The organism is Paenibacillus sp. P32E, assembly GCF_001909085.1.
Lineage (GTDB): Bacteria > Bacillota > Bacilli > Paenibacillales > Paenibacillaceae > Paenibacillus_AQ > Paenibacillus_AQ helianthi.
This window is the reverse complement of record NZ_LVYY01000016.1, coordinates 57672-115342: the sequence shown is the minus strand read 5'-3', so window position 1 is coordinate 115342 and position 57671 is coordinate 57672. Positions and strand designations below refer to the sequence as shown.

The window sequence follows — 57671 nt, the reverse complement described above, 5'->3', positions numbered from 1 at the left end:
ACTATTGATAAATTTATCAGGATAAGGCAAAAATCTCGCTGGATGAAAACCACCTACAATACATATGGAAGGAATGTTCAAACTTACAGCAATATGTACAGCACTTGAATCATTAGTAACAAGAAAACTGCAACTGGAGATAAGATCTGCAACTTGCTCTAGTGAGGTTTGTCCCATTTTATCGATTAGCGGTGAAGTACTTCTCTTCATGATTTGGCCGGCGAGATGTTTCTCTTCATCGCCCCCACAGATAAGACCTGTCATACCGGTTTTCTGATAGATCAGATTTGTTATTTCGGCAAAAGAAGAAGTCGGCCATTTCTTGATGTCTCTACTTGAACCCGGAAAAATAATATAATATGGATTTTGCAATAGTTTGTGCCTAGTAATAGGTAAGGGCCATTCAGGAATACCAGATGTAAATGAAGGAAGACCAATAAAGTGGTTGAATTCCGCATTTCGGTCTAATTCCATCATAGTTTCTATTCTTGACTCTATTAAATGCGTGTACCATTTATTGCTTATTTTCCGCTCCATGCTGCTGATATTATTTAAGTCTCCGCAGAATCCGATTTTGACGGCCGCCCTAGAAAATCGCACCACGGCATCGCTGTACAGAAACTCTCTTGAATACATAGGATTCAATAAGATGGCAGATTCAAAAGCAAATATGCTTTTAAAAATTTTTATTCTGTATGATAGATGATGCACAAATTTGGAGCGGTTTACAGGAATAATTCGGGATAGAAGTCGATGATTAGTAAATAATTCTGAACAATATTCATTGCAGATCAGGATGTACTCGTATTCCTCGGCTGGATATCGTTCAATCAAGGAATTGAAGGCATCCAACCAAAGAACTGTATCTCCCAATGCATCTAATCGGACAATGAGTAGTGGCGTTTTGGCAATCGCTTTATTTGGCTTGACAGCACTAGAGCAATGCTTAAATATAAAAAGCAGCAATGTATCAAAACAATATAGTCTAATAAGGGAAATACTCTTTTTCATTACAGAAAACATATAGTATACCTATCACTCCTTAACATTAATTTCATTTACAGATCAGCCAATTCACCGCATCCTGCAGGTTATCAGCAATATAATCAGGACTGGTTTCAATCCAATTATCCCTATATCTCCCTAAAGCTTCGTTCCCCCAACCGGTTCTGACTAATATTTTTAACGCATTCACCGCATAGGCAGCCAACATATCTGTATCACCAACGTCGCCAATAACCGCACATTTTTCCAAATCCAGATTATATTTTTCAGCAGCTTTTAGTAATAAACCCGGTTTAGGTTTTCTGCACAAACAGTTATCAGTTGCTTCATGGGGACATATAAAAGCATCATCGAAACCAAAGGAGGAAAACTGTTCCATAAATTCTTCTGTTGTTGCTTCACCTTTGGAAATACGGTATTGATTGGTAAAAGCAAACACCATGATGTCATGCAGTTTGAGTTTTTGGACTGATCCCAAAGTATAAGGGAAAAGAGTAAAATGCTTCGGATGAATAAAATGACCTGTGCCTCCCATCGTTCCGTCTCTATCAATAAATACAGCTTGGATTGAAGACTTCATGATTCCCCTCCTTTAAAAATCTTTAGGACTTATTGTTATCGTGTTTTCCAGGTATAGAATATTTTTCTCCATACCTCTGCGACTCACATAATTTAAGAGGACAGACTGAATAGAATCGTTTAAAGCATACAAATGGGTAATTTGTAGAAGCTTCTCATCAGGTAACATCCTATACCCTACAAAACCCACAATTTCAGAGGTTGTCTGGGCAAAGGTTATTTCGTAGCCATCCTGCAAACTTAAGTACTGATCAAGCTCATCTAAAAAAGAATCTAGGCGAAACCCCTTTAAAAACGTTTTTATTCTTTGGTGTTCTTCACCTCTGTAATGCCATCTTTTTCTGCCCCTCAAAAAAATCATACTTTGCAGTCCTACCGGATCATTAACTTTTCCAAGAAACCATTGTATGACCTTTGGTAGTTTTTCTGCAAGAACAGCCAATTCCTTTGTTTGTTTCTTTGGCATCCAGTCGTTGCGAAGTTGAAAGGCACTTCTGAATTCCTCTAGAAAATCAGTGAAAAAGCTTTGATACTGTTGAAACGCGTCTTTTTTCGTTACGAAAAGATGCTGCTGTACAAACAAGACGGCTCTGCAAATAGAAATGTATAACATCGGTATTACTTTATATTTTTGGTGAGGTGCATATTTCTCTAGAGTGCCAAGATCACAAATTTCAGCATTGTCGGCAACGTCATGATAAAGTTGTATACGTTCAAGTGTGGAGTGAACGAATGCACGGATCAGGCTATTTGGCGATATAAATCTTAGTGTAGCTTCTATCCATTTAGATTGATTATTTCCGGACAACAGTTTCCCATGTTGCCTGGTTTCAAATAGAGCCCTGATTACAGCTGAATTATCAAAATACATATACTCGCTTTGAACAAGTGACGCAGTCTCATCTTTAAAGACAATTCCGATATCAATAACCGAATCCCCGCTTCCGGCAAGCCGCCCTCTATATTTCTGATTGACATCTCTGATCAATTGATTAATATTTTCCAGACATTTCATATTTCTTGCAGGCAAGAAAACCAGAAAATCAATATCACTCCACGAAGGAAGAAATTCGCCATATGAATTGCTGCCGATCTGATAAACAGCATCAATTATAGGTTCATATATCCTTAAACACAGTAGAACTTCATCTATAATCTGATCTTTCAGCAACAAAATAGATGTATCGTTATTGTTAATCACTGATATATGACACACTCCTTCATTATGTAAATGCAAGAATACCTAAATTATCCACTTCTTCAGGATCATCTTCGTTTCCGTAGCCTCCCATATTAACCGGCAATAAGCGCTCGCCGTAATCTTCCCACAACACTGAATAATATCCGTATTTGCAGCTTGTATCAGCACTCAAGACTTCTTCTAATGGAATTGTGACTTCGACCTCTGTCTGACTTCTTTGTACTTCTTCAAGCTGAATTCGCTTGATAGGTTTAGTATCCAATTCAATTTCTATTTTGTCGTTGAATACCTTAAACAAAATTTCTCTAATATTAAAATTAGCTGATGGTCCGCATAAATCTAACGAATTTGTATAAAAGTAAAACGACAGATGGTATTTCTCAGGCCAAGTCGATTGGATAATCAGGTACAGATTTTCAGCATCGTATTCATATCTGTATGCATACTGCAGGTTATGATCTCGATAACCAAAGCATTTCCGGAAATTCCTAGGTAATACAGAATCTTTCCTATTTAAAATTTTTACAGGTTTGTTGAAATTAACATTCATCGGGCTGAACCAGCGTTCTAGACATAATCCCCGATACTCAAGAATTCTATCATTATAATTAAACATCCGATGGGAGAATGAAGTTTTCCAAGCAACGACGGAGCCTGTTTCATATCCTTGGTAGTTGTAAGTATTATTAACCGTGTTAAAGATCTCAATGATATTTGTGGGTATGCAATCAAATAAGGAATTCAAATTATTCAAAACACAAAATATTTTGTGTAGCATTTCATATTTATTGCTTAACTCTGCTATTAAGTTCCAATCCATTCGGGTTTGGTATTTATTAAGATAGCTGTAGATATCAACATAATCTCTCAATCTGAAGCCTCTCTCCACGCCGACTCGCTCTTCCGAATCACTGTAGGCATTCGCACATAAATGCAAGAAGGTATGTAGCATATCGTTTGATACTATTTTTACTCCTTCGACAATATAAACCTCGTTTTTTTCACAGAACTCTTTAATATGTTTTCTGGGAATGGCGCTAGTATTGCTTTTTAGTTCAACAGCTATTTTTATTTCCCCCACCTGTTTCAGATACCAATATTCATGAAAGATACCTTGATTTGATGAATTTTTGACCAAAGTTTCAACAGCATATAAACTGTCGCTATATAAAGTTCGTTCAAATTTAACATCCCTCAACAGTTCTGAGAATGCCAGAAAATCGTTTTCATCAACAACAATATCTATATCATTACTGTCCCTGGCATTCAAATCATCATAAAGTAAATTGGAGATGACAAATCCCTTTAAATAGGTATATTTAATCTCTCTTTGCTGTGTTATTTCAATAATTTGTTTAAGTTCGCTTAATAAACGATTCTTGAACATGGCTTTATAAGAAAACCGCTTCGCAAATGGCTCCTTTTTCTCATCCGGTATATATCGCTCCATTGCTTTATAGAGAAGTGTGAATAGCTTATGCCGTACACATACTGTAAATAAACGATCCCAATCCATCTGTTCAATGAATTCTTCGCAGTCAAATGATGTTAATTCAAAGTGATACTTCGCCAAATGCAGTAAAAACAATTCTTCGTGCGATAGTTCGTTCATATTAGTTCTCCTGTTCAAAATGAAGTTTACGATAAGTCCAATATGAAATCGATTACATTTACCAAGCTATCTGACTAATGACGTTTTATATTAAAGAATTATAAATCATAAAACAATAAAAACGTTTTTATTGAATATAAATACACAATATCATTTTAATAATGTCGAAGTCTGTCACAATATGGAATTAAAGAAAATATTTTGAACAAAAAAAACCGACGGTACATGCACCATCGGTTTTTTTCGCTTCATATCAAATTTAAAGAGGCTTGATCAAGAGTCTCATGACAAGCAGTACTTCACAAGTGCATCGCGCACGCCATTATTATTATTGGTTCCCGTAATTACATCTGCAGCCGCCTTAACCTCAAGCGGTGAGTTATCCATGGCAATACCAAGTCCGGCGTATGTAAGCATGGAAATATCATTATAATAATTCCCGATGGACAAAACATCCTCTTGAGCGATACCCAGATGTATAGCCAGATTCATTAACGCATTGCCCTTGGAGGCTTCCGGATGCATTAAATCTACGAAAAACTCCCCGCTGCGCACAATGTTATACTGCTGCGTCCAAGTGCTCCATTCCCGCTGAGCTTCATCTAGAATATCCGCTTTGGTGAAGACCGTAAACTTGACAACCGGTTCGCGAAAATCCTCCCAGGCCGGGAGCGTCGCTGGTGTCACCCGAAAATGCTCATACATATGATTAGCTTCCGAGGTCAGATTAGCGACATTATCTACATACATGTCAAAGGCAGTATTCACATCATAATGAATATTATGGGCACGGCAGTACTCTATATACGGGTCCAGACCGCGGGCATCCAGTCCATAGATATGCAGTACCTCGCGGTCTTCTACACGCACCGTCGCCGCTCCATTATGTCCCAGGACATACCCGGCCAGTCCCATCTCTTCCATTAAAGGAATCGAATTCTGCGGGCTGCGCCCTGTACATAGGACAATCAGCCCGCCCTCCCTTGTCACTTCAGCGATAGCCTCCTTATTTTCAGAGCTCAACTGGTGATCGTCATTCAGGAGCGTGCCGTCTACATCCAGCGCAATCAGCTTGTATTTCATACCCCACCATCCTTGTTCGTCTTTATCTGTATCTAACCATTGTATATTACATCCGTTAACAGGGACTGTTAATTTAATCAACCGTGGATAAAACCTCCACTGATTCCCTTAAGTTTCCGCTTCCCCGCCGCCAAGCAGCGCCAGTTCTTCAGCAGTCAACTCCCGGCAAGCCCCGGGTGCCAGTTGCTCATCCAGCTTCAGCCCGCCCATGGAGACCCGCTTCAAGAAAATCACCTTTTTGCCTACCGCCAGAAACATCCGCTTCACCTGATGAAACTTCCCCTCTGTAATGGTCAGTGAAATTTGGGAGAGGGTTTTGCTTCCGCGTTCCCTTCCCAGAATGGTAAGCTGTGCAGGCAAAGTCAAATAGCCGTCCTCAAGCTCAACACCTGCGGCAAAAGCTGCCACATCTGCAGCATCCACCTCACCCTCTACCGTAGCCTCATAGGTTTTCGGGACATGCTTGCGGGGCGAGAGCAGCTCATGGGCCAGTTGCCCATCATTGGTCAGCAGCAGCAACCCTACCGTATCCTTATCCAGTCTTCCGACCGGAAAAGGCTCAAACTGTGCATATTCCTGCTTAAGCAGATCCAGCACTGTCCGGTCCCGTTTGTCTTCTGTGGCTGACAATACGCCAGGCGGCTTATTCATCATCAGATAGATGAATTCACGGTAAATTACAGGCTCTCCACTCACCTGGATTCTGTCCGTGTAGGGATCAACATGATAACCGCTATCCTTAATAACGGCGCCATTCACGGTAATCAGCCCTTGCTTCGCCTGTTTGCGGATATCACTGCGTGAACCTTTGCCCATATGGGACAACACTTTATCAATCCGCTGTTTTTTTGCAGCATTTCCTGATGCACTCATCCTTTACGTCCACCTCCAGCCTGCGGGATATTCATTCTTCAGCATACCGTCCTGCCATTTCCCCCAGCCAGCGCTGTACCCGTCGACACAGACAAGCACGTAACCTTTGGCGGAATTGCCAGGCCCTACCGTTAAGCGTTCCTCGGGGATAGACAATGTTTCCCCTTTCAGATAGGAGACCGCTTCACCGCTCCCACTGGATAATGAGAGGCTGCGGATACTTTCGGCGGGATGCAGAGCGGTAGCGAGCGGATGTCCGGGAATAAATCTGCCGCTGCGGATATGACCCGCATACCAGCCGGGACGAATCGTCTTTAGGCCGTTAAGTGCAGCCTTGGGCAGCGGTGAGAGATACAAATGGTCACCGAACAGCACCGGAAATCCGGATGGCTGCCAGCCTAGCTGGTCTTCGGTAAATAGGGAATACGCAGCTCTTGCGGCCTCTTCTCCCCCGCCTTCAGACTGGCGTCCAGGCGAAGTACCGCCGGACTTGCCGGAGGTTCGCCCCCCTTTGCCACCCCGTCCGCTTACCTGTCGGGCAGAACCAGCTCTGGCAGTGGCCTCACCCTTGACTCCATTGTTCCGCGAAGAGACGGAAAGTGTTCTTTCCGCAACAGCCTGTCCCGGATCGGATGCAGTCTCCTCTGGAGAACGGGGACTTCCGTCATGGCGCAGTACAGCCATAAAATGCCCCTCGCCCTTGACCTTATGCGGCCACAGCCGGGCAGCTCCGGACAACCCTTGAAGTCCAGGTGCAAAGGAACCTGTTCCGCCTACAGTAACAAGCGAAAACTCAGGATGAGTATCCAAAAACTCACTGATCGTACCTTCGTTCTCCTCCGTGGCAAAGGTACATGTGGAATACACCACGGTTCCCCCCGGCTTCAGCGCTTTTACGGCTGAATTCAGAATGTCCCTCTGCATAGCAGCATACTTCAACGGCGTTTCAGGCTCCCACTGCTTGACCATATCTTCATCCTTGCGGAACATGCCTTCACCCGAGCAAGGCGCATCGATCAGAATACGGTCAAAAAAAACAGGAAAAGCCGCAGCAATCCGTTCCGGACTTTCATTCAATACGATTCCGTTGCGGACACCGTACAGCTCCAGGTTCTTAGCCAGGGCCTTGGTCCGCTCCGGGTGGAGATCGTTGCTGATGAGAAGCCCTTCACCCTTCAGCTTGGCCGCAATCTGCGTAGATTTACCTCCTGGCGCGGCACATAAATCAAGCACATAATCGCCTGGTTGTACGCCGAGCAGCTCTACCGGAGCCATCGCACTTGGCTCCTGAATATAGTACAGTCCCGCATGGTAATACGGATGTTTGCCGGGTCTCGCCCCTTCTTCTGTATAGAACCCGGCTGGGCACCAGGGAATTGGAGCAAGTTTAAAGGGAGAGAGAGTGCGCAGTTCCTCCACCGATATTTTTAATGTGTTGGCACGAATGCCGCCATAAGGAGTCTCCTTGTACGACTCTGCAAATTGCTCATACTCCGGTCCCAGCATTTCCTTCATGCGCTGCATAAAAGTGCCGGGCAATTGCACTGCCATGATGCCGTCCTCCAATAATCAAGGAACACCCCTGCGGGTGCTCCTGTGGTAGTCTTGCTATTCAGAATTCCCTGTTCGCGCGGTAGGAAGTTAATGGTCTCTGAGGACCACGGCGCTGTGGATGATTGGGTACAATCTCTTTACCTGCAGCGGTCACTTCTTCTACCAGAATCGGGTCAATCAGCTCAATCGTGAGATCATAATATTCAAACGGCTGGTCCGCATAAGAGTCCAGCATACGGGCATAATCTTCAACTTCACGGACCAGCTTCGTAAGATTGATTCCCAGGGTATCCCCAGGATACTGCTGGAGCACCTCATGCGACCGGTTCAGCATCATTAAGCCGCCGCGCACATTGTTGTTCCGGAAATGATACAGTCCTACTGCAGTCTGCAGCAGAGCCTTGTACAGCGGATCACGTTCCCTGGCCAGCCAGAGCTCTTCAAGAACCTCATGACATTCAAAATAATCCCTGTCCCGGTTGAAGTAGACCAGGAAAGCCAGGTACAGCGGTTCATAAGCCATCCGGCAGACTGTCCTTTTTGGCATTCGACAACAGCTCGCGCACATGTTCCAGCAGGTCCTTCATCGCTTCCATATCCTGCGCCTGCCAGATCTGATTGAAACGTTCCTGGCTTTCAATGGCTTCATTTACCAGATGGTAGAAGTACAACTGATGTATGGCTTTCAGAAGCTGGGTCGTTGTATTCGAATTTTCCTCGAAGGTTTTCTGCGCCTCCAGAATTTCTTCACGGATACTGGACATTTCACTGTCCAGTATAGACGCGGCTTCCGCAGCCGTCTTCAGGCGCAGCCGCATTTCATCAGGCAGGCTTTCCCGGTATTTGTAATTCAGGGAATGCTCAATGGTTGCCCAGAAGTTCATAGCGAGCGTGCGGATCTGAATCTCGGCGAGCACGATCTTTTGCCCCAGGGCTGTCTGCACCGGATATTTAATGATCATATGGAAACTGCGGTAGCCGCTTTCCTTATAGTTCGTGATGTAATCCTTCTCGTAAAGAACCTCAAGATCCTTGCGGGCGCGGATATATTCGGCCACTCTGCGGATATCCTCCACGAACTGGCACATGATGCGAATGCCGGCAATATCCTCAATCCCTGTTTCCAAATCCTCCATCTTTACATTTAAGCGTTTGGCTTTCTCCAGTATACTTGACAGCCGCTTGACGCGCCCGGTTACGAACTCGATCGGTGTATACTCTTCTCTTTTCTTGAGCTCCGAACGCATTGTTTTGAATTTAACCTTCAATTCCTCCACAGTTTGTTCATATGGAAGTAAAAATGTTCCCCAGTCCCTGACGTCCATCGCCTTCGTCCTCCTGTCCATTCATCCTTCAGTGATGATCAGCGCCCACTGCTTCTAGGATATGAGAGAATCCGTCCTGCCGCAGCAGCTTCCGTAATCCGGCATGCACTCTGCGGTTAACCTCCGGTCCTTCATAGATGAGAGCTGTATAAATTTCGACCAGACTCGCGCCTGCCCGGATCTTGTCATATGCGTCCTGGCCGGTAAAAATACCGCCCGAACCAATGATCGGCAGCTTACCTCCTGTCTGGCGGTAAATCCTGCTGATAATTTCCGTGGAGCGGTCACGCAGCGGCTTGCCGCTGAGGCCACCTGTCTCTCCTGCCTTGTCACTCTTAAGCCCTTCCCGGCTGAGTGTGGTGTTGGTGGCAATCACACCGTCCATTCCGGCGTCAGCGATTGTATGTACCATATATTCCAGTTCGCCGTCGCTGACATCTGGCGCGATCTTGACCAGCAGGCTTTTGGAAATGCCGCTCTGTTTGTGCTGAAGCTCCATTTCATCCTTAACCTGGGCAAGAAGATTAGACAGCTCGCTGCCATGCTGAAGACTGCGCAGGTCCGGCGTATTCGGCGAGCTGATATTGACCACAAAAAAATCACCGTACCGATATAGCGTACGGATACACTGGCGGTAATCCTCATGTGCCGACTCATTAGGCGTTGTTTTGTTACGCCCGATATTCACCGCGACCGGAATTCTTCGTTTCCCCAGCGCCTTGAGCCGTCGTGCCATCGCATCAGCACCTTCATTGTTGAAGCCCATACGGTTGATCAGCGCTTCGTCAGGCAGCAGCCGGAATAACCGCGGACTGTCGTTTCCAGGCTGTCCTTTCGGTGTTACCGTGCCCACTTCCATAAATCCAAAGCCAATGGAAGAAAATCCTCCCACAGCCTCAGCATTCTTATCCAATCCTGCCGCAAGTCCCACTGGAGTCGGGAAATGCTGGCCGAATAAATCCACTGCAAGATCGGCGGTCTCGGGAACGCCGTACATAAGACGCATCGCGCTATTGCCACCGGGCACCAGATCTGATTTGTTCAGTCCGCTAATGACGAGATGGTGCGCTTTCTCCGGGTCCATTTTAAAAAAAATAGGTTTGCCTAAATGTCGATACAGCACCGTTCTCGCTCCTTCAAAGGGAATCCTTAAGTAGGTCAGGTGACTCCCCGATTCTGTAGGTTTCTTCTTAATTTTAGCTGTTTCCGGGGGAAAAGAAAAGTTTTTTACCGGGCGGAGTTTCCGTACGAAATGCAGAGTATAGTAATTTTGTTGTAAACGCATTACAATGTAAGGGTAATCAATGATAAATAGAGAAAGAAGGATGGCCAATATGTCTACAAAACGCAAACCTCCAACACTGCAGCAAAAAAAAGAAGAAGTCAACCGCAAAGCCATACTATGGATCAGTGTTAGTCTGGTGCTGCTGGTTCTTCTAATTGTTGTTCTATTTATTGTTGCAGGAAACTAATTCAGCCAATGGTAGACTTTGTTGGGGTTGGTCTGATCTAGCGGTGTGCCGGAAGGGAAACGTTCCTCAGGCAACAGCAGTCCGTCAGGCAGAACCCCTTTACTAATCTGGACCTTCGTCCCCATCGGTACCATTGCGAACAGCTCCTCCACATCCCCGCGTTTCATACGGATACAGCCCAGTGACTCATCCTTGCCGATACTGTCCGGCTCATTTGTGCCGTGTATGGCATAATTTGTGTCCGAAAGCTGCATACCGCGGCTGCCAAACTCCCCATTGCTATGCCCGTTCGGATTGACCACCTTATCCGTAATCGCAAATTCTCCTTCAGGTGTCCTGTTCCCCCCAAGCCCAACCTCATAGTTCCGCAGAATGACACTGCCGCTGGTTACTGCCAGACGGTGATTTTGTTTATCCACGATAATTTTCAGCGGACTGCTAAAAAAGGGCTGCTGCGTCTCTTTGCTTTTACCAGTCTTGGCACCCAGATTCCCTGCTTCTTCACCCACTCCCGTCGTTGGCACAGGTGAAGCCGTACCTGCTGAGGATTGGGGCATCTGCGAATTTAATGCTCCCCGAAGCGCACTGAATTCCTGCTTCATGAGCGGCGTCGTCCCCCCGAGATAATTCCCCGGAAAAGGTTTGGCCAGCTCCTTTAACGATTTTGGCAACGTACCCTTACTGTTCTGATAAGATCGGATAGCGCTCCAAAGTGCCGCCAACTCTTCCTGCTTATCCTGCCATATTACTGCCTGCTTCTTCAGCCCGCCAGCTTCCGGCGGTACACAGGCACAGGCTGCCGGATCATAAGACTGGTATACAGTCTTCCCTTGCTTGTTCTTCTCGACCGTAGCCACAAGAGGCAGGTTACTCTTCCAGACCAGCCAGCGTCCCGACTTTTTCATAGCAAGAACTGCTGTTTCGGAAGGAGCCTTCCGGCTCTGCATAATCTTCACCAATGCCTGGCCCGCCGAGGCCATGTCTTCACCTGCTGCCGTAAAAGCCATGGCCGGCTGAGCTGAAGTTTCAGTTGCATCCTCTGACGGTTCCGCAACCGCCGGCTCTTTCAGGTTACCGGTAACAGCAGCCGAGGCTGGCTCTCCGGATTCGTCCGTACTTGCCACAGGGGCCAGCGCTGAGGGGATCACCACGAGCAGAAACAGCATCAGCGCAAGGAATGTCCGGCGCATCCGCAGCCTGGATTCGCGCCGCTGCCGGCCCTCCCTGAGAAGACCTTCCTCATATTCACGGAGCATATCCGCCGGTACCTTACTATGCTCAAAGGCTTCATATACTTCACCCGCCTGGTTGAAGCAATAGTTGGCCTTCCCCTGCTGGCCGTTCTTATAATATTCCTTACCAAGCAAGTACCATGCCATCTTGTTTTCAGGATGCAGTTGAACATATGCTTTGAGATGCTGCGAGTTTTTCATCGGGGCCTCCGCGAATTGTGAAGTACTTCAATCAATCTTTATATTTTATATCGGCCGAAGTATTAAAAAAAGACATCCCCAGCCGCATTTATAACGGCAAAAAGATGTCTTTCTGGAATAATAAGGATCAGCAGCAAGGTGAACCTTAGCTCTGATCCTTATCTTTTGCGCAGATACGAATAACCCGTAGGACTTTAGCCCTCTTTATTAAAAGGCACGTCTGCAATTTTGATGGAGTCCGTTGGACATCCGTCAGCAGAATCCTGCAGATCATCGAACAAATCATCAGGAATCGCGGTTACCCCGTGGTTGCCATCGTTTTCGTAGATCACTTCTGCTAGGCCTTCGTCATCGTAATCAAAAATATCAGGGGCCGTCGCGCCACAAGCACCACATGCGATGCAAGTATCTTTTTCGACCCAAGTGTATTTAGCCATTTTATCTCTGCCTCCCGTTGAACAATACAGACTACTGTAGTAGCCTGTTATTTTTCTCATATTAATATAAATAGAAAACAATATCAATGAAATTTCAGCACATTTCCATTTTCACCGTTCATGAGGAACGCCAATCGGACGTTAGAAGTTGGCCCGGTTCACTCCTCAGCAGGGTCTACTTTATGAAGATTGTCCTTCTGCAGGGAAGTCCCCCGCTCCTTGTGGTTACGCAGACGCGCTGAATGACTGTCGCTGAGCATCCCTGCCGTAAGCACTGCATTCTCGCCGAACTTGTTACGCAGCATGTCCATCGTTTGGTTAAGCGATTCTTTCTTCGGCTGCCGCTGGTAATCGAACAAATCCAGCTGAATTGCAGAATCCTCCTTGGCGGTCAGTCCATGCAGTGTGACTCCCAGCAGCCGCACAGGCTTGTCACCTTTCCAGTGCCGGGCGAACTGGTCGCAGGCTGTCTTATAAATATCCTCGGCGCTCTCCGTAGGCGTCTCCAGCTGGCGTGATCGGGTGATCGTCTTCATATCCGGCGTGCGAATCGTGAGCTGCACCCCTGATGCTACCAGTCCCTGCTTCCGCAGCCGCCTCGCCACCTGGTCGCTCAGATTCAGCAGAATCGGCCGCGCTTCAGCCAATCCGACAACATCACTCGGAAGTGTTGTAGTGTGCCCGATGGACTTGCTCTGCTCCCGTTCCGGGTTCACAACGCCGTAATCAATTCCATTCCCCGCCCGCTTCAGCCATGCACCCATCACTCCAAAATGCTCAACAAGCATCCGCTCTTCTGCTGCCGCGAGTTGACCGATGCTGTAAATTCCAAGTTTACGCAGCTTCTCCGCCGTCTTGCCCCCAATACCGAACATTTCATTGCAGGGCTTATCCCACAAAACACTCGGCACATCACGCAGCCGCAGCACAGAAATGCCGCTGGGCTTCTTCAGATCGGATGCAATCTTGGCCAGCAGCTTGTTCGGGGCAATACCGATAGAGCATGGCAGCCCAAGCTCCTCCATAACTCGCCGCTGAATTGCTTCGGCTATATCTAAAGGCGTACCGAATTGACGTGAACCGGTAATATCGAGATAACATTCATCGATCGAGACAGCTTCCAGGAGTGGAGTATAACTATATGCAATCTGCATAAAAGCGTTGGAGTACTTGCGGTAGAGATGAAAATCCGGCTTAATTAAATGAAGCGAAGGACAAATGCGCAGTGCCTTCTGTACCTGCATACCCGTTGAAATTCCAAGTCTGCGCGCAGCATAGGAACAGGTAACGATGATCCCCCTGCGGAGCTCTACACTGCCTGCAACGGCCGTTGCTTTTCCTTTGTATTGTTCAGGGTCTTCTGCCTCATGCACAGAGCAGTAAAAAGCATTCATATCCACATGCAGAATAACTCTGCCGCTTGCCGGATAATAGTGATCCACATTCTGCACAATATCTACCTTCTTATCTTCAGGGTTTCCATTGTCAAATTCAGCATACCTCTTCTCCCGGCGCAAGGTCAACCGGACACAGGGCTCCTGTAAAGTTCTTTGTTACATTCCCGCGTAAAAATGCTATAATATAAAAATTCATTTACCTAAAACGTATGTTATTATGGCCCACCAAACCTAATCAAATGCTCAAACTTAAGGCATCTGCTAATGAAGCGAGTGTTGTATGAAGCCGTTTCAGAAGTACTGCTCACAAAACTTTTAGGAGGACTCTCATGTCTAAGTCCATTTCCATCTTCGATACGACGTTGCGTGACGGCACCCAAGGTGAAGGCATCAGTCTGTCGGCGGATGACAAGCTGAAAATTGCCAAGAAACTCGATGATCTGGGTGTTCATTATATTGAAGGTGGCATCCCGGGGAGCAACAACAAGGACATTGAGTTTTTCAAAAGAGTCAAGGAACTGCACTTGAATGCCAAAATCACTGCATTCGGCAGCACCCGGCGCAAGAATTCCATTACTGAACAGGATGACAACCTGCAGAGAATGATTAATGCCGGTGTTCCGGCAGCCACCCTGGTCGGCAAGACCTGGGACTTCCATGTTCACACAGCCCTGCAGACCACTCTGGAAGAGAACCTCGCCATGATCGGTGAGTCTATTGCCTATCTGAAACGTAAAGGCCTGGAGGTCATCTTCGATGCAGAACACTTTTTCGACGGTTATAAGAACAATCCCGAATATGCTTCTGCCGTCCTGACAACGGCTCGTGAAGCCGGTGCAGACTGGCTGGTAATGTGCGATACGAATGGCGGAACACTTCCGAATGAAATTCAGGAAATGGTCTCCGGTATGGCCCTTAAGCTCCCTGGTGCTTCACTTGGGATTCATACCCATAACGACTGCGAACTCGCCGTCGCAAATACACTCAGCGCCATCAGTGCAGGTGCGCGGCAGGTACAGGGAACGATCAACGGTTACGGCGAACGCTGCGGAAACGCCAACCTCTGCTCGATTATTCCTACTCTGCAGCTCAAAATGGGGTATCCCTGCATCCCTGGTGATTCCTTGCCCCAGCTCACGAATACCGCCCACTTTATCAGTGAGGTTGCCAATGTGAATCTGCCTGTAAATCAGCCATATGTAGGCAATGCTGCATTTGCGCACAAAGGCGGCATCCATGTATCGGCAATCCTGCGGGATTCCCGCACTTACGAACATATCGCCCCCGAGCTGGTAGGCAACAAGCAGCGGGTGCTCGTCTCCGAGCTTGCGGGTCAGAGCAATGTTCTGTCCAAGGCACAGGATATGGGCCTCAGCCTGGATCCAAGCAGCGAGCAAGCCCGCAAGGTGATCGACAAAATCAAAACTCTGGAGCATCAGGGCTACCAGTTCGAAGGTGCCGATGCTTCCTTGGAACTACTCCTGCGCGAAGCCACCGGAGAGGTAAACGAACTGTTCACCTTTGAATCCTTCAAGATGCTTGTGGAGAAGACAGCTGATCACCCCGTTGTCTCCGAGGCCTTTGTCAAGCTCAGAGTCGGCGGTGAGAGCCTCTATACCGCTGCTGAGGGTAACGGTCCAGTTAACGCACTGGACAACGCATTGCGTAAGGCTCTACTGACCTACTTCCCTCAGCTCAAAGACATGCATCTCTCAGACTACAAGGTACGTGTGCTTGACGAGAAGGATCAGACAGCTGCAAAGGTTCGTGTACTGATTGAGTCCAAGGATTTCAATAACACCTGGAGCACCGTCGGGGTATCCAGCAATGTGATTGAAGCCAGCTGGGAAGCGTTGGTGGACAGTATGCGCTATGCGCTTCTGGGGCAGATCTCCCTGCAGAATGAAACCGAAGCAAACCAGGCGCCCAGAGGACTCGTGAATCACTAGTTGAGCCAAGCATTTTTATGGTCCGGTCAAGACAAAGCCCCTCGCAGCCGGGAATATCCCGCATTGCAGAGGGGCTTTGCCACCTAACCGCTAGCTGCCTGTTCAGGAACCGGTAAGGGTGATGATTTTCTTTTCAAGCTCTTCCGGAGATAGAAACCCCAGGATCACCTCGGAGATGACTCCGTTTTTGTCTACAAGCACATTTGTAGGGAATACCATCCCTTTATATTTGTCGAATACCTCGCCCTTCAGGTCATACATAATGGGAAAAGCCAGCATATATTTTCGGACAAAACGCTCCGCATTGGGCTTGTAATCCTGGCTGGTCACATTGATCCCATATACATCGAGGACATTTTTGTATTTTAGTGCCAATGCATTCAGTGTCGGTGCCTCCTGCTGGCAGGGATCGCACCAGGAAGCCCAGAAATTCAGCAGCACTGCTTTATCCCGTGAGCCGCCTACAGCATAGCTTTTACCGCCTTCCTGGAGGGAAAACGCCGGGGCCAACAGCCCGGCATTCATTCCACTTTCCGGTTCAGAGCTTTGCTGAATCGCCGGGACTGCTTCCGGCTCAGATTTCGTGGTTCGCTCCACCGCCAGAAAGACTAAAAAAACAATGACGGCCAGCACCGTTATATTTCGTTTGTTTATTGCTTTCATAGTTGTTTGTCCTTTGCAAGTGAGATGGTTTTCTCCTATTGTACCCCCAATGTCCATAGTTTCAAACCAGTCATGATCTGCAAAAAATAGAACAAAAAAAGAGGATTCCGTCGATGACGAAATCCAATGAAGAGAGAGGGGTGAACAAGTGACAGCATTCCAGGGAAATATCCAGCCGATTAAGCTGAATACATCCGTACAGCAGGCGCTGGGGAAGCACTTGCTGTCCTGTTATCCGCATGAAGCATGCGGTGTACTGCTGGGTACTGCCGCAGCGGGGGGCATGCGCATTGACAGGTATCTGCCTCTCCGCAACGTAGCGCCTGACCCGCTGCATACTTTTGTCCCTGATCCGAAAGAATGGATTAGAGCACTTTATCTTGAGCCGGCACCTGTTGGCTTGTTTCATTCCCATCCGCATACCGCACCTTGGCCGTCCAGCGCAGATATTCAAGGACTGCCTTCACTAGGGCCAGAATTTCAGATCTATCTGATTGGTTCTCCTGGTCCGAAGAGCGGGGAACCTATGTGCTTGCACGGGTTTCAAATCCTCCGGCAGCAGAAACCCTCCGGTCAGCTAATCTATAAGCTGCTGCAATCTCCTGTCATGCTCTGCTGAGATAGGAGTATAGATCCCCTAAAGTCTCTACCTGTTTCTTCTGTGAAATCTCCCGCATATAGCTTACCCATAGCTTTGCCGTCATTTTGGCATCCTCCAGCGCATGGTGACGGCCCTGGATTGGAATGTCATGGATGGCAAGCAGCTCATCCAGTGTGTAGTTGCTACGGTGAGGTTCCAGCCAGCGGGCCAGCATCATCGTATCCAGCACTCTGTGGGTTAGCTGAACCTTTGATGTTTTCCACAGAGCCGCATTCAAAAATGATTTATCATGATTGCTTCCATGCGCGACCAGTACCCGCTGCCCTACAAAAGACATGAAATTATGCAGTCCATCGATCAGTGAAGGTGCTTTGGAAGTCATCTCTTCCGAGATCCCGGTTAGCTTCGTAATATCCTCCGGAATCGTGGTTTGGCAATTCACCAGCGTATAGAAGCATTCCTCTTCCTTGATTTCTTCCCCTACGACCTTAATGGCGCCAAAAGACAGAATCTCATCACCATGCTGATGGGAAAATCCTGTCGTTTCCAGATCAAAGATTACCGTTTCTAATTCAGAGAGCGGGGTATGCAGTACTTCAGGGCGCCGCTTCTCACGCATAAGAGATCTGATAAAGGCCATTTGCTGCGCAGTTTGCTGTGCCGTTTCCCCGCCCCTTATGGACGCGATGGCGGATGGCATTCCGCCCTGTCTCAGGTTGTTCCAGAACCCTCCGCCTTTGTTCGGCTCCTTCATGACTGCCTCCTTTCCGCTGACCGTAGCTGACGCTGCAGGGCCTTGTGGAGGCGCCTGACCAGCAGCAGGCTTTCCCGAAGCGCGGACATGAACTGCTTGTTCTTCAGATCATTCTCAGCAATATAATCACTGCTGGATAATAATCCATCCTGAACTGTAAAAGGGGTATTCACACGCATGCGCAGAGCAGTCAAAAAAGCCCGCCGGATTTCTTCCAGATGCTCGTACTTCCCCAGCTCTGCCAGATGCTCCAGCCGCTTCAGTGTTGAACTGTCCCACACACCATGCAGCAGCGACAAGTGCCTGACGATATTGACCAAAGGAATATAGACACCATACTTAACATCAAAGCCGCCGGCATAATCACCAAAACGCTCTGTAAGTACCTGCCCCAGTAAATTAAGCGTTGCCTTATGACGGACTGTATTGCGAAGCACAGCGGTAGACAGCTTCATGTTATTCACAAATCCGGCATGGAAGGCTTCACGCCACTCCTTAGACAATGCAATACTCCCGGCCACATGGCGCATATCTGAAGCGATAATGAGATAACGGATCGGCTCCCACTCAAGCTGGTTCATCCAGCCTTCCAGCTGCTGTTTCCATTCAGGCAGAGTCTTGCGCCACAAGGATTCGGAGCACATGACTTTCCCGTCGCATTTCTCATAGCCAACTTCCTCAAGCAGATTAGATAACATCACACCGAAAGCTTCAAAATAACTTTTCTTAAGTCCATCCGGCTCACCTTCAACAATTAGCCCGTTATCCTGATCACTCCACATTGTAGCTTCCTGTCTGCCGGCACTGCCGAATACAATAAAGGAATAGGCACAGGGAGGCGGGCCGTAGCCCGCCTCCTTCATCTGCGCCTCACATATGTTGACTGCTGTCCCGGCAATCCGGTCATGCATATCATTGACCCGGGACATCCATTCCTCAATCGGAATAACGTTTAACTGCTCCAGCAGCACTTTTTGACAAGCGGTACGCCTTGCCTTAAGCTCCTGCGGCGAACCGGCTGTTACGATGGACAAATAACTTTTATCTTCGTTCCAATCTGCCATCTCCATCGAATCCACACGGTCCGCCTCCCAACAAGTAAAGTGATAAGTTATTTAAGATTTAAGGGGTTTGGATTCTGATTCTGCGATCAATTTCATTTGTTCCGGATAACCGTAAGTACCATGCTCACTGATATCCAGACCCATCAATTCTTCTTCCTCAGTAACACGAAGTCCGATAGCCATCTTCATTACATACAGGATGATGAAGGACATTACAGCTACGAATACGAACGTACCCGCTACGCCGAGAATCTGGACTCCCAACTGGTGGAATCCTCCACCGTAGAACAAACCAGCCTTACCTACAAGTGCACCTTTAGTGATCAGATCAGGTGCTGCGAACAACCCCGTGGAAACTGCCCCCCACATCCCTGCAATACCGTGTACGGAGAAGGCATAGATAGGATCATCAAGTCCAGCACGCTCCAGCCACTGTGAAGTCATGAATGTAAATGCTCCAGCGATAAAACCAATTAGGATAGCAGCCCAAGGCTCTACATATGCACAAGCACCAGTGATAGCAACCAGCGCAGCCAGAACCCCGTTCAGCATTGCCGGAATATCCGATTTTCCAAAGTACAACCAGGATGCGATTAGTGCAGCCAGACCGCCTGCTGCAGCTGCGATGTTAGTTGTCAAAGCCACATGTCCGAAGAAACCGCCCATAGGGGACAACGCACTACCTGGGTTGAATCCGAACCAGCCAAACCAGAGGATGATTACACCAAGTACAGTAAATACCTGATTATGACCTGGAATGATAACAGGTTTACCTTCTTTATTAAACTTGCCAAGACGTGGCTTAAGCAAGATGGTTGCTACTACTGCAGCCGTTGCGCCTGTAAGATGGACAACTGTCGAACCTGCATAGTCCTGCATTCCCAGTTCTGACAACCAGCCGCCGCCCCATACCCAGTGGGCAACAACCGGATAAATCACGATAGAGAACAATATCCCGAAAACAATGTATACGCTAAGTTTTGCCCGTTCTGCCATACCACCGGATACGATAGCCAAGGAAACTGCCGCAAAAGCCATTTGGAAGAGGAACTTAACATTTAGGGTTACATCGGAGAAGGCGAGGGAATCAAATGAAGCCCCTTGGGTATCCCCACCGTACAGGAAACCTGTAGTCCCGAAAAAACCATTGCCGTTACCAAATCCAAGACCAAAACCGATAGCCCAGAAACACAAACTTGCAATTGCAAGTGTCAGTACCGTTTTGCCGGCAACGTGACCGGCGTTCTTCATCCGGACTGAACCGGCTTCAAGCATTGCAAATCCCGCTTGCATAAAGAATACCAGAATGAAGGCCAGGAAAGTAAATACTGTATCCAATCCGATTTGCAAATCCGGCGCTGTCGGGCCGCTAGCCGCGAATGCGCTAACCGGATAGGCCATCAATGTAATCATGGCCAGAAACATCACTATCATCTTTTTTCTCATTCTTTACCCCACTCCCCAATGTTATATTTTCTAACAAAGCGTGAAACTCTTAATGTCATTATAATCAGAAGTCAGGTAAATTGACAAGACTATTTTTTTGAATGCTTTATTTAATTTATGGAAGCTCCTGTTTTCCCCAACGAACTGCATCCCCTCTATATCTTTCGGATAAGCCGCAGAATTCCCCAGCTTCTTATGAGACGTAACATGATAGCGGATACATGGAAACCAATATATTTGAATTCATTTATATGTATTTTTATTAATTTTTTCATCGAATCATGTCTTAATGGAACAATTTTATTTTTTCAGCTCAACGCTTTTCCGAGAAATACATTACATGTTATGTTACTTTTTAAAACAAGGGAATTCAACCTTTACCGATTCATTGAAAATACTTACTGTAAGAGTGCATTAACCGAGCATTGATCGTGCTTTGTCAGCATATACTTAAAGTAAGTGTGACGTTTGACTGTATGGTTTTTATTTTGGTATCATTAAGTATGCTCTATTATATAGAAAGAACATATTAAAATTCAGAAGAACTAAAGTTCTTTCATCGAGGTGAGAACCCATGGGGATATGACCCTTTACCGGATCGGCGAGCTGGCCAAAGCTGCCCACACCAGCGAACGGACGATTGATTATTACACGAAGCTGGGACTCATTGCACCGGAATCAAGAAGTGATAAAAATTACCGGTTGTACAGCCATGAAACCCTTGTTGCTTTGGAACGTATTAATCAATTAAAGCAAGAGAAATATACGTTGGACGAGATCAAGACCATGATGAGCAAGTGGAATGAGGCTACACCTGAAAATGACGTCTCAGACCGGTTAGTCGAGCTTGAGCTTCAAATGCAGCGCCTGGAGCGTGAGGTAAAGGCACTGGAGCCCGTCATTAGCGGTTTGAAGCCTGGTCAAGCCAGACGTGCACTTGCAGCCCTGCTTCCTCAAGGAGTTGCCTGCATGGAGGCAATTAAGCTCCTGCTCATACAGGGGCCGCCAATGTAAGTAAACCGCTTAATAAATCACTTCGGAGGAATGACATATGAATTCTTTTATGTTTCTATTGGTAATAGTCGCTTTTCTATTCTCTTTATGGGCCCAGTTCCGTGTGAAGGGCAACTTCAATAAATGGGCCAAGGTAGCCAACACAAGCGGAATGACCGGTTATGATGCAGCACGTCGCATGCTTGATGCAAATGGCTTGGGAGATGTGCCGATTGAGCCCGTACGCGGTTCCCTTTCTGACCACTATGACCCTATCCACAGGGTTGTCCGTTTGTCAGAGCCCGTGTATTATGAGCGCTCCATAGCCGCCATTTCTGTGGCCTGTCACGAGGTAGGGCATGCAATTCAGCATAAAGTCCATTATCCCATGCTTACGCTGCGTCACCGGATGTTCCCGGTGGTCAACTTTGCCTCGGGAATCGCACCCTTTATGCTGCTGGCGGGTTTTCTGTTCAGTTCCTTTAACCTCATTGGCCTTGGCATCATTTTCTTCTCCGCCGCTGTAGCCTTCCAGCTTGTAACGCTGCCTGTTGAATTCAATGCAAGCAACCGGGCACGTCAGGTCATGGTAGAGCAAGGCTTTATCCGTAATGAGGAAGAACGCGGAGTTGCCAAAGTACTGAATGCAGCAGCTTTGACATATGTGGCGGCTGCCCTGGTATCCTTACTCGAACTCCTGCGTTTGATCACAATGTTCCTCGGAAACCGCGACTAACCGCTAATCGACCTTATTCATAACAATACCCCGGAGGCTAAGAGCCTACCGGGGTATTGTTATTCCTGTTTTTGAAATAGGTCAGCAGAAAAGTCCGAAAAGACCGGGCCACCAGCGGCAGTTTTCCATCAGCTCTGTGAATAAGCCCTACCGTCCTCGTTATAGCCGGGTCGACGATCCGAACCTGGGCCGGCTGCATCGGATTGGTCTGATATAGTGCCATCTCCGGCAGGAGGCTTACTCCCATTCCTGCAGCAACCAAACCGCGTATCGTGTCTGTTTCTCCGCCCTCAAAAGCGATTTGCGGCTTAAACCCTGCCTGCAGGCAGGCTTGCCATACAATGGGCCTCAGGGAGTATCCCTGGCTGAACAGGACAAACTTTTCTTCCCGGAGCTGTTCAAGACGGATGACCTCCTCCCCGGCCAAAGGATGATTCTGAGGAAGAATCGCGAACAACTCCTCGGTCATGACAATATCTCCAGCGACATGTCCATCATCCTCCGGGAAAGGCGAGATAAACGCCAGGTCCACCTCTCCTGAGATTACATCCTTGATCAGAGAAGGGTATGCCCCCTGCTTAAACCGGAATTTCACATGAGGATAATGCTTGCGGAATTCAGCAACGATTGTTGGTATTAGATGAGTTCCCAGACTGTGGGGAAATCCGATCCGGATCTCGCCGCGTTCCGGGTCCAGAAATTCATGCACCTCAGCAACGGAGCGCTCCAGTTCCTTAAGCACAGACTCCACTCTTTTGCAAAAGAGCTGCCCCACCGGGGTCAACTGCAGGTTACGCCCCTTTTGCATGAACAAATCGACACCAAGCTCCTGCTCCAGCTGATGAATCTGGCGGCTGACTGCGGACTGGGCGACATGCAATTCCTCCGCTGCTCTTGTTACATGTTCCTTCTGGGCCACCTTTAGAAAATATTGCAGCTGTCTGAGCTCCACTTGAGCACCTCCCGTTATCGTCGGCTTCTTTTAAAGATGCGAATTATGAGTCCATAGAGGAAAAAGCCGGCAGCCAGCCCGCTGAGATGGGCCATCCAATTCACATTCGGAGTCGCAAAGGACATAATGACCCCCATCACCAGAAGGCCGTAGAGCGTCTTGCGTGAGCTATCGTCCATCATCTCCCTTTGTATCAGAGCAATATATAGAAACGCGCCATAAATAGCATAGATTGCCCCTGAGGCCCCCACGGAGACCATCACTGTATCCACAACCGAACGACTGCTGATAACAACGGACAGATAATTGGCGATGTATCCGCCAGCCATATAGAGCAGGGCGTAACGCCACCAGCCCATCAGGCGCTCAAGCGGGGGGGCAAATATCAGAAGGGCAAAGCAGTTGAAGAATAAATGGGCAAACCCGTTATGTAAAAAGGTTGCTGTCACATAACGCCACATTTCATCCTTTTCCGGCCCCGCATTTAAGGTCGCTCCAAACTTCTTAAGTGTCTCCAGATTGGTCGAACCGCCATTGACCGTCAATACAATGAACATAAGCACATTTAGCAGAATCAGAATACAGGTTACCGGATAATAACGGATGTACCCTTTCCATTTCTCGTACCTTATGAATATCATAGCACCATCCCTTATGTAACATAATTTGTCCTCGTTGGACATCCAGCTTCTAAAAAGATTATAATTTATGTTGGCAGTATGAATCCAATCATGCAATTCAAGGAGGAAACAAGGATATGACGCAAGAAAGAACAGGTGTAGCCACATTCAAGGGCAACCCCATTACTCTCGTAGGGCCTGAGCTAAAAGCCGGAGATACCGCACCCGATTTTGTGGTAGGCAAGAATCTTCTGGAAGAAGCTTCCCTCAGCGATTATTCCGGCAAAATCAAGCTGATCAGTGTTGTACCTTCTCTGGATACCGGAGTGTGCGATGCACAGACCCGCCGCTTCAATACTGAAGCCGCTGAGCTCGGTGATGATGTGGTCATTCTAACCATCAGCATGGACCTTCCGTTCGCTCAAGCCCGCTGGTGTGGCGCAGCCGGTATTGACCGCGTTGTAACACTGTCTGACCACAAAGAGGCATCCTTCGGACAAGCCTATGGTGTACTGATCAAGGAATTCCGCCTGGACATGCGTTCTATCTTTGTTGTAGACAAAAACAATACCTTGGCTTATGTAGAATACCTGGCTGAAATGTCCGAGCATCCGAATTATGAAGCTGCCGTAGCTGCCGTAAAAGCACTGCTGTAATTGGAAAGAGAACCAAATCACATATAGCAATAGCCCATCTTTTAAAAAAAGCGGCAGAAGGTCATCCTTCTCCCGCTTTTGGTTTATGATCCAACATGAAAGGTTATTCGGGCAAAGCCCGAAACCGTATACAATCCATGAACAGGAAAAATTCCCATGGTTTACGCTTAGTCCACTTTATATTTGCCCAGCTTTTTCTCCAGTGTCTGGTATAAGCGCTGAATAACACGGTAGTTGGCACCCAAATCGCCAAGCGATCCTCTGGATGCCGAATAAATATCAACGGCACAGCGTACCGGAGAAGTATTCAGTACTGACACCGTGATATCAAGCGTCCGCCCAAAGCCCGTCCTTTTTTCCAGGGTGATTTCGCCAACAGACTGCACTTCATGAAGCACTTTGAATCCAGGAACCTTCTTAAGCGTAGAGGATACTTCATCCCACGCCTTGTCTCTTGAAAGATTGTAATAACGCGTCTTTAAAGCCGGGTCTTTAGCACGGTCGCTTGTTCCGTCATGACTGCGAAATAATCCGACCAAGGTTCTTTTCAACGACAAAATACTTCCCCCTCTTCAAATCCCAAGTTCATTAGTCTAAGTGTAACATTCTTAACCCCGGAACAAAAGGGCATAGCTCACTTTCGGGTTATTGCTCTCATACACAAAAAGGCGCCCCGTATCCGCAACAAAGCGGGAAAACAGGGCACCTTGTCAATAACAGTAGAAAACCCGCCTATGCCGTCCGGCTACAGTGTCTTCTGAACCTGCTAGAGCAGGTGGGTGACCGCAGAAGTCGTTTTTGAATTCCCCAAGTCGTATAGACAGGGCATTTCAGCTGCGCTTCATATAGATCTCCCAAGACATTATCATTGGTTCAAAACAACGAGCAACCGTAACGTACATCGCAGGAATTACCCTTATTATATTGCGTTTTGACGAAAATGTAAACCTGTATGCGCTTTATTTAACACTTGAATACAGTTTTCGCCTATAAATCCCGGTTTTTATTATCGTTTTGTTAAATCCGTTTGAGGTCTTTTGTCGTTCTCTTCATCTTCATCTTCTTCATCCAGATCGTCTTCCGCTTCTCTCTCAGCTGCCTCAAGCGCCGCAAGCTCTTCCTCTTGCTTCTTCTTCTCCACCTGTTCCTGAAGCTTATTGTAGGTAGCATAGAAATTAAAGAAGGCCAGCATAGAAATCAGTGTAGGAATACAAATGGCATAAAGCACTGTATACCGCAAACCTATGTAGGCTAGAACCGCTGAGCCAATAAGTGTCGAGAACACACGGATCGGCCGGGCGATGGTCAGCAGTATCGAATTCGTTACCACTTCTTTGAAGGTCATTTGGTAGTGAACCACAATCGAGAAGAAATTAAACATAGAGACGAACAAAATAATCATCAGCACCAGCATCAATATACCGACAATTCTGAAATTGGCCATCTGAGTCATGTATACGGTCACATCTACATACATAACGACGAACAGCAGGGTATAGATCGCCCCTCCTAGCATGCTCTTCAAATAATTCTCTTTATACCCCTGAAAAAAAGTGCGGAATGTACTTACATCCGTATTGCCCATAACCCATTTGCGAACAACGGTAAACAGTGCTGCCGTTGCCGGAAATACGGTAAAAGGCGCCAAAATACCCAGTGCCCAGTTGAGTGTGATCTGTTCATTAGGGCCCCCTGCACCTGAACCCAGCATAATCATCTTAGTTACTGCCATGAACAGAAACGGAACCGAACATAACGCCCACAAAATATTACTGAAGGCGATACGCGAAATCCACTCCGTGATGCGATATAAACCACCCATTGCTCCCTTAAACTCCAATTTCCTTCCTCCTGTCTGTCTCGCACATACTGCGTATCTTAACTATACCTTATTTGACCCGAACTTTTCCAGCGCCCAAGTTTGAGATTCTGGGTTAATGTCTATGCATCCTTGACGGAGAGTCCATATATTAGAAATGTAACCACTCAAATCAACAACTTTTGAAGGAGGTTGACCTCATGTCCGCACCTGGCTGCTACAATCCTTGGACTTCCACTGGGACCATTCTCGTACTGTTCATTCTGCTCGTAATCATCACTCGTACTTTTGTCTAAAAATAAAACCTTGCTACAAACCAAAAAGAAGACGAGAGCCGGTCTAAAGGCTTCTCGTCTTCTTGTGTTATCAGGCCTGCTAATTAAATATCGTAATCTTCGCGTTTAGCCGGGCGTGTGCTAGTGCTGCTTGGGCGTGTGGATGGTTTGCGGTCACTGCTGCGTCCAGCGCCTGCATCACGGCTCGCACCGGAATCACGGTTGCCTTTGTAGCCGCCGCCATATCCGCCGCTGCTATTGCTACCGTAGCCGCTGCTATAACCGCCACGACTGCTGCTGCTGCCGCTGGTGCCGCCGCTTGCATTGTCACGGTTGCCTCTGTATCCTCCGCCTGTACCTGTACCTGAACCTGTGCGGTTACCGCCATATCCGCCGTTAGGCTTGCGTCCACTGCGGATATCATTTTTGCCACCACGACGTTTAGCACGGATAGGATCTTCCGGTGTCAATTCAATCTGAGCATCTTTGGTGTCACCGGTAAGCAGCTTCATTGCTGCAGACAGCAGTTGAACTGAATCATATTGCTCCAGAAGCTGAATAGCAATGCCTTTGTATTCGTTCAGCTCACCGCCGTCTTCTACCATTGCCAGCAAACGTTCAGCTGTAATGCGTTGTTTGCCTTCGATAGCCTCAGCCATCGTCGGAAGAGGTTTGCGGGTAATACGGTGACGGGTAACACGCTCAATCAAATGCAGGTGATCCATCTCACGTGGCGTCACGAAAGACCAGGCAGTACCTTCCTTGCCGGCGCGGCCAGTACGGCCGATACGGTGTACATAGCTCTCCGGATCCTGTGGAAGGTCAAAGTTAATAACATGTGTCACGCCGGAAACATCGAGACCGCGTGCCGCTACGTCGGTAGCTACAAGCACGTCAATGCTGCCATCGCGGAATTTGCGCATTACAGCATCACGCTGATTCTGGGACAGGTCACCATGAAGGCCGTCTGCAGAATAACCACGTTTCTGCAATCCTTCAGCAAGCTCATCAACCCGGCGTTTGGTACGGCCGAATACGATAGCCAGATCAGGAGACTCCATGTCAATCAAGCGGCTCAGCGCTTCAAATTTCTGCCGTTCAGGCACTTCGATGTAAGCTTGATCAATCAAAGGTGCACTGATTTGCTTAGGAATTACAGAAACATGTTGTGGATTCTTCAGGAACTGCTGGGCAAGACGTTGAATGTTAGGGGGCATTGTTGCTGAGAAAAGCATGGTTTGGCGTTCTTCTGGTACAAGCTTGAGGATCGATTGAATATCCTCCATGAATCCCATATCCAGCATTTCATCCGCTTCATCCAAGACGATGGTTTGAACATCATCCAAACGGATAGTCTTGCGGTTGATATGATCCAATAGGCGTCCCGGTGTACCGATGATGATTTGCGGTTTCTTTTTCAGACCGCGGATTTGACGGCCGATATCCTGACCGCCGTAAATAGCCAGGGAACGGAGACCTTTGAAACGGGTCAGTTTGCCGATTTCTTCGGCGACTTGAATGGCAAGCTCACGGGTCGGTGTCATTATGAGAGCTACGATTTTCTCTTCTTCCCGGGGAATCTTGGAAATGAGGGGAATACCAAAAGCAGCAGTTTTACCGGTACCTGTCTGTGCCTGGCCGATAAGGTCCGATCCTGCCATTGCAATTGGGATAGCCTGCTCCTGAATGGGTGTAGATTCCTCAAATCCTAGCTCTGTGATTGCTTGCAGCACTTTTGGCTCCAAGCCGAATTCTGCGAATGTTTTCAAATTATTCATGCTCCTTCTATACAGTGGACATTCCACATGCTTGTCTGTATTCTTAAGTAGCGGTAAACACATTTATAGGCTGTCCAATCATGCCGGATTCTCTGCATGGTTTAGCTCGCATTGGGACCAAAAGATGTCCTGATCAGGCCTGGGTGAATATGCCTGAACAATTGTGTTCTTGCACTCTAATCAATGCAAAAAACACTATTGTAACGTCCTACTCAAGAATATCCTATACATTATATCACAAACCCGATTAGGAATACCAGTGTATTCCTTACTTTCATTACTTACATTACGCGTCAGAGGTGAATTTGCTTGTCAAGACTAAAACAAATCGGGAATTACCTTGCAATTATCTTCGGTTCAGCGATGATTGCATGCGGCTTTAACCTGTTTTTAATTCCTCACAGACTGCTGAGCGGAGGAGTTTCAGGGCTGGCCATGTTGGTCGGATACTTTACCCCGTTCAATATCAGCTTAATGTATCTGTTGTTCAATGTACCTTTACTGGTAGCAGGCTGGTTTCAGCTCGGACGGAGATTTATTGTCCTGAGTATCCTGTCGGTAGGTGCTACTACCTGGCTTATGGCTTTAATCCCAACGGCCACTGTAGCTTCAGATATGTTACTCGCCTCCGTATTTGGGGGAGTGCTTGTTGGTGTCGGCGCCGGTGTATCCTTCCGGGTGGGCGGTTCTTCAGGGGGCTTCGATATTCTGGGCTCCATAATTATTAAGCACCGTGACTTTCCAATTGGTAATGTGCTCGTTGGACTGAATGGGCTTGTCATTCTAACTGCAGCCTATTTTGACAACAATTGGAATTTAGCACTGGCATCGATGGTTTCTATTTACGTGTCAGGCAAGGTCGTGGATCTGATTCACGTCAGCCACATTAAAGTGACGGTTTACATTGTAACCACACGCACCGATGAACTGCTTCAACAGCTTCTTGGACTGCAGCGCGGAGTGACAAAGATTAAAACTGAAGGTGCTTATTCTCATGTGGAGCGGGACATGCTAATGACAGTGACTACACGTTATGAGCTGGCTGAATTAAAGCGGATTATCAAAAACAGTGACCCGCAGGCTTTTGTGAACATCGTAGAAACAGTTGGGGTAATGGGTTCCTTCCGCAAAAGATAGGCTCAAAAAAAATGCGCATACTTTAAAATTATGATATATTAGACTCACGCAGGACCTTACAAATTTCATGAAGATTGTGATTTACCCTCTTTTTTCCTGGCACTTCGTTTTCCGATGAAACCTGAATTCAATTCAGCACTATTCGAAAAAGGAAAGGGTGATTGTTGTGGAAATGGAAACGGTAAAACTGTCAGCAATCGTCATGAGATGGTATCCGGATATGATACCTTTTCTGAAGCAGGATGAATTGAACTCTGTGATTGTTCTGCGTGACGGTCTGAGTATTCTGGAACCGGAAGATGCGATGGATATTATCCATTACAGCATTTACGAGCATCAGAATTCTGCGTATCTTCAATAAGTAAAATGCTTGGAACCCGTTTTAATAGTTGCCGCTTTGGATTCGGCCGTGGCCGGACCCGAGCGGCATTTACTTTTTTAAAGCTTCAGGTACCACCTTTTTAAAGGCCAGGGCAATCATTCTTATGAATTGTATGGTTTAAAATCTGTACATCCCGTTTATAAACAACAAGAACGGTTTTTATGCGAACAAAATTACGGGGATTGTTACAAGTCTGTTCTTTTTGGACGCTGCCGTTCCTTTATACTTTAAGGGAATGTACATAAAGGGAGAGAATAACAAATGAATATCACCTGGGCTCTACTGATGATGGCTCTGGGAAGCGTCGGCGTACAGCATAATTCACACGAAGCCGACGTGACCGCCGCACTACAGTCCGCCATAAACCCATCCATCGCCGCACAGCACTCATCAAATCCTAACGCTTCACCGAACACCGCGGGAGGAAACGAAGCAACACCTGCTCCAGGCGCTACGCCGGACGCCGAAGCTTCCCCGGGTGCTACAGACACCGCACTTCTAACCGATCCTCAGCCGGATGCCCCTAAGGTCAAAGGCATTTACGTAACAGCCTATAGCGCTGGTGGATCCCGGATGGAGACTTTGCTCAACCTGCTCGACCAAACCGAGCTGAATTCTATGGTCATTGATATTAAAGACGATGCCGGATACATCACATATAAAACAGATAACGCAGAGCTTCAGCAGATGGGCCATCCTCAGCCGTTCATTGGTGACATCAACAAACTGATGGAACGTTTGAAGAAGCATAACGTCTACCCCATTGCACGGATTGTTGTATTCAAGGATTCCGTACTCGCCAAGAAAAAACCTGAGATGTCCTTTGTTACTGCCAATGGTTCAGTATGGACCAATAAGGGCGGAGACAGCTTCGTGAATCCATATAATCAGGATGTATGGAAATACAACGTGGATATCGCCAAGGAAGCTGCCAAACTCGGCTTCAAGGAAATCCAGTTCGATTATGTCCGTTTTCCTGAAGGCTTCGAAAAACGCGCAGACACACTCAAATACACAAAAAGCGACCGTCCACGGGTAGAGATCATTTCTGATTTTGTTAAATATGCCAAAACCGAACTTAGCCCGCTCGGCGTACGTGTTTCGGTTGATATTTTTGGCTATGCAGCCTCTGTCCCTGCTGCGGAAGGCATCGGCCAGGACTTTGTCAAAATTTCCAAGAATGTCGATGTTATCAGCCCAATGGTCTATCCAAGCCACTACTCAACCGGCTGGTTTGATGTGAAAGATCCGGATAAGAACCCATACGCCACTATCAAAGGCTCCATGGTGGATACACATAAGAAGCTTGATCCCCTAGGCAGCTTCAAACCAATCATCCGTCCCTGGATTCAGGACTTCACCGCAAGCTGGCTCGGAAGCGGGCATTATGTCAAATATGGCAAACAGCAGGTTGAGGACCAGATACGTGCCCTAAAAGAAAAGAACATCGATGAATTCCTGCTCTGGAATGCCAATAACCGTTATACTTCCGGTGTAGATTACGAAAAATAAGAAAAAAGTTTTCAGCCATTTTCAAATTCTAATTTTACAAGCATCCATTATAGACCCCACATTGTGGGGTCATTTTACTGGGATTGGTCCCGGAAATTAAATATAAGAATGAAGAGGCTTATGTACAATGATACCCACGACTTCAATGAAACAAAAGGCTAGACAATTCCTGTATATTTTATTCCCTATCCTTATTACACAGGTTGCGTTATCCGCCATCACTTTTTTTGATACGAATATGTCAGGCAAATATGGCACGAACGACTTGGCCGGTGTAGCGATTGGAACCAGCCTGTGGATTCCCATCCAAACCGGACTCAGTGGCATCCTCATGGGGATTACACCCATAGTTTCTCATTTGATGGGAAGTAAAAATGAAAAAGACGTAGCTTATCAGGTCACTCAAGGCATGTGGCTGTCCCTGCTCATATCGCTCTTGGTGCTGGTATTCGGTGCGTTTGCCCTATCGCCCGTACTTGATTTCATGAACCTGGAACCACAGGTGCGTGATATTGCCTTCCGTTTCCTCTGCGCCATCTCCGTAGGAATCATTCCGCTGTTTGGCTACACCGTAATTCGCAGCTGTATTGATGCTCTCGGGCAGACAAGGGTTTCTATGTTCATCACGCTAATTGCATTACCGGTAAATGTAGGCCTCAACTATCTACTGATTTTTGGAAAATTTGGATTCCCCCGTCTTGGCGGCGTTGGTGCAGGCGTTGCATCAGCTATAACCTATTGGGTGATTTTTGCCATCTCTCTGTTCTTCGTCTATCGGTCCGAGCCGTTCCGCAGTCTGCAATTGTTCCGCAGATTCTACTCCATGTCCCGGCGGAGCTTCAAAGAACTGCTTAAGATCGGAGTACCCATCGGCTTCTCTATTTTTTTCGAAACGGCAGTCTTCTCCGCAGTTACACTACTGATGAGCCGGTTCGATACCGTAACCATTGCTGCCCATCAAGCGGCAATCAATTTTGCCTCCACATTGTATATGATTCCTCTGAGCATTTGCATGAGCCTGACGATCCTCGTCGGCTTCGAGAGCGGGTCCGGCAGATTGAAGGATGCCCGGCAATACGGAATTTTGGGCATCGGGACTGCTGCTGTACTCTCTCTGGTTACAGCTCTCGTGCTGCTATTCGCAGGTAATCACGTCGCCGGCTTATATTCAGATGAGCCCGAGGTCATTTCACTTATTCAGCATTTCCTAATTTACGCCATTTTCTTTCAGATTTCCGATGCAATTGCCACTCCTACACAAGGGGTACTTCGGGGCTACAAGGATGTGAATCCGGCTTTTATTATCTGTTTTGTTGCTTACTGGGTAATCGGTCTACCCACGGGATATCTACTCGCAACCTATACAGATTTAGGTGCTTACGGATACTGGATTGGCCTGATCACCGGGTTAGCCATCGGGGCTATCCTCCTGCTGTCCCGTCTTGTCAAAGTACAGCGCCAGTACGGACATACCAAAACCAATACTGCCCGGATATAACAAAAAAGAACAGCGCGGAATCAATTCCGCAGCTGTTCTTTTAGTTATCGGCTTTTCACCAGCAGTTCTACCGCCTCTTGAATGACTTGATTGGGCGAATTCCCTTGCTGCAGCTCCTCCTGGATACAATGCTCCAGGTTGGCTCCGATGACGGCACCTACCGTACGGTCTACGGCTGTTCGTATTGCAGTGAGCTGGATAACAATCTCCCTGCAGTCTTGTCCTTCTTCCAGCATACTTAACACGCCCCGAACTTGTCCTTCAATGCGTTTCAGTCTATTCTTGATCCCTTTATCATATTCCATTGCTATACACTTCCTTTAGATGAACAAATTGACGCCTGAATCCTCAGCAGCCCCTAAGTAACTGGCGACGCCGCCAAATTCAACGCCTGCTATTAATTCCTCCTGCTTGATTCCCATGATATCCATACTCATTGTACAGGCCATCAGCTTTACACCTGCATGGATGGCCCCCGACATCAGCTGTTCAAGAGAGTCCACATTCTTTCGTTTCATGGTGTGCCGGATCAGTTTTGCCCCGAGACCGCCCATATTCATTTTGGAGAGGGACAATTTACGGGTACCTTGAGGCATCATCATGCCAAACATTTTGTCCAGTCCCTTTTTGTGAACCTCTGGAGCCTGCTCGCGACGCAACAGATTTAATCCCCAAAAGGTGAAGAACATCGTGACTTGCTTGCCCATAGCAGCTGCCCCGGAGGCAATAATGAACGAAGCGATCGCCTTATCCAGATCCCCGCTGAAGATAACCATAGACGTTCCTTCCTTCTCCGCTGTTGAGGTAAGAGGAGCCGCATCTGCCTCCACTGGCTTCTGAATTCCTTTACGCACAAGGGCCTGAACCTTGCCCCCTGACACATCCAAGGATTCCAGTGTATTCTGCGTCTTGAGACACCACTGCCGGATATCCGCGGCAAAACCAAAATCTGTTGCTACAATTTCAAGCTGCTGTCCCTCTTCCATAGACTTCACGGTCTCGTATACTTTGAGTATAGGGCCAGGGCACTGCAATCCGCAAGCATCCAGCATAAGCCGCTGTTCAGTTAGACTGGAAACTTCTGGAACATCAATCCGATTTTTCTTTTCTCCTTCTGGATCTACACCTCTGTCTATGGCCATCACAGCGTAGGTTTTATAGCCCCCGTCAACATTTTGCACATCGTATCCATACTGCATCAGCATTCTTGCCGCGATATACCCTCTGAGACCGACTTGGCAGGATACCGCAAGCTTTTGATCAGAAGGTATTTCAGTAAGGCGGTTTCTCAGCTCGGAAAGAGGGATGTTGATGGAACCGGGAATATAACCGGCAAGACGCTCCACCTCATCTCTGACGTCGATAATAAGCCCCCCGGACCGGGTGAAGTCATCCACTTGGTACCATTGAAGATTCTTCACCATACCTTCCATTACATTAGAAGCAACATATCCGGCCATATTCACGGGGTCTTTGGCAGAAGAATACGGTGGCGCGTAGGCCAGCTCTATATCCGCCAGTTCGTCTGCTCTGAGCTTTCCCCGGATAGCCGTAGCAATCACATCAATCCGTTTGTCGGCGCCTTCACTTCCCACTGCCTGAGCCCCAAATATTTCTCCTGTCTGGGGGCTGAACAGCAGTTTAATAGCAATTGGGGCTGCACCTGGGTAATAGCCCGCATGTGAATTTGGGTGGATGTGTATGGCTTCATATGGAACTCCCAGAGATTTCAGTGTTTTCTCATTATTCCCGGTAAGGGCCGAGGTCAAGCCAAAGGTTTTGATAATTGCTGTGCCCAAAGCGCCTTCATAAGCAATGGACCGGCCATTGATATGATCTGCGGCAAGACGGCCCTGACGGTTGGCGCCCCAAGCGAGTGATACCATGGTTTCAAAGCCTTGAACTTTATCTCTGACTTCAATAACATCCCCTACTGCATAGATCGCAGGATCACTTGTCTGCAGTGTGGCGGTAACTTTTACAGCCCCCCGGACTCCCAGCTCCAGTCCACTGTTTCTGGCCAGCTCATTCTCCGGTGTAACTCCAATGGCTAGAATAATCATATCCGTAGCAAAAGTCGTACCAGATGCGAGCTGTAGCAATCGGCCACCCTCCATGATCGCCTCCACACCCTCATTCAACCGGAGCTCCACTCCGTTCAACCGCATGTGTTCTTCAACCGGTCGTGCCATTTCGGGATCAAGCGGGTTCAATATCTGTGTACCCCGGTCAATTACCGTCACTTCAAGCCCGCGTTCCCGCAGATTCTCCGCCATTTCCAGCCCGATAAATCCAGCTCCGATAACCGTTGCGTGCTTCGGATGCTGATGATCGACATATGCCTTGATCCGGTCTGTATCTGGAATGTTTCTCAGTGTGAACAGATTATCCGCACTGGTGATCCCAGGAATTTGAGGAACAACCGGTCGTGCACCGGGAGACAGGATCAGAATATCGTAAGGAATCTGAACAACTTCACCTGTGATCACATTACGGGAAACCACTTGCTTGCTCTCACGATCAATGGCTGTAACCTCAGTCAATGTCCGTACATCGATATTAAATCTCTGCTGTATCCCCTTGGGAGTCTGGAGGAACAACTTCTCCCTGGAGTCTATAGTTTCTCCAATGTAATATGGAAGTCCGCAATTGGCAAAAGAGACATGCTCTCCCCGCTCCACCAGGATAATCTCGTCTTGTTCATTCAATCTCCGCAGACGGGCAGCCGCTGAAGCCCCGCCCGCTACACCGCCAACAATTACAATTCTCTTACTCATTCCGTTTGCCTCCTCATTTATATACCCTATGGGGTATATAATATACGGGCGGGGGTATATAGTCAAGTGTAAAAAAGACCGCCTTCGCTAGGCGGCCTTGATGAAAAATATCTATAAGACTATTGGGAAAGACGGGATGCCAGCTCGTAAAGCTCGGTATCAAAGTCTTTTTTGGTATTAACAACCAGATCGATGTCTGTAAGCGTAAGCTCACCCTTGATAATGCCGCAAGCTTTGTCAGACTGACCTTCGATCAGGGAACGTACAGCAAAGTCGCCTAAACGGCTGGCCAGATTACGGTCTCCTGGAGTCGGAGTACCTCCACGCTGAATATGTCCAAGAACTGTAACGCGCGCGTCCAGGGAGGCGTGGCGGTCTTTCAGCGCCTGAGCCACATCTTCGCCCTTGCCTACACCTTCAGCGACAATTACGATACTGTGACGTTTACCTCTGGCAAAGTTGTCGCGCATACGGTCGGCTACTTCGTTCAGATCATAAGGCATTTCCGGTACTAGAATCGTTTCGGCTCCGGAAGCAAGACCGGCATGTAGTGCAATATCCCCGCAGTGGCGGCCCATAACTTCTACGATCGATGAACGCTCATGCGAGGACATCGTATCACGAAGCTTATTGATGGCATCAACTACAACACCTACCGCAGTATCAAAGCCAATGGTATAGTCGGTGAACGAAATATCATTATCGATGGTACCCGGCAAAGCCATAGTATTAATGCCAAGCTTGCTAAGTTTGTTAGCTCCCTTATAAGAGCCGTCTCCGCCGATAACAACCAATCCGTCAATTCCCATCTCGTTCAGGATATCCGCACCCTTTTGCTGACCTTCGGGGGTCACAAACTCGAGGCAGCGGGCCGATTGGAGAATGGTGCCTCCGCGCTGGATAATATCACCGACACTGCGCAGATCCATAGGGAAAATGTCACGGTTCAGCAGGCCCTGGTATCCACGCTGGATTCCGAACACTTCAATACCGTAGTAGATTGCGCTTCGTACTACTGCGCGTACGGCGGCATTCATGCCCTGCGAATCTCCTCCACTGGTTAATACTGCGATTTTTTTTACGTTTGCCATCCTGTTAGTTCCTCCTTAAAATTGTGCGGAGCCCGTTCTTGATCAGAATAACGCCCCGCAGCCTCTAATACATATGCCTGCGTATCCAGCGGCTGTTCACGAAGAAGAATAATCTTGTCAGAGGACTTCTTCTCATCAGACGTCTGGATACTGAGCGAACCTCCCGCTGTTCGCTGACTTTCGGATCGGATAAATAAAGTGCCAGCAAGCCCTCGATGACCATGCGATGCATTGAGGTCTCGGGTAGATTCCGGACATCCCTGCGGGCCCACTCCACAATGGAAGCGATCCGATTCAGCATGGTATCACTATTGTCATAATAATTGCAGAAATTGAGATCCCCGCCAGCCCGGTCCTCATCCTGATCGATCAGGTAATCCAGCATAATGTGCAAACCGCATAAATGCGGAAAGTATGCCGCCCGAATGGAGGCCGCTGCCGATGTGCTCAGCTTGGGGTCGCATGAAGCCAAAAACAGCATAAATACGCCGAGGGTTGAGCCTGTTGCCGCCGCAAACTCATTCCACTGCAAATGCGGGGCCCGCTTGCCTTCCACCTCCCACCATTCCTTCAGGGCAGCCTCCCTGAGATCGGGGCGGATGTGCTTATAGACCTGCAAATCCGTATACAGCACAGCCAAACCATGCACTTCTTCAGCCGCGGCAGCATAGCCGGGCAAGAGTGCAGTCATCTCCTGGCATTTGCGGACAAGTCTGTGCAGATATCCTCCGTCATTCTGTTCAGTGCGAAGCGCATAGTAATTACCAAGCTCAGCCTTAGGGTTAATGGCATCCAGCATGGATTGATGCAGCAGCCTGAAATCGGCAGGATCAAGAGATGTGCTGCGGTCACACAGGTTGTCCAAATAATCACTGATCGTTTGATAAGCAACAATAAGCGGAATCAGTATATGTCTCATCGACAAATTGCCGGCGGCATATATTCCGCCACCCTGGCAGTGAAACTCTTTGGTCTCAATGCTGGCAAGCGCTTGCTTCCGTAGCTCGGGGTCGGGAATCCCTTCCGCATCCTGGCGCCAGAAATGGAGACATTCCCGCACTTCCGGCAGCACGTACTTGTAGACCCTGCTCATCAGCCCGATTGGGCCGCGTGGGCTAAGGTAACGGCCTTGCTCAAATTCATTCAATGACAGTGCCTCCACATTGTTGTCTCCTTATCCAAATCATCATTATTATAATATGCAGAGCGTATTTGTACAAACAACAAAATCACTTTCGCAAAACGCTGAAAGATTCAGAAATCTCCTGATTTCTGCGGACATCCGGCGTTTGCATTGTGCTATACTAGAACGCGTTCAACACTAAAGTATGGATTACGAAGCCGTATCTCATATTCGGAGGAGTGCAATTTCATGTTATCAGGACGGACCGGAGGCCAGTACAGCGATCAAAACTGGCTGCGATCCTTTATGTTCACACTCTACGGCACAAGTGTGCTGGTAGTATCTTATTTCCCATTATTTTATACTCACCTTGGTTTCAGCAGTCCCCAGATCGGAATCCTGTATTCTATAGGACCGCTGATCTCCATTCTGTCCAACCTGTTCTGGAGCATGATGAGTGACAGGCTGGGCACCATCAAAAAAATCTTGGCCATTCTTCTGGCCGGCCAACTGGTTACCGCACTGCTGCTGGCAAGAACTACGGATTTTGGGGCCGTGATGTTTATTTTGTCCCTTTTCTATTTCTTCTATTACCCGTTATTCCCGCTTGCGGATACGATGGCGATCAAAATTGCCCAGCGCCACGGGCGCAACTTCATTACGATCCGGGTATTCGGATCACTTGGCTACTCCTTCTTCGCACTGACCATCGGATATGTGCTGAGAGCTCTGGGCTCATCGTCCAGCATAGCGGTCTGCATAGTAATCGTAGTGATTGCGCTACTCATTACCTTTGGACTGAAGGATGTCAAACGGACCGAAGAAAACAACAAGGCCATGATCGCCGGTTCCGAAGAGGAGCCGCTTAAGCGTGGAGGACTGAAACAGATTTTGCTGCAAAAGGAAGTCCTATGGTTCTTCGGCAGTGTCTTCGTGCTTGCGATCGGATACCGGATGAATGAAGCCTTCTTAACACTCAGCCTCAAAGCCATGAATGCCGGAGATGAAATTATCGGCTGGTCGCTGCTGGCTTCAGCCTTGAGTGAAATTCCCGTTTTTTTCGTCCTGAGCAAATACGGTGACAAATTCAAAGAGCTGCCGCTGCTCGCTTTTGCCAGTCTGATGTTTGCTGCACGGTTCCTGTTCATGTCCTTGGCGAATGAACCCGGTACTGTGATTGCTATACAGGCCATGCACAGCATTTCATTTGGCATATACTACGTGACAGCCGTCCGGTACATTACGCGCATTATCCCCGATCATCTCCGTGCAACCGGCATGGCTATCTTCACAGTTGTATGGTCGAGTGCGGCAGGTCTGCTCAGCGGAACATTTGGCGGGTTCCTCTATGAGGATGCTGGACGGACGGTATTCTATGTGGTGGCGATGAGCTTCTCGCTGCTCGCCTTCGTCGGTTTTTTATCCAAGCACCTGGTGGACACTGGCTTCAGTATCGCCCGTTATTCCCGCCGCAAAGGCAATTAATTCTATCAAGGGGCTGCACTTCTTGCTACCGGCGGCCCTTCGTTGCTCTAACAAGTAAAATAAAAAAACACAGTTCCCGAAAGAACTGTGTGCTTTGAAGTTGCTGGTTATCACTCTTGCAAGTGTTGCCATTCCAAAAATATATGTTGTGACTGACAGACAAACTGTCCAGCCGTTTATTATAGTTTAACTACGTTAGCTGCTTGAGGACCACGGTTACCGTCAGTAATATCGAATTCTACCGCTTGGCCTTCATCCAAAGTCTTGAATCCGTCGCCTTGAATTGCTGAGAAGTGAACGAATACATCTTCGCCGCCTTCTACTTGAAGAAAACCATAGCCTTTTTCTGCGTTAAACCATTTTACTGTACCTTTCAAATGAACAACCTCCTAAAAATACCGCCATATATGACGAATGCTTACATTATACCCCAACTATACCTCCAAATCAATCCATCATTTCCCTTCTCCAGTGATAATATTTGCTTTTCACTTCCCCCGTGCGTTATCATTGAGCCAAAAGCCAAAAATCGCCAGGGTGGTATTGATAATGATCAAAAAACATGAAATATACAAAACAGACAAATGGAATATGATGACGGTAGAAGTTCAGGGGCGCTATATTGTTCTCCGCGAAATTTCTGATCAATGGGGAGAAGAAACGCATACCTTTATGAGCCGTCCAGCTATGATGCAATGGGTCAACAACCGTTTCAACAAAGAATCGTATAAAGATAATGAAGAAGAGTACAAAAATATCATTGCTGCCTTCAAACAGGTCTAGCCGGGAATGGATAACGAGAATTTAGTTATTTTCATTATTGTTGTTCTCTGTCTTGGAGCAGTACTGATCATGGGCAAGGAAAAAGTGCCGCCGCGCCTCAAGCGCGGCATGGCCCTGACTGCGGTCATTCTCATTGCCATGGCTTTTATCTTCATTATTTATAGCTTGGTGGCATAGCTTCTGAGGCTGGATCATTCATAATCAGGATTTGGGAGGGCATACTAAGTCAACCTTAAAGTGTTAAGGAGGCTTCCGTTATGTCCTTTGCTGTCAAGTCCCTCCCGCTTCTGCTTGCCTTAAGCCTGCTGCCGGGCGATCCCGCTGCTTATGCGGCACCGCAGAAGAATATGCCTATTACATCCCATCATCCGAGGAGGATTTCTATGGAACAATTATTGAAGAGAAGTGAAGTGCCCGCCGAAAACCGCTGGAAGCTTGAGGATATGTTCGCCTCACAGGAGCAATGGGATGCAGAATATAAGGAAGTCAAGGAGCTTATTAATGGCGCGGCCGATTTCCAGGGCAAGCTTGACTCTCCCGAAGCACTCAAAAAATGCTTTGAGCTCGACGATAAGCTGTCCCTGCTGACCGAACGCCTCTATGTCTACGCGCACATGCGCCAGGACGAGGATACGGCTGCCCCAACCTATCAGGCCCTCTCCCAAAAAGCGAAGAAGCTTGGAGTGGAAGCCGGGGAAGCTCTTTCTTTTGTCACACCGGAAATCCTTGCCCTGCCAAATGAGAAGCTCGACCAGTTCATTGCCGACCCTTCCCTGTCGGACTACACCTTCACCTTGACGGAAATGAAGCGCGAGAAAGCGCATGTTCTGTCCAAAGCGGAGGAAGCTCTCCTGGCCCAGGTGGGTACGCTTGCCCAAGCGCCGCAAACCGTGTTCAGTATGCTGAACAATGCGGACCTTAAGTTCCCGAAGATCAAGAATGAGGAAGGCAAGGAAGTAGAGTTGACGCATGGCAGCTACATTCAGTTCCTCGAGAGTCCCGACCGTGAGGTCCGCAAAAATGCTTTCAAAGCGGTGTATGAGACATACGGTAAGAAAAAAAATACAATTGCTGCCACGCTAAGCGCAAACGTCAACAAAAATGTCTTTTACTCGCGTGTCCGTAAATATCCCTCTGTTCTGGAAATGTCGCTCTATGGTGACAACATCCCCAAAGAGGTCTACACGAACCTGATCGATACCATTCATGAGAGCCTGCCGCTGATGCACCGTTACATGAAGCTGCGCCAGAAGCTGATGGGTGTTGACGAGCTACATATGTATGACCTGTTCGCACCGCTCGTGGACGAATACAAGCTGGATATCACTTTTGAAGAAGCCAAGAAGATTACCAAAGAAGGCCTGAAACCACTCGGCGAGGACTATCTGGGTGTGCTGCAGGAAGGTTATGACAAGGGCTGGATTGATGTCTACGAAAATGAGAATAAACGCACTGGCGCTTACAGCTGGGGAGCCTACGGTACCCATCCTTATGTGCTGCTGAACCATAACGACAACCTGAACAGCATGTTCACACTGGCTCATGAAATGGGCCACGCCCTGCATTCCTACTATTCGGACAACACGCTGAAATACCGGGATGCACAGTATACAATTTTCCTCGCAGAAGTAGCTTCCACTACCAACGAAGCACTCCTGATGGATTATCTGCTGAAGAAGTCAACCGATCCGAAGGAAAAAATGTACCTGCTTACTTATTATGCCGACCAGTTCCGCACTACGGTGTTCCGGCAAACCATGTTCGCTGAATTCGAGAAAATCATCCACCAGCGTGCTGAAGAAGGCGAATCCCTGACACCTCAGGATCTGTCAGAAATCTACTATAACCTTAACGTCAAGTACTACGGCAAGGATATGGTGGTAGATAAGGAAATCGAAATGGAATGGGCACGGATTCCTCATTTCTACAACAGCTTCTATGTCTACAAATATGCTACCGGCTTCTCCGCGGCTACCAGCTTCGCCAAGCAGATTCTGGAAGAAGGCAAACCGGCGGTAGATAAATATCTCGGCTTCCTGAAGAGCGGCGGCAGCGATTATTCGATCAACATTCTCTCCAAGGCAGGCGTTGACATGTCTTCACCTGCACCGATCCGCGAAGCGATGAGTGTCTTCGAAAGCGTGATCGAACAAATGGAACAGTTGACCAAATAAGGCATAAAGCTTAGTATTACTGTAATCCCTTGCCCTCTGCGGGCAGGGGATTTATCTTGTCATTTATGTATAGAGGAGGAAGTTACATGAGGTTACAATGGTCACTTATCTTAGGCCTGATTTTCGCCTTGCTCACCGCCGTGTTCGCAGTCATTAATGTGGACCCGGTTCAGGTTAATTTCTATTTTGATGTTGTCAACATTCCACTGATCCTGGTCATCCTTGGTTGTGCGCTGATCGGCGGGGTGATTGTCGGCTCTTACGGCATTTTTCGCCAATACAAGCTGCAGAAGCAGATCAAAGGCCTTACGGCAGAACTAAACAAGCTCCGTGATGCAGGGAATTCCCTGGATGCGGTGCCAGTAAATCAGGACAGCTTGTCCTCTAACAGCACGTCCCAGCTATAAGAGATAGCCCGTAAGAGAATCTAATATATGTGTTGAACTGAGGACACACAAGTTTGAAGAACGCAATGAGTCTCTTAAGGAACAGAAGCTATTTGGAATAAGTATAACTAAATTGGTTGAAGCCCTGGCTTCATGCATCATCATCCCATCCGGCCGCTTTCAGCTGAATTAGCGATACTTTTTCCCACATAGGATACTTCTTAAGCTGAATGGGTTGGATTAGTGAACCTTTTTCCGGCTAAGGCTGAAGTCCCCTTCATCAACTTTCCAAGTTCAATCTATATAGAATGTAGATCCACAGTTTAATAGAAAAGTTATATAAATGACCATAACCCAAATTAGCATGTGCTGATTACATCGCTTATAAAGAACAGGAGGACATTTACCTTGCTTACCATACAACCTAATGAAGAGTACATTCTAACCATTCTCAAAAAATTGCTCGATACTCCCAGCCCCAGCGGCTTCACGACTGCGGCCATGAACCTTGTGGCTGAGGAAACGGCAGCATTGGGTGTACCTTTGAGCTGGAACGAAAAAGGCGGAGTCATTCTGACCGTTCCCGGACTTGATCCTGCACGCACCATCGGCATCAGTGCCCATGTGGACACGCTTGGAGCCATGGTGCGCTCAATCAAACCGAACGGCACGCTGCGTCTAACTTCTGTCGGCGGCTTTACCATGAACAGCATCGAAAATGAATATTGCGTCATTCACACCCGCACCGGATTAACCTATACCGGCACAATTCTGAGCAGCCATCCTTCAGTCCATGTCTACGCGGATGCACGTGACTTCAAGCGCTCAGAGGAAAATATGGAGATCCGGATCGACGAGCTGGTCTCCACCAAAGACGATGTCCTGAAGCTCGGCATTGCCGTTGGTGACTTCATCTCCTTCGATGCGCGGGCGGTTATCACACCCAGCGGCTATATCAAATCACGCCATCTGGATGACAAAGCCAGTGTAGCCGCTCTGCTCGGGCTGCTGGAGAGCATCAAACGCGAAGGCTGGAAACCGCTGCATAACCTCTCTCTACTGATCTCCAATTACGAAGAGGTGGGTCACGGTGCTGCCTGGATTCCTGGAGAGATCAGCGAGATGATCGCGGTCGATATGGGTGCCATGGGTGATGATCTAAGCTGTAAGGAGACCGATGTCTCCATCTGCGCCAAGGATTCCTCCGGACCGTATGATTATGCCATGACCGGCCGGCTGATCGAACTGGCGAATGGTCTGGCGATTCCGTTCGCAGTCGATATCTACCCACAGTACGGCTCCGATGCTTCCGCCGCCCTGCGTGGCGGGAACAATATCCGGGCTGCGCTGATCGGCCCGGGCGTACATGCCTCCCACTCCATGGAGCGCACCCACAAGCAGGCTGTGCTGAACACGGCCAAGCTGCTAGCCGCATATGTGGGCGCGAACTGAGGCCGCACTTGCCGGCCTGCGGCGGGCTTCACAGCGCAGGCCATGGCTCACAGCCGCCGTTCTCCTGACGGCGGCTGTTGCTGCTGTGGCGGCTATCGTGATGCTGACGAAGCCGCAACCGAGGGAGGCCTTTCATGGCCTCCCTCACACATACAGCTACCTGCAGGCGAACAGCTCCAGCAAGGTGCAGCTGCATATGATGTCAGTGGAACCTGCTGACATCGTGCTGCGCAGCGCAGGTACGCCGCTGCGCCCGATTGCCGCCTACGGGATTAACGGCGGCTTCTTCTACGGCAGCGACCTGCTGTCGGTGGCGATCCTGAATGACCGCCCGGTGAACGGCGTTCAAGGGGCGTATGGCTCGGGCTGGTTCAACGCCAAATATCCGCGTGGAACGCTGGTATGGGACGGGGCGAGCGGGACGATGTCGGTTCAGGTCGTCTCCTCGGGAGATGACCTGTCCGTCACGGACCGTGGGCATTACTGGGCGCAGGGCGGGATCAGCATGAACCTGCAGCATGAAGAGCTGTGGCAGGCCACGGCAGCCACAGAGCATCTGCCCTATGCTGACGAGCAGCGGATGCGCTCGGGACTGGTCTACGATGGGGACGGGAAGCTATGGCTGATCGTCACGCCATCGCGCTGTACGGCAGAGGCATTCCGTACAGCCATTCTGGAGACCGTCCCCGGCGAAGAGCGGGAAGGGATCTTCCTCGACGGCGATGGTTCCTCACAGATGAACGCTGAAGAGGCTGTGCTGACCGGCGACTCGCGCCCGGTCGTACAGATGATTGCCGTGGCAGGCGGCAGCTAGCCTGCCGGGCAGGACCCACTGGCTGAAATGACGGATTAACATCATCAATAGCCAACAGGAAGTCTTCTGTTGGCTCGTATAGGCGGACGTTTTTACACAGCCAGGTGTCTACCGGCTGGTGCTGGCGCCCGCTTTTTTATAGTTAGCAGGCAGGTTTCCAAATCACGGAAACCTGCCTGCTTGGATTTCTGAATGCTTATTCCCAAACTTGATCTATTTTGTCCGAATAGTACAGGATAGCATGGCGGTAGCTGCTGATTCCTTCGTTGACAGAAGTCTCCGCAAGCAATGTAAGCAGCAGCTTCATCGCTTCGCTGTGACCGCCCAGATTGTGCAGCGTCATGGCCAGAAAAACCGCAAATTCCTTCTGCTGCGGAAACTCGTGCAGCCCTGTTCAAGCACTTCCTTGGACAGGGTATATTCTCCCAGTGTTCGATAGGTGCTGCCAAGTCCCAGAAGTGCACCCATGCGCTGCTCGGTGGGCAGGCCCAGTGACAGACTGCGCTCGTAGTAAGGGATGGCCTCCCGTTCGAGGCCCAGCACATCATGCGTCCAGGCCAGCTGATAATGCAGCTCAGCATTCTCTTCATCCCCGCACAGCAGGGCAAGGAGCAGTTCTCTTGCCTCTTCAGCCTTGCCGGCGGTGCGAAGGGCCACCGCGGTTTCAATCGAATAAGTCAATCTCTTCTGCCTCCTCTTTGCGCGGTAAAGCCGCACGCTATACGAAAACACAGCAACCAGGGCAGGAGCTCTGATTGCTGTGCTAGTGTCACAAATTGGTGAGTCATCAAGCATAAAAGCAGGGTAGCCATCTCTGGGATGACGTGAAAATGTCGCTTGGTATCCACAGATTAACGGATACCCGAGTCCTAAGCTTTACCGGCAATTCTCTCTGCCAGCTCATTCAGATACGTCCAGCGCTCCATCAGGCTCTCCAGCTCAGCTTCTGCCTGCCGCTGCTTCTCCACCAGCTCCTGAAGCTTACCAGAATCTGCAAAGGCTGCTTCCATCTGTACGCTGATGTCCGTCAGAAGCTGCTCTGCCTGCTCAATGGCCCCGTCAATCCCCTCATATTCACGCTGTTCCTTGAAGGTGAATTTCAGCTTTTCTCTGGAAGGAGATGCAGTTGGTGTTGCCTGTCCTTGTTCTGGTGCGGAGCCGCGCTTGCCTGCACTCTCTTCTGCTCCACCAGCCGGGACATTCTTCGCCATCCATTCCTCGTATTCACTGTAGTCTCCTACATGCAGACGAATGCTTCCCTGTTCAAAAGCAATCAGCTTATCCACCGTACGGTCCAGAAAAAACCGGTCATGGGATACGGTAAACACTACGCCCGGGAATTCATCCAAATAATCCTCCAGCACGGCAAGTGTCCCGATGTCCAGATCGTTGGTCGGCTCGTCCAGCAGCAGTACATTGGGCGCTCCCATCAAGACACGCAGCAGATAGAGGCGTCTCTTCTCTCCTCCGGAGAGCTTAGCAATGGGCGTCCACTGCATAGCCGGCGGGAACAGGAACCGTTCCAGCATCTGTCCGGCTGTAATTACACTCCCGTCCGCTGTGCGGATGATCTCCGCTTCTTCTTTTACATACTCTATGGCCCGCATAGTGTCATCCATATCCTGATGCTCCTGGGTGAAGTAACCCAGCTTGACGGTTGCCCCCAGCTGCACCTCTCCGCTGTCCGGCTGAAGCTTGCCAGCAATCAGATTGAGCAGGGTTGATTTGCCGCTGCCGTTCGGACCCACAATGCCCACCCGGTCCTGTGGCACCGCGATATAGGTCAGATCCTTAATCAGTGTCCGTCCATCCATTGATTTGGTAAGATCCTTCATCTCGATGATTTTGCGGCCCAGACGGGTCGAAGCCACGGAAATGTCCAGTGCGCCCGTTGAAGCCGCGCCTTGGCTGTCCTTCAGTTTCTCGTAACGGTCGATTCGGGCCTTCTGCTTGGTCGAACGGGCCTTGGCGCCCCGGCGGATCCAGGCCAGCTCGGTGCGCAGCAGATTCTTGCGCTTCTGCTCCATGGATGCCTCACGCTCCTCGCGTTCAGCCTTCAGCTCCAGGAAGCGCGAATAATTCGCTTCATAACGGTACAGCTGTCCGCCATCCAGCTCCAGCATGACACTCGCTACCCGCTCAAGGAAGTAGCGGTCATGGGTTACCATCAGCAGCGCGCCGCGCCGCTTCTGAAGATATTGCTCCAGCCAGGCTACCGAGTCTGTATCGATATGGTTCGTAGGCTCATCCAGGATCAGCAGCTCAGAAGGTGTAATCAGGGCCGCTGCAAGAGCAACCCGCTTGCGTTGACCACCGGACAGCGTCTCCATGCGCGCATCAAACTGCGTGATGCCAAGCTTTGTCAGCACGGTTTTGGCTTCACTCTCCAGCTGCCACGCCCCGGCGGCGTCTATGGCCTGTCCGATCTGTACCAGCCGGCTCTCCAGGACAGAATCGCCCGGGCTTTTATCCAGAAGAGACAAAGTCTCCATATACTCCCGCATGGTAGCAAGCTCTGGCTCATCCCCGGCAAAAACCTGCTGCAACACGGTATTGTCCGGCTCATACGGAGGATTCTGTGCCAGGTACTGCACCCGCACCGAATTTCCTATGGAAATTTGTCCGTCATCAGCCGTATCCAGACCCGCGATGATCTTCAAAAAAGTAGATTTCCCTGTACCATTCACACCGATAACGCCAATCTTATCCCTGTCATCCATTCCAAACGATGCATCCCGGAACAGTGTTTTTTCCCCATAGCTCTTGGAAAGATGTTCCACGGTCATAATATTCATGCTCTGTCCTCGCTTGCCTTATATTTTAAACCGGATCTGTATTCCTTATTGTCCTGCCGGTAAATCTCCAAGTGAAGCATTCATGTTGGCGACGGCACCGCCGATGAAGAGGCTGGCTGCAAACTTCGTCCGTTTGTGCACGTCCTCTTCCGAGAAAGAGGGGTCAAACAGAATATCCATTTTCAGCCGGTCCAGCATGCCGATGTACGACTTCGCCATCAGCTCCGGCTCGGACGCCCCGCCTTCCAGCAGCACCTTCACTACAGCCTGCATATACTCGTCCATAAAAAGCGCCATGTAGGCTACCAGCTCAGGATTGTTATTCGGCGCCCGAAAAAAAAGCTTCGTGTGCTGCTTGCGCTCGTAATAGTAAAATAAATGATGCTCTGCAATGACAGACAGCTTCCCGGTCAGACTGCCGCTGGCCCGCAGCTTGCCTTCCAGTTGCTGAAGAAAACCTTCACAGTCCCGCCGGGTGACCGCCATGAACAAATCCTCTTTATTTTTGAAATATAAATACACCGTGCCCTTAGCAATCCCTGCACGTTCTGCCACTTCCGACATCTTCGTTTCGTAGAAGCCTCCTGAACCGAAGAGCTCATAAGCGGCATCCAGAATAGCTGTATGTTTGTGAATGGACGCGCTGCTCACCGGTTCACCTCCTTCGATATTGCGAATATAGGTTTATAACTAATATGAAAAGCACAAATATCTGCCGCCTCGCATCATAGCCCGCCGACCAGCAAGGCGGCAAGACCGCCCAGAATGGAGCTGACGGCATTGACTGCATCGTTGTCCATCCAGCGCCAGCCGCGGGCGTACACCGTGGGCTGACCGCAATGCCGCGAGGCTTCCACCTCGCGGCCGCATACGGTGCAGCGGTTCATGCGCTGCACTGTTGCCCCCAGGAACGAGTCGGCGAAAGCGCCGACGAGCCCCCCTAGAAGTCCTGCCAGCGTAAGCAGCAGGACGGAGTGCTCAGGCATGCCGGAGGCTGCCCTTAGCAGCCACGAGGCAGCGCCGATCATGGCGCCGCCTGCAGCGGCAGCCAGGGTGCCCGGCAGCGAGACACCACCCGAGGTGCCGGGCGGCAGAATACGCCCCGTCAGCACAGAGCGGGGCGGCTTCTTGGCGAGGGTGCCAATCTCCGTCGCCCAAGTGTCCGACGTCACGGTCGCCATGACGCCAATGAACAGATATCCCCAGAGCTCCAGGGGAAATATGGCGTTCAAGAGCACCAGCAGCATGCCAAGCCCGCCGTTGGCGAATACCTGGCCGGCGTCCCGGCGTCCTGTTTTGTCATAGGTGGCTTCCAGTTCTGCCTTGTTCTCATGGTGAAGCTTCGAGAGCAGGCTGGAAGAGATGAAGAACAACAGCAAAATCCCAAACCAAAAAGCATTCCCTGCCCCAAAGTAGATCGTCCCCATTGCAACTGCGGCCAGCATCCCGGAAAAGCTGAGCGATTGCTTATAATAGGCCGACCCAGCCACCAGCAAGGCACCGCAGAAGCCGATCACCCATTGCAGTACTTCAAGTCCCATTGGCATATGCTAACCGATGAGGCAGGTGCCCATTAAGCGATCGCCCCAGAACAATTCGAACGAATCGCCTGAAGCCACAGGGCCCACACCTGCCGGGGTACCAGTAAAAATTATATCATCTTTACCCAGCCCGTAACGGGCTGCAATGAACTCTACAATTTTTTGTAGTGAGAAAATCATGTTCTTAATGTTCCCGCGCTGCACCTCCACACCATTCTTACGAACGGTGTAATCCGTCGCTTCCAGCTCATCCGTTTCCGGAAAAGCAATATAGGGGGTCAACGGAGCAGCATTCTTGAAGCCTTTGGCGGGCGTCCAGGGCAGACCCTTCTTTTGCAGATCGTTGTGCACATCGCGCAGGGTGAAATCCAGCCCCAGGGCCATGACATCTACCAGCTCCTGCACACTCATGCCAGGTACATAGTCCCGAGCAATCCGCAGAACAATCTCACCTTCGTAATGAATCAGTCCGGCATCCTTCGGAAGCTGAATCATAGCCTTGTCGAGGGGAACCGCCGCATGGGAAGGCTTCAGAAAGATCAATGGCTCCACTGGTACCTTGTTGCCCAGCTCCTCCGCATGTTGCTTGTAGTTTCGTCCAACGCAGTAGATATTGTTAACATCCGCGCACATTCATTCTTCAGCTCTCTTTCCCGTCAATTGTAAGCTTAAGCTATATTTCCAGAAAGGTATCACCCCAAATGTCGGGACGATTCGTACAGATCATGATATCGGAATGCATCGCAGCCAGACGGCGCATCTCTTTTGCCTTATTCACCGTCCAGGCCATCACCCGTACCCCGCGCTCGGCAAGCAGCTTCGCCAGACCCGGATTCAGCCGGTCAAAGCTGATGGACAGAAAGGAGCAGTCCAGCTCCTTCAGCTTCCTCGCCGGGTCGCCGGATCTGGCATCATAGATCAATCCTGTGCGGAAACGCGGGTCCAGTTCCTTGATCCGCTGCAGCGCGCCAGCATCGAACGAGGTCAGAACTACCTCATCACGCATGCCGTGAGTGTTGACAAGATCAATCACGGCTTTTTCCAGCCCGGGATACATGTCACCGCTAGTCTTCAGCTCAATGTTCAATCGCAACCTGCCGGAGGCAAGCTGCAGCACCTCTTCCAGTGAAGGAACGCGTTCTCCGCGAAATGCACGGCCTTTCCAGCTCCCTGCATCCAGGCGCCGGACATGTTCATAATCCATATTTTTGACTTTGCCGTGTCCGTTGGTGGTGCGGTCTAGCGAGAAGTCATGAATGACTACGGGGACACCATCTCTGGTAAGCTGAACATCAATCTCCATCCATCGTACAAAAGGGAGTGCAATGGCCATCCTTATGGCAGCAAGGGTGTTCTCCGGAGCTTTTCCGGAAAATCCGCGATGGGCTACACACATATTTTTCATCGTTAGCACCTCCGGCAGAAGTATGGTCTATGCCTGCGCCTACTTGGCAACCTCAACTACGCTTCCATCATTGCCGATCCTTACAAGTCCGGAGGACAGGGATTCCACTTTGTGCAGCAGCAACTGGCCGTCCACTTCATTCATCGGCACCGGCTGTGCCAGCTCCGCATTCATCGGTCTGAGCTTCATCGAACACTGCCCTTGTGCGCTGCACTCCGCCTGAAACACAGCGGTATCCCAGGTAGCCCGGGTTTGGGAACGGGTGAAAATAAAGTTGCCCGCGCTGTAGGCGATCCATTTGCCCTTATAGGGCTCAATCCCCTGCAGCACATGAGGATGCCCGCCCATGACCAGATCCGCTCCCGCATCTATGAAGCTGTGCCCGAGTGCCTGCTGGACGGAATCATATTGTTCCATCCGTTCTTTGCCCCAATGAACCATTACAATGACCAGATCTGCTTGGGTCCTGGCGGCAGCGATAGCCTTCAGCGCTTCAGCACTGTCATACACTGAAGCCACTCCGGGTTTGCCAGCCTCTGCCTTCCATTCCATCACAGGCATTACACGTGTGAATCCAAGCAAAGCGATACGAATGCCATTTCGCTCAAAATATTTGGCGCCGTATGCCTCGGCTGCGTCCACTCCGCCCCCTACATACGGAATGCCGCGTTTGCTCAAATGTTCAATAGTGTCCAGCAAGCCTTCCTCACCCTGGTCAAGCGTATGATTGTTCGCCAGATTCACCGCATCCACACCAGCAGCCTTCAAGGAATCCAATGCCTTGGGATCTCCCTTGAATACAAACTGCTTGTTAGCGGCACCAACCCCTCCGCTGGTGATTGGCGTTTCCAGATTTAGAACAGTCAGATCATCCTTCTTGAACATGCCATCCAGAGCGGTGTAAGAGTAGTCATAGCCTTTTTGCTGCAGGATCTCACCCGCTTTGCCTGAGAAAATGACATCTCCCGCAAAATTCAGCTTCACGGTCTTCCCGGCATTCTCTGGAAGGCCTGAAATTGGGCTGCTGCCGGAATTCTGATCGGAGCCCTTACCATCGGGATTATCTGTCCCTTCCGGTACCGTGCTTACTTCAGGAGCAAGCGAAGGAACGGGGTCCGTAGGTGCCGGAGTTGTCTGCACAGCCGGTTCAGATGAAGGCTCCAGTTCTGGTGAAGATTCCGGAGTCGGCTGAGAGGATACTGTAGCCTCGGGTACTGCTTCTCCCTGCTCCGGTGATGGAGAACTAAATATTGCTGCAGCCGGCGGGGGATTGTCGCTTGAATCTCGATCGCCCATAAAAGCATAAGTCAGCAGTGCAGCGATCATTAGAAGCAGGCTTGCGTTAATCCATGCCCAAACCATTCTGCGCCGGCGCTTACTGCTTTGCTTGTTATTTTTTCGGGTACGTGAACGCGGCGGATACATGAGTGCAAGTAATCTCCTTTGCCCTAAAATTGTTTCTATTATAGCATAAGTCCAACCCCATCCTCCAAATAGAGAGGCTCACCCAAAGCGGACAAGTAAAAACGGTGAAGCGCGCCTTATGGTGCACTTCACCGTTACGATTAACTCATTACAGCAGCCTGCTCCGGCTGACTTTCGAGGCTTCCGGCAGCATTCTCCGCCGTCAGCTTGGCCTGCTTGATGCAATCCGGCATGCCAATGCCGTCATAGCCTGCGCCAAAAGCATACACTCCAGGCAGCTTCTGTCCGAGCTCGCTGCGCAGTCCGGCAATCCTGGTTGGATGTCCCACAGGATATTGCGGCATGGAATGTTTCAGCCTTGTAATTTCCGTAAACAGCGGCTTGGCGGAAATACCCATAATCTCCCGCAGGTCCTTGCGCACCAGCTCAGCCAGTCCCTCATCCGGCAAGTCTACATTCTGCTCATCGCCAGACCGGCCGACATAGCATCGCAAAAGGACGCGGTCATCCGGGCTGGTGTGCAGCCATTTCGTGGAGGTCCAGGTGCAGGCCGTTATATTACGTCCTTCCTTACGCGGAACCAGAAAGCCGGAACCGTCATATTCAGTCACAATATCCTGCTTCGCAAAAGCCATGACTACATTCGCAACCGATACATAGTTAACATTGTCCAGCGCTGACACATCCACATGCGGACGAAGCAGCTCCGCAGCAGCATAATTCTGCACGGTGACGTAGATATCATCCGCCGTCAGCCGCTCCCCGTTATCCAATACTACTTCATAACGAGGTGCTGACACTGTTTCCGAAGTCTGTGAAGCCCAAACTGAGGACTCTGTTCCGCTTAAGGCCTTTATGGCTGTAACTCCCGTTCCCGTCCGCTGCTCGACATCATGCAGTTCATGAATCAAGGCATGGACGAGACTCTGGAGACCTTTACGGAAGGTGAGAAAAGCGCTTTTTTTGGTGCCTGTATGCGTTTCAGCCGGTTTCCGTCCCGTCGTCATCCCGCGAATGAGGCTTCCGTACCGCCGCTCTACTTCACCGAATTGCGGAAACGTAGCCTGCAGGCTGATCTTGCGCATATCTCCGGCATAAATGCCGGCAAGCAGCGGCTCAGTCATATTCTCCAGAACTTCTGTTCCCAGCCGCCGTTCGATCAAATCACCTAACGATTCATCCTCAGAGCTGCGCCGCGGCGGAATGATGAAATCCATCATCGCCCTCATTTTGCCGCCAAAAGTGACGAGACCGCTCTTCAGAAACGGCTTGAGCTCTGTGGGAATACCCAACACAAGACCGGCTGGCATGGGATGCAGCTTGCCACGCTGCAGTATGTACGTCTTCTTGGCATTAGGGTTCGTGGTTACCAGCTCATGATCGATTCCCAATTCTTTCGCCAGCTCGCTCATAGCCGTCTTGCGGGCCAGAAAAGAGTCTGGTCCCTTCTCAATCACAAAACCCTCGCGGTGCAGCGTTTCTATCTTACCGCCAAGGCTCCCTTCCTTCTCGACCAGAACGATATCCGGCTGTATCCCGGCTTCCCGGTAATATTTGCGGACATAAAAAGCGGCGCTGAGGCCGCTGAGGCCTCCGCCGATAATCACTACTTTACGGGCAGTGCCAGTCATGATCGGCCCACCTTCAGCCCTATGGTCTTGGTGCGCACTACATCACTCAGCACAGACATATACGCAGGGTCACTGTTGAGCGAATCAATACGCATCAGCCGCATATCCAGCTCAGAAGCCAAAGCCTGCGCTTCAATATCCAGGTCATACAGCACCTCCAAATGGTCGGAGACAAATCCGACCGGAGCAACCAGCACATATTTCACCTGCGCCTCACTAAGCTCATGCAGCGTCACCAGTATGTCCGGTCCAAGCCATGGCTCGGCTGTACGGCCGGCGCTTTGCCAGGTGAACTGCCAGGAGCTGACTCCCGCCAGCTTGGCGACAGCTTCAGAGGTGGCCAGCAGCTGATCACGGTAGGGATCTCCCATCGACAGAATACGCTCAGGCAGACTATGTGCGCTGAACAAGACTCGCACCTCTTCACGCACCGCACCTGCTTCCTCAAACAGGTCCAGCTTGGCCGACACTCTGCGGCTAAGAACATCGATCAGCTCCGGATGAAGGTGATAACTCTCCACGAATGCCATTTCGATTCCACTTGCCTCCGCCTTTTCCTTGGCACGTTTGATATAGGTGCCTACACTCATGACGGAATAATGCGGCGCGAGCACAATGCCCACAGCATGGGTAATTCCATCCCGGACCATCGCTTCTACACCGTCCTCAATAAAAGGGTGTGCATGCTTGAGCCCCTGATAGCAGACATATTCTACTTCTTCACCGGTATGACCGCTGTTCAGCGCGGCTTGCAGCGCTTCCACTTGACGGTCCGTGTTCTCCCGCAGCGGAAAAACCCCGCCGACTATAGCTTCATAGCGGTCCTTCAATTCCTTCAATTGCTCCGGAGACGGCGCATTGCCCCGTCGGATATGCGTATAATAGGCTTCTACCCCTTCCAGACTTTCAGGAGTGCCGTAAGACATAACGAGTACACCAATTTTGGTAGTCATGGATTCCATCCCTTTCTGCGGATAATAGGCGCAACAGGTGATCTGATTATAATGAAAGACGAGGGGTTGGGGTTTTCTTCAGAACCTCGCGGGAATAGTCGTGGATATATTCCGTCAGTTCCTTTAGCGTGTCCAAAGATGCCTCGGGAAATAATCCATGCCCCAAATTAAAAATGTAACCCGGCTCAAGCATGCCTTCATCTATAATCGCCTTGGCCCGTTCCTTGAGCAGATCCATCGGAGCCGTCAGCAGATAAGGGTCCAAATTGCCTTGAACCGCAAACCCGCCGCCGGTGCGCTGTCTGCCTTCCGTAATGCTGACGCGCCAGTCGAGTCCGATTACATCCGCCTGAAGATTCCTCAGGCTTGACAGCAGCTCTCCTGAGCTGACACCAGGGAAATAAATCTTCGGCACATCAAGATCCGAAAGCCCGGCAAAAATACGGGAAATGGTCGGCAGCACGTAGTGCTCGAAATCAAGTGGTGCGAGTGCACCTACCCAGCTGTCGAATAGCTGAACGGCTTTGCCTCCGCTGGCTACATGGGCACGCAAATAAGCGATCACCATATCGCCAAGCTTATCCATCAGCTTGAACCATACCTTAGGCTGGCTGTACATTAGCTCCTTGGTGCGGTGGTAGCTCTTTGAAGGCCTGCCTTCGATCAAATAGCTGGCAATGGTGAAGGGTGCTCCCGCGAAAGTAATCAGCGGCACTTCCAGCTCTTTGTCCAGAATGGCAATGGTCTTCAGGATGTGGCTGAGGTCTCCTTCCACATCAATAGGCTTCAGGCGGTCTACATCGGCAGCACTGCGGATCGGGTTCTCAATAACGGGGCCGATGTTCTTCACGATATCGAACTTTATCCCCAGCGAAGCTACCGGATTCATAATATCAGAGTACAATATGGCTGCATCCACGCCCAGCTTGCGTACAGGCATCATAGTGACCTCCGCTGCCAGCTCCGGCTGCCCGCAAATTTCGAGCAGCGAGTAATTTTCTTTAATTTTACGGTATTCGGGATCATACCGGCCAGCTTGCCGCATGTACCATACGGGAATGTGCTCCGTGTCTTGCTTCCTGCAGGCGCGGATAAAAGTGTCATTGTAGGTCATGATAAGATCTCCATTAGTTGATAGAATGTGGTAACGCTTATCCTTTATTATGCTCTTTTTAAAAGTTCGGAACAACCGCCGAACCCGCGAGGTAATGACAATCCCATGACATTACTATGACAAGTGTTGCATCAACAATCCCTGAAACTATGATATACTGATTGAATGTCTTTTTTTGAGAGCTCGTGAATCTTTGAATCCCTTGAAAGGAAGTGAAAGCACTTTGAAGAATTGGGAGACCTGGAAAGTCAACCTCATTGTGCTTTGGTTCGGTCAATTTCTGGTTAATGCCGGTATGACCATGATTACCCCATTCCTGTCCCTGTATCTGGCTAAAGACCTGGGAGTTCATGGGGGTGCGCTAGGGATGTGGGCCGGACTTATTTTTGCAGCTAACTTTATGACCTCATTCCTGTTCCAGCCGCTGTGGGGCAAGCTGGCCGACAAATACGGACGCAAAATCATGCTGTTGCGCTCCAGCTTTGGCATGGCGATAGTTATAGTGCTGATGGGCTTTGCCCAGACACCTATGCAACTGCTGCTGCTCCGTCTGCTCAACGGAACGATCTCCGGATTCAATCCGGCTTCCATCGCACTTGTTTCGGGCAATACCCCGAAAGCCCGCATGGGCTTTGCCATGGGGCTGATGCAGTCCGGCTCGGTGGCCGGGACCATTCTCGGTCCGCTGATCGGCGGGGCTCTGGCCGACTGGATCGGGTACCGCCCGATCTTTTATATCGTGGGCGCCTTATTATTTGCCGCATCCCTGCTGGCATTATTTCTCGTGAAAGAGAAGTTCGACCGGGCCGAAGCTGCTCAGGTCCCGCAGATTTCTGTCTTTGCAGGCTTCAAGGAGCTGGCAAAGGTCCCGCAGCTTCCTGCATTGTTCGGTGTAACATTTCTCCTGCAGTTTGCCATGATCGCCCCGATGACCCTGCTTCCGCTCTATGTAGAGAAGCTGCATGGCACCGCCGTGGACATTGCCTTCTGGGCAGGAGTCGTCAGCGCGGTTACGGGCGTGTCCAACATGCTGGCATCACCTGTACTCGGCAAGCTGAGCGATAAGGTTGGCGCTCACCGGATTCTTACCTACGCCCTGATCGGCGCTGCATTGTTTATCATTCCGCAGGCTTTTGTGACAACCGTCTGGCAGCTGGTTGTCGTCCGTTTTCTCATGGGTGTCTTCATGGGCGGCCTGCTGCCGAGCGTCAACGCTCTCATCCGCTCCTATACGCCTGACGGCAAGGAGAGCCGGGCCTTCGGTTTCAACAGCAGCATGCTGGCTCTTGGGAACATGCTTGGAGCAGTTATCGGCGGCTTTCTGTCCGGCTATATCGGCATTGAAGGATTATTCCTCATCTCCGGCGGCTTCCTGCTGGTCAATACGGTATGGGTACGGCTGAAGCTGTACAAAGACACAGCGCCGCGATTATTCCGCTGATAAGTCCAGCGGCTGCATGCTATTTGACAATCGCCAGTGCCAGGCCATCGTAGGCGGGGAGCAGTGTACTTGTCAGCCGTTCATCACTGGCAATCATCTCATTGAAGCGGCGCATAGCCTGTACGGCAGGTCCGTTCTTCTCTGTATTCAAAGTGCGTCCGCGCAGAAAAATATTATCTCCGGCGATTACCGCACCCGGTGATGCGAGCTTGATGGCATATTCCAGATAATTCGGATAGTTCTCCTTATCGGCATCAATAAAGAAGAAATCAAAGGTCCGTCCCTCCGCTTCCAGCAGCTTCAGACTGTCCAGCGCAGGGCCGAGCTTGTATTCTACGGCTTCACCGAATCCGGCCTCTTCCAGGTGCCGTCCGGCAAGCTCCGCATATTCGGCTTTCAGTTCCAGCGAGGTCAGCCGCCCCCCGTTTTGGAGTCCGCGGCAGAGGCAGATACCGCTATACCCGCCGAGTGCCCC

The 57671-nt window shown here is 49.4% G+C and carries 56 protein-coding genes, 1 other RNA gene and 1 pseudogene (2 of these 58 cut by a window edge); 19 read left to right on the top strand and 39 right to left on the bottom strand.

The window, feature by feature from the left end:
* The 10 genes from A3848_RS17130 to A3848_RS17085 form a co-directional block, all read right to left on the bottom strand.
* Nucleotides 1-1023, bottom strand: partial view of a glycosyltransferase family 9 protein gene (locus A3848_RS17130; RefSeq protein ID WP_074086124.1) — the 5' portion only. The gene continues 147 nt to the left of window position 1, outside the view; only the first 1023 of its 1170 coding nucleotides appear in the window; its start codon is at nucleotides 1021-1023; the stop codon falls past the left edge of the window.
* A gap of 31 nt (nucleotides 1024-1054) precedes the next feature.
* Nucleotides 1055-1585 (bottom strand): HAD-IIIA family hydrolase, encoded by a 531-nt coding sequence (locus tag A3848_RS17125; protein WP_074086123.1) that lies wholly within the window; start codon nucleotides 1583-1585, stop codon nucleotides 1055-1057.
* A gap of 12 nt (nucleotides 1586-1597) precedes the next feature.
* Nucleotides 1598-2785 carry a hypothetical protein gene (locus A3848_RS17120; protein WP_074086122.1) on the bottom strand — a complete coding sequence of 396 codons (1188 nt, stop codon included), beginning with the start codon at nucleotides 2783-2785 and terminating at the stop codon, nucleotides 1598-1600.
* Nucleotides 2786-2807: 22 nt separating this feature from the next.
* A complete protein-coding gene (locus tag A3848_RS17115; RefSeq protein WP_074086121.1) occupies nucleotides 2808-4397 on the bottom strand; it encodes a nucleotidyltransferase family protein in 1590 nt (529 codons plus the stop codon).
* 282 nt (nucleotides 4398-4679) lie between these two features.
* Nucleotides 4680-5480 carry a Cof-type HAD-IIB family hydrolase gene (locus A3848_RS17110; RefSeq protein ID WP_074086120.1) on the bottom strand — a complete coding sequence of 267 codons (801 nt, stop codon included), beginning with the start codon at nucleotides 5478-5480 and terminating at the stop codon, nucleotides 4680-4682.
* Between the two features lie 108 nt (nucleotides 5481-5588).
* On the bottom strand, nucleotides 5589-6353 hold the full coding sequence (locus tag A3848_RS17105) for a pseudouridine synthase (protein WP_074086119.1): 765 nt from the start codon (nucleotides 6351-6353) through the stop codon (nucleotides 5589-5591).
* A gap of 3 nt (nucleotides 6354-6356) precedes the next feature.
* Complete coding sequence (locus A3848_RS17100) at nucleotides 6357-7904, bottom strand: RsmB/NOP family class I SAM-dependent RNA methyltransferase (RefSeq protein WP_074086118.1); 1548 nt, start codon at nucleotides 7902-7904, stop codon at nucleotides 6357-6359.
* 61 nt (nucleotides 7905-7965) lie between these two features.
* Nucleotides 7966-8454, bottom strand: coding sequence for a DUF309 domain-containing protein (locus A3848_RS17095; protein WP_305953436.1), 489 nt, complete (start codon nucleotides 8452-8454; stop codon nucleotides 7966-7968).
* Complete coding sequence (gene yjbM, locus A3848_RS17090) at nucleotides 8420-9232, bottom strand: GTP diphosphokinase (RefSeq protein ID WP_074086116.1); 813 nt, start codon at nucleotides 9230-9232, stop codon at nucleotides 8420-8422. Before yjbM ends, A3848_RS17095 begins: the two co-directional genes overlap by 35 nt.
* Nucleotides 9233-9260: 28 nt before the next feature.
* A complete protein-coding gene (locus A3848_RS17085; RefSeq protein ID WP_074086145.1) occupies nucleotides 9261-10355 on the bottom strand; it encodes a quinone-dependent dihydroorotate dehydrogenase in 1095 nt (364 codons plus the stop codon).
* Nucleotides 10356-10566: 211 nt separating this feature from the next.
* On the opposite strand from A3848_RS17085, the gene A3848_RS32380 reads away from it, so the two are divergent.
* Nucleotides 10567-10704 carry a hypothetical protein gene (locus A3848_RS32380; RefSeq protein ID WP_167374753.1) on the top strand — a complete coding sequence of 46 codons (138 nt, stop codon included), beginning with the start codon at nucleotides 10567-10569 and terminating at the stop codon, nucleotides 10702-10704.
* Here the strand turns inward: A3848_RS32380 and A3848_RS17080 are convergent.
* The 3 genes from A3848_RS17080 to A3848_RS17070 form a co-directional block, all read right to left on the bottom strand.
* Complete coding sequence (locus tag A3848_RS17080; RefSeq protein WP_074086115.1) at nucleotides 10701-12137, bottom strand: L,D-transpeptidase; 1437 nt, start codon at nucleotides 12135-12137, stop codon at nucleotides 10701-10703. The genes A3848_RS32380 and A3848_RS17080 overlap by 4 nt on opposite strands.
* A gap of 194 nt (nucleotides 12138-12331) precedes the next feature.
* Complete coding sequence (locus tag A3848_RS17075; RefSeq protein WP_074086114.1) at nucleotides 12332-12574, bottom strand: ferredoxin; 243 nt, start codon at nucleotides 12572-12574, stop codon at nucleotides 12332-12334.
* 158 nt (nucleotides 12575-12732) lie between these two features.
* Nucleotides 12733-14025 carry a DNA polymerase IV gene (locus A3848_RS17070; protein WP_074086144.1) on the bottom strand — a complete coding sequence of 431 codons (1293 nt, stop codon included), beginning with the start codon at nucleotides 14023-14025 and terminating at the stop codon, nucleotides 12733-12735.
* A gap of 275 nt (nucleotides 14026-14300) precedes the next feature.
* Here A3848_RS17070 and cimA point away from each other — a divergent pair, with 275 nt between their 5' ends.
* Complete coding sequence (cimA, locus tag A3848_RS17065; RefSeq protein WP_074086113.1) at nucleotides 14301-15920, top strand: citramalate synthase; 1620 nt, start codon at nucleotides 14301-14303, stop codon at nucleotides 15918-15920.
* A gap of 102 nt (nucleotides 15921-16022) precedes the next feature.
* Here the strand turns inward: cimA and A3848_RS17060 are convergent, their stop codons facing one another.
* A complete protein-coding gene (locus tag A3848_RS17060; RefSeq protein ID WP_074086112.1) occupies nucleotides 16023-16583 on the bottom strand; it encodes a TlpA family protein disulfide reductase in 561 nt (186 codons plus the stop codon).
* A gap of 148 nt (nucleotides 16584-16731) precedes the next feature.
* On the opposite strand from A3848_RS17060, the gene A3848_RS17055 reads away from it, so the two are divergent.
* Nucleotides 16732-17202, top strand: coding sequence for a M67 family metallopeptidase (locus A3848_RS17055; protein ID WP_074086111.1), 471 nt, complete (start codon nucleotides 16732-16734; stop codon nucleotides 17200-17202).
* Here the strand turns inward: A3848_RS17055 and A3848_RS17050 are convergent.
* The 3 genes from A3848_RS17050 to A3848_RS17040 are packed head-to-tail and all read right to left on the bottom strand — an operon-like array spanning nucleotide 17189 to nucleotide 20448.
* On the bottom strand, nucleotides 17189-17938 hold the full coding sequence (locus A3848_RS17050; protein ID WP_074086110.1) for an exonuclease domain-containing protein: 750 nt from the start codon (nucleotides 17936-17938) through the stop codon (nucleotides 17189-17191). The genes A3848_RS17055 and A3848_RS17050 overlap by 14 nt on opposite strands.
* Nucleotides 17935-19017 carry a DUF294 nucleotidyltransferase-like domain-containing protein gene (locus tag A3848_RS17045; RefSeq protein WP_178382027.1) on the bottom strand — a complete coding sequence of 361 codons (1083 nt, stop codon included), beginning with the start codon at nucleotides 19015-19017 and terminating at the stop codon, nucleotides 17935-17937. Before A3848_RS17045 ends, A3848_RS17050 begins: the two co-directional genes overlap by 4 nt.
* A gap of 36 nt (nucleotides 19018-19053) precedes the next feature.
* Complete coding sequence (locus tag A3848_RS17040) at nucleotides 19054-20448, bottom strand: ammonium transporter (RefSeq protein WP_074086109.1); 1395 nt, start codon at nucleotides 20446-20448, stop codon at nucleotides 19054-19056.
* A gap of 582 nt (nucleotides 20449-21030) precedes the next feature.
* Here A3848_RS17040 and A3848_RS17035 point away from each other — a divergent pair.
* Nucleotides 21031-21462: a MerR family transcriptional regulator gene (locus tag A3848_RS17035; protein WP_074086108.1), complete on the top strand. Its 432-nt coding sequence runs from the start codon at nucleotides 21031-21033 to the stop codon at nucleotides 21460-21462.
* Nucleotides 21463-21499: 37 nt separating this feature from the next.
* Nucleotides 21500-22177, top strand: a complete 678-nt coding sequence (locus A3848_RS17030; RefSeq protein WP_074086107.1) for a zinc metallopeptidase — start codon at nucleotides 21500-21502, stop codon at nucleotides 22175-22177.
* A 37-nt stretch (nucleotides 22178-22214) separates the two neighbouring features.
* Here A3848_RS17030 and gltC read toward each other — a convergent pair whose 3' ends face one another.
* Both gltC and A3848_RS17020 read right to left on the bottom strand, forming a co-directional pair.
* Nucleotides 22215-23129: a glutamate biosynthesis transcriptional regulator GltC gene (gene gltC, locus A3848_RS17025; RefSeq protein ID WP_074086106.1), complete on the bottom strand. Its 915-nt coding sequence runs from the start codon at nucleotides 23127-23129 to the stop codon at nucleotides 22215-22217.
* A 14-nt stretch (nucleotides 23130-23143) separates the two neighbouring features.
* Nucleotides 23144-23770: a rhomboid family intramembrane serine protease gene (locus tag A3848_RS17020; RefSeq protein WP_074086105.1), complete on the bottom strand. Its 627-nt coding sequence runs from the start codon at nucleotides 23768-23770 to the stop codon at nucleotides 23144-23146.
* A gap of 116 nt (nucleotides 23771-23886) precedes the next feature.
* On the opposite strand from A3848_RS17020, the gene tpx reads away from it, so the two are divergent.
* Nucleotides 23887-24405: a thiol peroxidase gene (gene tpx / locus A3848_RS17015; RefSeq protein ID WP_074086104.1), complete on the top strand. Its 519-nt coding sequence runs from the start codon at nucleotides 23887-23889 to the stop codon at nucleotides 24403-24405.
* 167 nt (nucleotides 24406-24572) lie between these two features.
* Here tpx and A3848_RS17010 read toward each other — a convergent pair whose 3' ends face one another.
* The 3 genes from A3848_RS17010 to A3848_RS17000 all read right to left on the bottom strand — a co-directional run bounded on the left by A3848_RS17010 (nucleotide 24573) and on the right by A3848_RS17000 (nucleotide 26245).
* Complete coding sequence (locus A3848_RS17010; protein ID WP_074086103.1) at nucleotides 24573-24962, bottom strand: DUF1499 domain-containing protein; 390 nt, start codon at nucleotides 24960-24962, stop codon at nucleotides 24573-24575.
* 164 nt (nucleotides 24963-25126) lie between these two features.
* Nucleotides 25127-25318, bottom strand: a non-coding RNA gene (gene ssrS / locus A3848_RS17005) — 6S RNA.
* A gap of 93 nt (nucleotides 25319-25411) precedes the next feature.
* Nucleotides 25412-26245 carry a YesL family protein gene (locus A3848_RS17000; RefSeq protein ID WP_074086102.1) on the bottom strand — a complete coding sequence of 278 codons (834 nt, stop codon included), beginning with the start codon at nucleotides 26243-26245 and terminating at the stop codon, nucleotides 25412-25414.
* Between the two features lie 179 nt (nucleotides 26246-26424).
* Here A3848_RS17000 and A3848_RS16995 point away from each other — a divergent pair, with 179 nt between their 5' ends.
* The gene (locus A3848_RS16995) at nucleotides 26425-26520 is read left to right on the top strand and encodes a dihydroorotate dehydrogenase (RefSeq protein WP_074086101.1); all 96 of its coding nucleotides are present in this window, start codon (nucleotides 26425-26427) and stop codon (nucleotides 26518-26520) included.
* Nucleotides 26521-26603: 83 nt separating this feature from the next.
* On the opposite strand, the gene cshA is transcribed toward A3848_RS16995, so the two are convergent.
* Entirely contained in the window at nucleotides 26604-28268 is a 1665-nt protein-coding gene (cshA, locus tag A3848_RS16990) for a degradosome RNA helicase CshA (RefSeq protein WP_074086100.1), read from the bottom strand.
* A gap of 318 nt (nucleotides 28269-28586) precedes the next feature.
* On the opposite strand from cshA, the gene A3848_RS16985 reads away from it, so the two are divergent.
* The 4 genes from A3848_RS16985 (at nucleotide 28587) to A3848_RS16970 (ending at nucleotide 32806) form a co-directional block, all read left to right on the top strand.
* A complete protein-coding gene (locus tag A3848_RS16985; protein ID WP_074086099.1) occupies nucleotides 28587-29414 on the top strand; it encodes a YitT family protein in 828 nt (275 codons plus the stop codon).
* Between the two features lie 172 nt (nucleotides 29415-29586).
* Nucleotides 29587-29775, top strand: a complete 189-nt coding sequence (locus A3848_RS16980) for a hypothetical protein (RefSeq protein ID WP_178382026.1) — start codon at nucleotides 29587-29589, stop codon at nucleotides 29773-29775.
* A 282-nt stretch (nucleotides 29776-30057) separates the two neighbouring features.
* Nucleotides 30058-31308 carry a putative glycoside hydrolase gene (locus A3848_RS16975; RefSeq protein WP_074086097.1) on the top strand — a complete coding sequence of 417 codons (1251 nt, stop codon included), beginning with the start codon at nucleotides 30058-30060 and terminating at the stop codon, nucleotides 31306-31308.
* A gap of 127 nt (nucleotides 31309-31435) precedes the next feature.
* Nucleotides 31436-32806, top strand: a complete 1371-nt coding sequence (locus A3848_RS16970; protein WP_074086096.1) for an MATE family efflux transporter — start codon at nucleotides 31436-31438, stop codon at nucleotides 32804-32806.
* 44 nt (nucleotides 32807-32850) lie between these two features.
* On the opposite strand, the gene A3848_RS16965 is transcribed toward A3848_RS16970, so the two are convergent.
* From A3848_RS16965 to A3848_RS16950, 4 genes are all read right to left on the bottom strand, one after another.
* Nucleotides 32851-33111: a metal-sensitive transcriptional regulator gene (locus A3848_RS16965; RefSeq protein ID WP_074086095.1), complete on the bottom strand. Its 261-nt coding sequence runs from the start codon at nucleotides 33109-33111 to the stop codon at nucleotides 32851-32853.
* Nucleotides 33112-33126: 15 nt separating this feature from the next.
* Nucleotides 33127-35583, bottom strand: a complete 2457-nt coding sequence (locus tag A3848_RS16960) for a CoA-disulfide reductase (RefSeq protein ID WP_074086094.1) — start codon at nucleotides 35581-35583, stop codon at nucleotides 33127-33129.
* Nucleotides 35584-35702: 119 nt separating this feature from the next.
* Complete coding sequence (gene pfkA / locus A3848_RS16955) at nucleotides 35703-36674, bottom strand: 6-phosphofructokinase (RefSeq protein ID WP_074086093.1); 972 nt, start codon at nucleotides 36672-36674, stop codon at nucleotides 35703-35705.
* A 64-nt stretch (nucleotides 36675-36738) separates the two neighbouring features.
* Nucleotides 36739-37821 carry a tetraprenyl-beta-curcumene synthase family protein gene (locus A3848_RS16950; protein ID WP_074086142.1) on the bottom strand — a complete coding sequence of 361 codons (1083 nt, stop codon included), beginning with the start codon at nucleotides 37819-37821 and terminating at the stop codon, nucleotides 36739-36741.
* A gap of 225 nt (nucleotides 37822-38046) precedes the next feature.
* On the opposite strand from A3848_RS16950, the gene A3848_RS16945 reads away from it, so the two are divergent.
* A complete protein-coding gene (locus A3848_RS16945; RefSeq protein ID WP_074086092.1) occupies nucleotides 38047-39282 on the top strand; it encodes an MFS transporter in 1236 nt (411 codons plus the stop codon).
* 179 nt (nucleotides 39283-39461) lie between these two features.
* Here the strand turns inward: A3848_RS16945 and A3848_RS16940 are convergent, their stop codons facing one another.
* A complete protein-coding gene (locus A3848_RS16940; RefSeq protein WP_019911834.1) occupies nucleotides 39462-39659 on the bottom strand; it encodes a cold shock domain-containing protein in 198 nt (65 codons plus the stop codon).
* A 172-nt stretch (nucleotides 39660-39831) separates the two neighbouring features.
* Here A3848_RS16940 and A3848_RS16935 point away from each other — a divergent pair, with 172 nt between their 5' ends.
* The 6 genes from A3848_RS16935 (at nucleotide 39832) to A3848_RS16915 (ending at nucleotide 44891) form a co-directional block, all read left to right on the top strand.
* Nucleotides 39832-40065 carry a hypothetical protein gene (locus tag A3848_RS16935; protein ID WP_074086091.1) on the top strand — a complete coding sequence of 78 codons (234 nt, stop codon included), beginning with the start codon at nucleotides 39832-39834 and terminating at the stop codon, nucleotides 40063-40065.
* A gap of 6 nt (nucleotides 40066-40071) precedes the next feature.
* Nucleotides 40072-40242 carry a hypothetical protein gene (locus A3848_RS32375; protein ID WP_167374752.1) on the top strand — a complete coding sequence of 57 codons (171 nt, stop codon included), beginning with the start codon at nucleotides 40072-40074 and terminating at the stop codon, nucleotides 40240-40242.
* Between the two features lie 206 nt (nucleotides 40243-40448).
* Nucleotides 40449-42239, top strand: a complete 1791-nt coding sequence (gene pepF / locus A3848_RS16930; RefSeq protein WP_074086141.1) for an oligoendopeptidase F — start codon at nucleotides 40449-40451, stop codon at nucleotides 42237-42239.
* 86 nt (nucleotides 42240-42325) lie between these two features.
* Nucleotides 42326-42646, top strand: coding sequence for a LapA family protein (locus A3848_RS16925; RefSeq protein WP_074086090.1), 321 nt, complete (start codon nucleotides 42326-42328; stop codon nucleotides 42644-42646).
* A gap of 387 nt (nucleotides 42647-43033) precedes the next feature.
* A complete protein-coding gene (locus A3848_RS16920; protein ID WP_074086089.1) occupies nucleotides 43034-44077 on the top strand; it encodes a M42 family metallopeptidase in 1044 nt (347 codons plus the stop codon).
* Nucleotides 44061-44891: a hypothetical protein gene (locus A3848_RS16915; protein WP_074086088.1), complete on the top strand. Its 831-nt coding sequence runs from the start codon at nucleotides 44061-44063 to the stop codon at nucleotides 44889-44891. Before A3848_RS16920 ends, A3848_RS16915 begins: the two co-directional genes overlap by 17 nt.
* A gap of 196 nt (nucleotides 44892-45087) precedes the next feature.
* On the opposite strand, the pseudogene A3848_RS16910 reads toward A3848_RS16915, so the two are convergent.
* The 10 genes and pseudogenes from A3848_RS16910 to hemE form a co-directional block, all read right to left on the bottom strand.
* Nucleotides 45088-45572 (bottom strand): annotated as a pseudogene (locus tag A3848_RS16910) (tetratricopeptide repeat protein).
* A gap of 188 nt (nucleotides 45573-45760) precedes the next feature.
* On the bottom strand, nucleotides 45761-47686 hold the full coding sequence (locus tag A3848_RS16905) for an ABC-F family ATP-binding cassette domain-containing protein (protein ID WP_074086087.1): 1926 nt from the start codon (nucleotides 47684-47686) through the stop codon (nucleotides 45761-45763).
* A gap of 45 nt (nucleotides 47687-47731) precedes the next feature.
* A complete protein-coding gene (locus A3848_RS16900) occupies nucleotides 47732-48337 on the bottom strand; it encodes a TetR/AcrR family transcriptional regulator (RefSeq protein ID WP_074086086.1) in 606 nt (201 codons plus the stop codon).
* Nucleotides 48338-48411: 74 nt separating this feature from the next.
* On the bottom strand, nucleotides 48412-49212 hold the full coding sequence (locus A3848_RS16895) for a DUF92 domain-containing protein (RefSeq protein WP_074086140.1): 801 nt from the start codon (nucleotides 49210-49212) through the stop codon (nucleotides 48412-48414).
* A gap of 24 nt (nucleotides 49213-49236) precedes the next feature.
* A complete protein-coding gene (locus tag A3848_RS16890) occupies nucleotides 49237-49860 on the bottom strand; it encodes a fumarylacetoacetate hydrolase family protein (RefSeq protein ID WP_074086085.1) in 624 nt (207 codons plus the stop codon).
* Nucleotides 49861-49900: 40 nt separating this feature from the next.
* A complete protein-coding gene (locus A3848_RS16885; protein WP_074086084.1) occupies nucleotides 49901-50632 on the bottom strand; it encodes a glycerophosphodiester phosphodiesterase in 732 nt (243 codons plus the stop codon).
* A gap of 39 nt (nucleotides 50633-50671) precedes the next feature.
* Nucleotides 50672-51994, bottom strand: a complete 1323-nt coding sequence (locus A3848_RS16880; protein WP_256702429.1) for a CapA family protein — start codon at nucleotides 51992-51994, stop codon at nucleotides 50672-50674.
* 203 nt (nucleotides 51995-52197) lie between these two features.
* Nucleotides 52198-53688, bottom strand: a complete 1491-nt coding sequence (gene hemG / locus A3848_RS16875) for a protoporphyrinogen oxidase (RefSeq protein WP_074086082.1) — start codon at nucleotides 53686-53688, stop codon at nucleotides 52198-52200.
* On the bottom strand, nucleotides 53685-54641 hold the full coding sequence (gene hemH / locus A3848_RS16870; RefSeq protein WP_074086081.1) for a ferrochelatase: 957 nt from the start codon (nucleotides 54639-54641) through the stop codon (nucleotides 53685-53687). The genes hemG and hemH overlap by 4 nt, the downstream gene beginning before the upstream one ends.
* A gap of 46 nt (nucleotides 54642-54687) precedes the next feature.
* Nucleotides 54688-55755: a uroporphyrinogen decarboxylase gene (gene hemE / locus A3848_RS16865; protein ID WP_074086080.1), complete on the bottom strand. Its 1068-nt coding sequence runs from the start codon at nucleotides 55753-55755 to the stop codon at nucleotides 54688-54690.
* Between the two features lie 223 nt (nucleotides 55756-55978).
* On the opposite strand from hemE, the gene A3848_RS16860 reads away from it, so the two are divergent.
* Entirely contained in the window at nucleotides 55979-57196 is a 1218-nt protein-coding gene (locus tag A3848_RS16860) for an MFS transporter (protein WP_074086079.1), read from the top strand.
* Between the two features lie 19 nt (nucleotides 57197-57215).
* Here A3848_RS16860 and A3848_RS16855 read toward each other — a convergent pair whose 3' ends face one another.
* On the bottom strand, nucleotides 57216-57671 hold the 3' portion of the coding sequence (locus tag A3848_RS16855) for an O-methyltransferase (RefSeq protein ID WP_074086078.1). It continues 174 nt past the right edge of the window; 456 of the gene's 630 nt are visible here — the last part of the coding sequence; its start codon lies off the right edge, out of view; it ends in the stop codon at nucleotides 57216-57218.

Excerpts from the sequence above, each read along its gene's own strand:
- A3848_RS17115 (WP_074086121.1), bottom strand. The coding sequence starts at position 4,397 with ATGAACGAACTATCGCACGAAGAATTGTTTTTACTGCATTTGGCGAAG.
- A3848_RS16970 (WP_074086096.1), top strand. The coding sequence starts at position 31,436 with ATGATACCCACGACTTCAATGAAACAAAAGGCTAGACAATTCCTGTAT.
- A3848_RS17100 (WP_074086118.1), bottom strand. The coding sequence starts at position 7,904 with ATGGCAGTGCAATTGCCCGGCACTTTTATGCAGCGCATGAAGGAAATG.
- A3848_RS17105 (WP_074086119.1), bottom strand. The coding sequence starts at position 6,353 with ATGAGTGCATCAGGAAATGCTGCAAAAAAACAGCGGATTGATAAAGTG.
- A3848_RS16890 (WP_074086085.1), bottom strand. The coding sequence starts at position 49,860 with ATGTGCGCGGATGTTAACAATATCTACTGCGTTGGACGAAACTACAAG.
- A3848_RS16880 (WP_256702429.1), bottom strand. The coding sequence starts at position 51,994 with ATGGTTTGGGCATGGATTAACGCAAGCCTGCTTCTAATGATCGCTGCA.
- A3848_RS16995 (WP_074086101.1), top strand. The coding sequence starts at position 26,425 with ATGTCCGCACCTGGCTGCTACAATCCTTGGACTTCCACTGGGACCATT.
- A3848_RS17080 (WP_074086115.1), bottom strand. The coding sequence starts at position 12,137 with ATGAAAAACTCGCAGCATCTCAAAGCATATGTTCAACTGCATCCTGAA.
- hemH (WP_074086081.1), bottom strand. The coding sequence starts at position 54,641 with ATGACTACCAAAATTGGTGTACTCGTTATGTCTTACGGCACTCCTGAA.
- A3848_RS16945 (WP_074086092.1), top strand. The coding sequence starts at position 38,047 with ATGTTATCAGGACGGACCGGAGGCCAGTACAGCGATCAAAACTGGCTG.
- pfkA (WP_074086093.1), bottom strand. The coding sequence starts at position 36,674 with ATGGCAAACGTAAAAAAAATCGCAGTATTAACCAGTGGAGGAGATTCG.
- A3848_RS17035 (WP_074086108.1), top strand. The coding sequence starts at position 21,031 with ATGACCCTTTACCGGATCGGCGAGCTGGCCAAAGCTGCCCACACCAGC.
- A3848_RS16915 (WP_074086088.1), top strand. The coding sequence starts at position 44,061 with ATGTGGGCGCGAACTGAGGCCGCACTTGCCGGCCTGCGGCGGGCTTCA.
- A3848_RS16935 (WP_074086091.1), top strand. The coding sequence starts at position 39,832 with ATGATCAAAAAACATGAAATATACAAAACAGACAAATGGAATATGATG.
- A3848_RS17095 (WP_305953436.1), bottom strand. The coding sequence starts at position 8,454 with ATGCCAAAAAGGACAGTCTGCCGGATGGCTTATGAACCGCTGTACCTG.
- A3848_RS16975 (WP_074086097.1), top strand. The coding sequence starts at position 30,058 with ATGAATATCACCTGGGCTCTACTGATGATGGCTCTGGGAAGCGTCGGC.
- A3848_RS17075 (WP_074086114.1), bottom strand. The coding sequence starts at position 12,574 with ATGGCTAAATACACTTGGGTCGAAAAAGATACTTGCATCGCATGTGGT.
- A3848_RS17040 (WP_074086109.1), bottom strand. The coding sequence starts at position 20,448 with ATGAGAAAAAAGATGATAGTGATGTTTCTGGCCATGATTACATTGATG.
- A3848_RS16980 (WP_178382026.1), top strand. The coding sequence starts at position 29,587 with ATGGAAACGGTAAAACTGTCAGCAATCGTCATGAGATGGTATCCGGAT.
- A3848_RS17060 (WP_074086112.1), bottom strand. The coding sequence starts at position 16,583 with ATGAAAGCAATAAACAAACGAAATATAACGGTGCTGGCCGTCATTGTT.
- A3848_RS17125 (WP_074086123.1), bottom strand. The coding sequence starts at position 1,585 with ATGAAGTCTTCAATCCAAGCTGTATTTATTGATAGAGACGGAACGATG.
- yjbM (WP_074086116.1), bottom strand. The coding sequence starts at position 9,232 with ATGGACGTCAGGGACTGGGGAACATTTTTACTTCCATATGAACAAACT.
- tpx (WP_074086104.1), top strand. The coding sequence starts at position 23,887 with ATGACGCAAGAAAGAACAGGTGTAGCCACATTCAAGGGCAACCCCATT.
- A3848_RS17110 (WP_074086120.1), bottom strand. The coding sequence starts at position 5,480 with ATGAAATACAAGCTGATTGCGCTGGATGTAGACGGCACGCTCCTGAAT.
- A3848_RS16905 (WP_074086087.1), bottom strand. The coding sequence starts at position 47,686 with ATGAATATTATGACCGTGGAACATCTTTCCAAGAGCTATGGGGAAAAA.
- A3848_RS17020 (WP_074086105.1), bottom strand. The coding sequence starts at position 23,770 with ATGATATTCATAAGGTACGAGAAATGGAAAGGGTACATCCGTTATTAT.
- A3848_RS16960 (WP_074086094.1), bottom strand. The coding sequence starts at position 35,583 with ATGAGTAAGAGAATTGTAATTGTTGGCGGTGTAGCGGGCGGGGCTTCA.
- hemE (WP_074086080.1), bottom strand. The coding sequence starts at position 55,755 with ATGACCTACAATGACACTTTTATCCGCGCCTGCAGGAAGCAAGACACG.
- A3848_RS32380 (WP_167374753.1), top strand. The coding sequence starts at position 10,567 with ATGTCTACAAAACGCAAACCTCCAACACTGCAGCAAAAAAAAGAAGAA.
- A3848_RS17030 (WP_074086107.1), top strand. The coding sequence starts at position 21,500 with ATGAATTCTTTTATGTTTCTATTGGTAATAGTCGCTTTTCTATTCTCT.
- cimA (WP_074086113.1), top strand. The coding sequence starts at position 14,301 with ATGTCTAAGTCCATTTCCATCTTCGATACGACGTTGCGTGACGGCACC.
- A3848_RS32375 (WP_167374752.1), top strand. The coding sequence starts at position 40,072 with ATGGATAACGAGAATTTAGTTATTTTCATTATTGTTGTTCTCTGTCTT.
- A3848_RS16965 (WP_074086095.1), bottom strand. The coding sequence starts at position 33,111 with ATGGAATATGATAAAGGGATCAAGAATAGACTGAAACGCATTGAAGGA.
- hemG (WP_074086082.1), bottom strand. The coding sequence starts at position 53,688 with ATGACTGGCACTGCCCGTAAAGTAGTGATTATCGGCGGAGGCCTCAGC.
- A3848_RS17050 (WP_074086110.1), bottom strand. The coding sequence starts at position 17,938 with ATGAAGGAGCCGAACAAAGGCGGAGGGTTCTGGAACAACCTGAGACAG.
- A3848_RS16885 (WP_074086084.1), bottom strand. The coding sequence starts at position 50,632 with ATGAAAAATATGTGTGTAGCCCATCGCGGATTTTCCGGAAAAGCTCCG.
- pepF (WP_074086141.1), top strand. The coding sequence starts at position 40,449 with ATGGAACAATTATTGAAGAGAAGTGAAGTGCCCGCCGAAAACCGCTGG.
- A3848_RS16925 (WP_074086090.1), top strand. The coding sequence starts at position 42,326 with ATGAGGTTACAATGGTCACTTATCTTAGGCCTGATTTTCGCCTTGCTC.